Source organism: Candidatus Nitrosotalea bavarica, from assembly GCF_900167955.1.
Lineage (GTDB): Archaea > Thermoproteota > Nitrososphaeria > Nitrososphaerales > Nitrosopumilaceae > Nitrosotalea > Nitrosotalea bavarica.
The window spans coordinates 113,421-171,091 of sequence record NZ_FUYK01000003.1 but is presented as its reverse complement, the minus strand read 5'-3'; the positions used below and the strand labels follow the sequence as shown (position 1 = coordinate 171,091).

The 57,671-nt window shown below is 36.9% G+C and carries 61 protein-coding genes and 1 pseudogene (2 of these 62 cut by a window edge); 30 read left to right on the top strand and 32 right to left on the bottom strand.

Features of this window, described 5'->3' with window-relative positions; all coding sequences use genetic code 11:
* On the top strand, positions 1-678 hold the 3' portion of the coding sequence (locus C0Q33_RS01950; protein WP_101476918.1) for a GNAT family N-acetyltransferase. The gene continues 21 nt to the left of window position 1, outside the view; 678 of the gene's 699 nt are visible here — the last part of the coding sequence; the start codon falls outside the window, past its left edge; its stop codon occupies positions 676-678.
* Here the strand turns inward: C0Q33_RS01950 and C0Q33_RS01945 are convergent.
* On the bottom strand, positions 671-1,609 hold the full coding sequence (locus tag C0Q33_RS01945) for a deoxyhypusine synthase (protein WP_101476917.1): 939 nt from the start codon (positions 1,607-1,609) through the stop codon (positions 671-673). The genes C0Q33_RS01950 and C0Q33_RS01945 overlap by 8 nt on opposite strands.
* 87 nt (positions 1,610-1,696) lie before the next feature.
* Between C0Q33_RS01945 and C0Q33_RS01940 the strand changes: the two genes are divergently transcribed.
* Both C0Q33_RS01940 and C0Q33_RS01935 read left to right on the top strand, forming a co-directional pair.
* Positions 1,697-2,764, top strand: a complete 1,068-nt coding sequence (locus C0Q33_RS01940; protein ID WP_101476916.1) for an inositol-3-phosphate synthase — start codon at positions 1,697-1,699, stop codon at positions 2,762-2,764.
* An 82-nt stretch (positions 2,765-2,846) separates the two neighbouring features.
* A complete protein-coding gene (locus C0Q33_RS01935; protein ID WP_101476915.1) occupies positions 2,847-6,371 on the top strand; it encodes a chromosome segregation SMC family protein in 3,525 nt (1,174 codons plus the stop codon).
* On the opposite strand, the pseudogene C0Q33_RS01930 reads toward C0Q33_RS01935, so the two are convergent.
* Positions 6,368-7,371 (bottom strand): annotated as a pseudogene (locus C0Q33_RS01930) (oligopeptide/dipeptide ABC transporter ATP-binding protein). The gene C0Q33_RS01935 and the pseudogene C0Q33_RS01930 overlap by 4 nt on opposite strands.
* Before the next feature lie 94 nt (positions 7,372-7,465).
* On the opposite strand from C0Q33_RS01930, the gene C0Q33_RS01925 reads away from it, so the two are divergent.
* A complete protein-coding gene (locus C0Q33_RS01925) occupies positions 7,466-8,401 on the top strand; it encodes a hypothetical protein (protein ID WP_133120979.1) in 936 nt (311 codons plus the stop codon).
* 38 nt (positions 8,402-8,439) lie between these two features.
* On the opposite strand, the gene C0Q33_RS01920 is transcribed toward C0Q33_RS01925, so the two are convergent.
* Complete coding sequence (locus C0Q33_RS01920) at positions 8,440-9,375, bottom strand: ABC transporter ATP-binding protein (RefSeq protein ID WP_101476913.1); 936 nt, start codon at positions 9,373-9,375, stop codon at positions 8,440-8,442.
* A gap of 168 nt (positions 9,376-9,543) precedes the next feature.
* Between C0Q33_RS01920 and C0Q33_RS01915 the strand changes: the two genes are divergently transcribed.
* From C0Q33_RS01915 to C0Q33_RS01890, 6 genes are all read left to right on the top strand, one after another.
* Positions 9,544-9,873 (top strand): hypothetical protein, encoded by a 330-nt coding sequence (locus C0Q33_RS01915; RefSeq protein ID WP_101476912.1) that lies wholly within the window; start codon positions 9,544-9,546, stop codon positions 9,871-9,873.
* Between the two features lie 57 nt (positions 9,874-9,930).
* A complete protein-coding gene (locus tag C0Q33_RS01910) occupies positions 9,931-10,440 on the top strand; it encodes a transcription elongation factor NusA (protein WP_101476911.1) in 510 nt (169 codons plus the stop codon).
* A gap of 10 nt (positions 10,441-10,450) precedes the next feature.
* Positions 10,451-11,740 carry an aspartate--tRNA(Asn) ligase gene (gene aspS, locus C0Q33_RS01905; RefSeq protein WP_101476910.1) on the top strand — a complete coding sequence of 430 codons (1,290 nt, stop codon included), beginning with the start codon at positions 10,451-10,453 and terminating at the stop codon, positions 11,738-11,740.
* Between the two features lie 181 nt (positions 11,741-11,921).
* Complete coding sequence (locus tag C0Q33_RS01900) at positions 11,922-12,278, top strand: ArsR/SmtB family transcription factor (protein WP_101476909.1); 357 nt, start codon at positions 11,922-11,924, stop codon at positions 12,276-12,278.
* Positions 12,265-12,768 (top strand): SRPBCC family protein, encoded by a 504-nt coding sequence (locus C0Q33_RS01895; protein ID WP_101476908.1) that lies wholly within the window; start codon positions 12,265-12,267, stop codon positions 12,766-12,768. The genes C0Q33_RS01900 and C0Q33_RS01895 overlap by 14 nt, the downstream gene beginning before the upstream one ends.
* Positions 12,769-12,836: 68 nt before the next feature.
* Complete coding sequence (locus C0Q33_RS01890; RefSeq protein WP_245867285.1) at positions 12,837-13,178, top strand: hypothetical protein; 342 nt, start codon at positions 12,837-12,839, stop codon at positions 13,176-13,178.
* Here the strand turns inward: C0Q33_RS01890 and C0Q33_RS01885 are convergent.
* Genes C0Q33_RS01885 through ilvB form a run of 4 tightly spaced genes read right to left on the bottom strand, consistent with a single transcriptional unit; the run spans position 13,171 to position 17,890 of the window.
* Positions 13,171-14,187 (bottom strand): isocitrate/isopropylmalate dehydrogenase family protein, encoded by a 1,017-nt coding sequence (locus C0Q33_RS01885; protein WP_101476906.1) that lies wholly within the window; start codon positions 14,185-14,187, stop codon positions 13,171-13,173. The two genes, C0Q33_RS01890 and C0Q33_RS01885, sit on opposite strands and share 8 nt — an antisense overlap.
* Positions 14,188-15,711: a 2-isopropylmalate synthase gene (locus C0Q33_RS01880; protein WP_101476905.1), complete on the bottom strand. Its 1,524-nt coding sequence runs from the start codon at positions 15,709-15,711 to the stop codon at positions 14,188-14,190.
* Positions 15,701-16,192 carry an acetolactate synthase small subunit gene (gene ilvN / locus C0Q33_RS01875; RefSeq protein WP_101476904.1) on the bottom strand — a complete coding sequence of 164 codons (492 nt, stop codon included), beginning with the start codon at positions 16,190-16,192 and terminating at the stop codon, positions 15,701-15,703. Before ilvN ends, C0Q33_RS01880 begins: the two co-directional genes overlap by 11 nt.
* A gap of 9 nt (positions 16,193-16,201) precedes the next feature.
* Positions 16,202-17,890 carry a biosynthetic-type acetolactate synthase large subunit gene (gene ilvB, locus C0Q33_RS01870; protein WP_101476903.1) on the bottom strand — a complete coding sequence of 563 codons (1,689 nt, stop codon included), beginning with the start codon at positions 17,888-17,890 and terminating at the stop codon, positions 16,202-16,204.
* A 237-nt stretch (positions 17,891-18,127) separates the two neighbouring features.
* Between ilvB and C0Q33_RS01865 the strand changes: the two genes are divergently transcribed.
* Positions 18,128-18,532 (top strand): Cif family virulence factor, encoded by a 405-nt coding sequence (locus C0Q33_RS01865; protein ID WP_245867284.1) that lies wholly within the window; start codon positions 18,128-18,130, stop codon positions 18,530-18,532.
* A 4-nt stretch (positions 18,533-18,536) separates the two neighbouring features.
* Here C0Q33_RS01865 and lsrF read toward each other — a convergent pair whose 3' ends face one another.
* Positions 18,537-19,373: a 3-hydroxy-5-phosphonooxypentane-2,4-dione thiolase gene (gene lsrF, locus C0Q33_RS01860; protein ID WP_101476901.1), complete on the bottom strand. Its 837-nt coding sequence runs from the start codon at positions 19,371-19,373 to the stop codon at positions 18,537-18,539.
* A 22-nt stretch (positions 19,374-19,395) separates the two neighbouring features.
* Complete coding sequence (locus C0Q33_RS01855) at positions 19,396-20,439, bottom strand: zinc-dependent dehydrogenase (protein WP_101476900.1); 1,044 nt, start codon at positions 20,437-20,439, stop codon at positions 19,396-19,398.
* Positions 20,440-20,579: 140 nt separating this feature from the next.
* On the opposite strand from C0Q33_RS01855, the gene C0Q33_RS01850 reads away from it, so the two are divergent.
* The 3 genes from C0Q33_RS01850 (at position 20,580) to C0Q33_RS01840 (ending at position 22,246) form a co-directional block, all read left to right on the top strand.
* On the top strand, positions 20,580-21,110 hold the full coding sequence (locus C0Q33_RS01850; protein ID WP_101476899.1) for an inorganic diphosphatase: 531 nt from the start codon (positions 20,580-20,582) through the stop codon (positions 21,108-21,110).
* A 74-nt stretch (positions 21,111-21,184) separates the two neighbouring features.
* Positions 21,185-21,640, top strand: coding sequence for a peroxiredoxin family protein (locus tag C0Q33_RS01845; RefSeq protein ID WP_245867283.1), 456 nt, complete (start codon positions 21,185-21,187; stop codon positions 21,638-21,640).
* 54 nt (positions 21,641-21,694) lie between these two features.
* Positions 21,695-22,246, top strand: coding sequence for a pyruvoyl-dependent arginine decarboxylase (locus C0Q33_RS01840; protein WP_101476898.1), 552 nt, complete (start codon positions 21,695-21,697; stop codon positions 22,244-22,246).
* A 3-nt stretch (positions 22,247-22,249) separates the two neighbouring features.
* On the opposite strand, the gene C0Q33_RS01835 is transcribed toward C0Q33_RS01840, so the two are convergent.
* The 3 genes from C0Q33_RS01835 to C0Q33_RS01830 all read right to left on the bottom strand — a co-directional run bounded on the left by C0Q33_RS01835 (position 22,250) and on the right by C0Q33_RS01830 (position 25,549).
* Positions 22,250-23,443: a hypothetical protein gene (locus tag C0Q33_RS01835; protein ID WP_133120978.1), complete on the bottom strand. Its 1,194-nt coding sequence runs from the start codon at positions 23,441-23,443 to the stop codon at positions 22,250-22,252.
* A gap of 32 nt (positions 23,444-23,475) precedes the next feature.
* Positions 23,476-23,631: a hypothetical protein gene (locus C0Q33_RS09175; protein ID WP_165776409.1), complete on the bottom strand. Its 156-nt coding sequence runs from the start codon at positions 23,629-23,631 to the stop codon at positions 23,476-23,478.
* Between the two features lie 145 nt (positions 23,632-23,776).
* Positions 23,777-25,549, bottom strand: coding sequence for a M3 family oligoendopeptidase (locus tag C0Q33_RS01830; RefSeq protein ID WP_101476977.1), 1,773 nt, complete (start codon positions 25,547-25,549; stop codon positions 23,777-23,779).
* A 401-nt stretch (positions 25,550-25,950) separates the two neighbouring features.
* Between C0Q33_RS01830 and C0Q33_RS01825 the strand changes: the two genes are divergently transcribed.
* Entirely contained in the window at positions 25,951-27,015 is a 1,065-nt protein-coding gene (locus tag C0Q33_RS01825; RefSeq protein WP_101476896.1) for a homospermidine biosynthesis protein, read from the top strand.
* A 92-nt stretch (positions 27,016-27,107) separates the two neighbouring features.
* Here the strand turns inward: C0Q33_RS01825 and C0Q33_RS01820 are convergent, their stop codons facing one another.
* Positions 27,108-27,320, bottom strand: a complete 213-nt coding sequence (locus tag C0Q33_RS01820; RefSeq protein ID WP_101476976.1) for a hypothetical protein — start codon at positions 27,318-27,320, stop codon at positions 27,108-27,110.
* A gap of 123 nt (positions 27,321-27,443) precedes the next feature.
* On the opposite strand from C0Q33_RS01820, the gene C0Q33_RS01815 reads away from it, so the two are divergent.
* Entirely contained in the window at positions 27,444-28,016 is a 573-nt protein-coding gene (locus C0Q33_RS01815) for a CDP-alcohol phosphatidyltransferase family protein (protein WP_101476895.1), read from the top strand.
* 2 nt (positions 28,017-28,018) lie between these two features.
* On the opposite strand, the gene C0Q33_RS01810 is transcribed toward C0Q33_RS01815, so the two are convergent.
* Entirely contained in the window at positions 28,019-28,306 is a 288-nt protein-coding gene (locus C0Q33_RS01810) for a 30S ribosomal protein S26e (protein WP_101476894.1), read from the bottom strand.
* A gap of 339 nt (positions 28,307-28,645) precedes the next feature.
* On the opposite strand from C0Q33_RS01810, the gene C0Q33_RS01805 reads away from it, so the two are divergent.
* Together C0Q33_RS01805 and C0Q33_RS01800 are read left to right on the top strand one after the other, a co-directional pair.
* Positions 28,646-29,521, top strand: a complete 876-nt coding sequence (locus C0Q33_RS01805; RefSeq protein WP_101476893.1) for a PfkB family carbohydrate kinase — start codon at positions 28,646-28,648, stop codon at positions 29,519-29,521.
* Positions 29,522-29,552: 31 nt separating this feature from the next.
* Positions 29,553-30,545: a winged helix-turn-helix transcriptional regulator gene (locus C0Q33_RS01800; protein WP_101476892.1), complete on the top strand. Its 993-nt coding sequence runs from the start codon at positions 29,553-29,555 to the stop codon at positions 30,543-30,545.
* A 3-nt stretch (positions 30,546-30,548) separates the two neighbouring features.
* On the opposite strand, the gene pyrG is transcribed toward C0Q33_RS01800, so the two are convergent.
* From pyrG to C0Q33_RS01765, 7 genes are read right to left on the bottom strand one after another with little or no spacing between them, the layout of a single operon-like run.
* Complete coding sequence (pyrG, locus tag C0Q33_RS01795; protein ID WP_101476891.1) at positions 30,549-32,159, bottom strand: glutamine hydrolyzing CTP synthase; 1,611 nt, start codon at positions 32,157-32,159, stop codon at positions 30,549-30,551.
* A gap of 31 nt (positions 32,160-32,190) precedes the next feature.
* Positions 32,191-32,997 carry a tryptophan synthase subunit alpha gene (trpA, locus tag C0Q33_RS01790; protein ID WP_101476890.1) on the bottom strand — a complete coding sequence of 269 codons (807 nt, stop codon included), beginning with the start codon at positions 32,995-32,997 and terminating at the stop codon, positions 32,191-32,193.
* Positions 32,978-34,180: a tryptophan synthase subunit beta gene (gene trpB / locus C0Q33_RS01785; protein WP_101476889.1), complete on the bottom strand. Its 1,203-nt coding sequence runs from the start codon at positions 34,178-34,180 to the stop codon at positions 32,978-32,980. The genes trpA and trpB overlap by 20 nt, the downstream gene beginning before the upstream one ends.
* Entirely contained in the window at positions 34,177-34,950 is a 774-nt protein-coding gene (locus tag C0Q33_RS01780) for an indole-3-glycerol phosphate synthase TrpC (protein WP_245867282.1), read from the bottom strand. The genes trpB and C0Q33_RS01780 overlap by 4 nt, the downstream gene beginning before the upstream one ends.
* Positions 34,947-35,993, bottom strand: a complete 1,047-nt coding sequence (gene trpD, locus C0Q33_RS01775) for an anthranilate phosphoribosyltransferase (RefSeq protein WP_101476888.1) — start codon at positions 35,991-35,993, stop codon at positions 34,947-34,949. The genes C0Q33_RS01780 and trpD overlap by 4 nt, the downstream gene beginning before the upstream one ends.
* Entirely contained in the window at positions 35,990-36,577 is a 588-nt protein-coding gene (locus tag C0Q33_RS01770) for an anthranilate synthase component II (protein WP_101476887.1), read from the bottom strand. The genes trpD and C0Q33_RS01770 overlap by 4 nt, the downstream gene beginning before the upstream one ends.
* Entirely contained in the window at positions 36,574-37,929 is a 1,356-nt protein-coding gene (locus C0Q33_RS01765; RefSeq protein ID WP_101476886.1) for an anthranilate synthase component I family protein, read from the bottom strand. Before C0Q33_RS01765 ends, C0Q33_RS01770 begins: the two co-directional genes overlap by 4 nt.
* A gap of 108 nt (positions 37,930-38,037) precedes the next feature.
* On the opposite strand from C0Q33_RS01765, the gene C0Q33_RS01760 reads away from it, so the two are divergent.
* Entirely contained in the window at positions 38,038-38,250 is a 213-nt protein-coding gene (locus C0Q33_RS01760) for a hypothetical protein (RefSeq protein WP_101476885.1), read from the top strand.
* 23 nt (positions 38,251-38,273) lie between these two features.
* Here C0Q33_RS01760 and ilvD read toward each other — a convergent pair whose 3' ends face one another.
* Entirely contained in the window at positions 38,274-39,950 is a 1,677-nt protein-coding gene (gene ilvD / locus C0Q33_RS01755) for a dihydroxy-acid dehydratase (protein ID WP_101476884.1), read from the bottom strand.
* 223 nt (positions 39,951-40,173) lie between these two features.
* Here ilvD and C0Q33_RS01750 point away from each other — a divergent pair, with 223 nt between their 5' ends.
* Together C0Q33_RS01750 and C0Q33_RS01745 are read left to right on the top strand one after the other, a co-directional pair.
* The gene (locus C0Q33_RS01750; protein ID WP_101476883.1) at positions 40,174-40,524 is read left to right on the top strand and encodes a hypothetical protein; all 351 of its coding nucleotides are present in this window, start codon (positions 40,174-40,176) and stop codon (positions 40,522-40,524) included.
* Positions 40,525-40,680: 156 nt separating this feature from the next.
* Complete coding sequence (locus C0Q33_RS01745; RefSeq protein WP_101476882.1) at positions 40,681-41,931, top strand: fibronectin type III domain-containing protein; 1,251 nt, start codon at positions 40,681-40,683, stop codon at positions 41,929-41,931.
* On the opposite strand, the gene C0Q33_RS01740 is transcribed toward C0Q33_RS01745, so the two are convergent.
* Complete coding sequence (locus C0Q33_RS01740) at positions 41,928-42,530, bottom strand: protein-disulfide isomerase (RefSeq protein WP_133120977.1); 603 nt, start codon at positions 42,528-42,530, stop codon at positions 41,928-41,930. The two genes, C0Q33_RS01745 and C0Q33_RS01740, sit on opposite strands and share 4 nt — an antisense overlap.
* A gap of 111 nt (positions 42,531-42,641) precedes the next feature.
* Here C0Q33_RS01740 and C0Q33_RS01735 point away from each other — a divergent pair, with 111 nt between their 5' ends.
* A complete protein-coding gene (locus C0Q33_RS01735; RefSeq protein ID WP_101476880.1) occupies positions 42,642-43,055 on the top strand; it encodes an HIT family protein in 414 nt (137 codons plus the stop codon).
* Here C0Q33_RS01735 and C0Q33_RS01730 read toward each other — a convergent pair.
* From C0Q33_RS01730 to C0Q33_RS01710, 5 genes are all read right to left on the bottom strand, one after another.
* Positions 43,047-43,367, bottom strand: coding sequence for a thioredoxin family protein (locus C0Q33_RS01730; RefSeq protein WP_101476879.1), 321 nt, complete (start codon positions 43,365-43,367; stop codon positions 43,047-43,049). The genes C0Q33_RS01735 and C0Q33_RS01730 overlap by 9 nt on opposite strands.
* Positions 43,368-43,392: 25 nt before the next feature.
* Entirely contained in the window at positions 43,393-44,100 is a 708-nt protein-coding gene (locus C0Q33_RS01725) for a hypothetical protein (protein WP_101476878.1), read from the bottom strand.
* A 114-nt stretch (positions 44,101-44,214) separates the two neighbouring features.
* Positions 44,215-45,489, bottom strand: coding sequence for a peptide chain release factor aRF-1 (gene prf1 / locus C0Q33_RS01720; protein ID WP_101476877.1), 1,275 nt, complete (start codon positions 45,487-45,489; stop codon positions 44,215-44,217).
* A gap of 10 nt (positions 45,490-45,499) precedes the next feature.
* Positions 45,500-46,147 carry a DsbA family protein gene (locus tag C0Q33_RS01715; RefSeq protein ID WP_245867281.1) on the bottom strand — a complete coding sequence of 216 codons (648 nt, stop codon included), beginning with the start codon at positions 46,145-46,147 and terminating at the stop codon, positions 45,500-45,502.
* Between the two features lie 47 nt (positions 46,148-46,194).
* Positions 46,195-46,524: a helix-turn-helix domain-containing protein gene (locus C0Q33_RS01710; RefSeq protein WP_101476876.1), complete on the bottom strand. Its 330-nt coding sequence runs from the start codon at positions 46,522-46,524 to the stop codon at positions 46,195-46,197.
* 109 nt (positions 46,525-46,633) lie between these two features.
* Between C0Q33_RS01710 and C0Q33_RS01705 the strand changes: the two genes are divergently transcribed.
* On the top strand, positions 46,634-47,482 hold the full coding sequence (locus tag C0Q33_RS01705; RefSeq protein WP_101476875.1) for a ZIP family metal transporter: 849 nt from the start codon (positions 46,634-46,636) through the stop codon (positions 47,480-47,482).
* A 68-nt stretch (positions 47,483-47,550) separates the two neighbouring features.
* On the opposite strand, the gene C0Q33_RS01700 is transcribed toward C0Q33_RS01705, so the two are convergent.
* From C0Q33_RS01700 to rlmN, 3 genes are all read right to left on the bottom strand, one after another.
* Entirely contained in the window at positions 47,551-48,576 is a 1,026-nt protein-coding gene (locus C0Q33_RS01700; protein ID WP_101476874.1) for a formate--phosphoribosylaminoimidazolecarboxamide ligase, read from the bottom strand.
* Positions 48,577-48,604: 28 nt separating this feature from the next.
* On the bottom strand, positions 48,605-48,820 hold the full coding sequence (locus C0Q33_RS01695) for a hypothetical protein (RefSeq protein ID WP_101476873.1): 216 nt from the start codon (positions 48,818-48,820) through the stop codon (positions 48,605-48,607).
* A gap of 91 nt (positions 48,821-48,911) precedes the next feature.
* A complete protein-coding gene (gene rlmN / locus C0Q33_RS01690; RefSeq protein WP_101476872.1) occupies positions 48,912-49,979 on the bottom strand; it encodes a 23S rRNA (adenine(2503)-C(2))-methyltransferase RlmN in 1,068 nt (355 codons plus the stop codon).
* A gap of 170 nt (positions 49,980-50,149) precedes the next feature.
* Between rlmN and C0Q33_RS01685 the strand changes: the two genes are divergently transcribed.
* Together C0Q33_RS01685 and C0Q33_RS01680 are read left to right on the top strand one after the other, a co-directional pair.
* Positions 50,150-50,986 carry a hypothetical protein gene (locus C0Q33_RS01685; protein WP_101476871.1) on the top strand — a complete coding sequence of 279 codons (837 nt, stop codon included), beginning with the start codon at positions 50,150-50,152 and terminating at the stop codon, positions 50,984-50,986.
* Between the two features lie 177 nt (positions 50,987-51,163).
* Positions 51,164-52,069, top strand: coding sequence for a hypothetical protein (locus C0Q33_RS01680; protein ID WP_101476870.1), 906 nt, complete (start codon positions 51,164-51,166; stop codon positions 52,067-52,069).
* A 66-nt stretch (positions 52,070-52,135) separates the two neighbouring features.
* Here C0Q33_RS01680 and C0Q33_RS01675 read toward each other — a convergent pair whose 3' ends face one another.
* On the bottom strand, positions 52,136-52,366 hold the full coding sequence (locus C0Q33_RS01675; protein WP_101476869.1) for a hypothetical protein: 231 nt from the start codon (positions 52,364-52,366) through the stop codon (positions 52,136-52,138).
* Positions 52,367-52,499: 133 nt separating this feature from the next.
* Here C0Q33_RS01675 and C0Q33_RS01670 point away from each other — a divergent pair, with 133 nt between their 5' ends.
* The 5 genes from C0Q33_RS01670 to gatB all read left to right on the top strand — a co-directional run.
* Positions 52,500-53,282 (top strand): mechanosensitive ion channel domain-containing protein, encoded by a 783-nt coding sequence (locus tag C0Q33_RS01670; RefSeq protein WP_133120976.1) that lies wholly within the window; start codon positions 52,500-52,502, stop codon positions 53,280-53,282.
* 75 nt (positions 53,283-53,357) lie between these two features.
* The gene (gene aspS, locus C0Q33_RS01665) at positions 53,358-54,668 is read left to right on the top strand and encodes an aspartate--tRNA(Asn) ligase (RefSeq protein WP_101476867.1); all 1,311 of its coding nucleotides are present in this window, start codon (positions 53,358-53,360) and stop codon (positions 54,666-54,668) included.
* Between the two features lie 10 nt (positions 54,669-54,678).
* Positions 54,679-54,945 (top strand): hypothetical protein, encoded by a 267-nt coding sequence (locus tag C0Q33_RS01660; protein WP_101476866.1) that lies wholly within the window; start codon positions 54,679-54,681, stop codon positions 54,943-54,945.
* Entirely contained in the window at positions 54,946-56,397 is a 1,452-nt protein-coding gene (gene gatA, locus C0Q33_RS01655) for an Asp-tRNA(Asn)/Glu-tRNA(Gln) amidotransferase subunit GatA (protein ID WP_101476865.1), read from the top strand.
* On the top strand, positions 56,394-57,671 hold the 5' portion of the coding sequence (gene gatB, locus C0Q33_RS01650; protein ID WP_101476864.1) for an Asp-tRNA(Asn)/Glu-tRNA(Gln) amidotransferase subunit GatB. It continues 120 nt past the right edge of the window; the window shows 1,278 of its 1,398 coding nt (coding positions 1-1,278); its start codon is at positions 56,394-56,396; its stop codon lies beyond the right edge, outside the window. The genes gatA and gatB overlap by 4 nt, the downstream gene beginning before the upstream one ends.

Here is a 57,671-nt window from a genome sequence, read left to right as displayed (position 1 = left end):
GATAATGGTTTTTCAGAAATATGGAGCGTCCCAAGTCAATTGGAATGTGGTACTCTATTTTTAAATCCAAAACTTGCAGGTGATCTTTTTTTTAACAAGTTGACAAATGTGACATGTATAAGCGAAAAAATGATTATGGAATCAATGAAACAATTTCAAAAAAACCATTCTGTGCCATATGTCTACTCTCAAAACTATCCAGAACTTGAGATCTTTCTCAAAAGTAAGGGATTTGTATATCATGATACTCAACACGTGTTAAAAAAAAGAACACTGCCATCAAAGAAACCTAATGCAATCAAGATCACACATGATACTATTTCTTTATGGACTGGGATTTTCTGTGAATCTTATGATTGTAGAGAGTGGGCAGAACCCGTAAGTTCTATATTGAAAAATTCTATTTCCTTGGCAGAGTATTATGTGGATGAATCCAGCAGTTCATGCATGGTTTTATATGAAAAAAACTCTATCTTGGGACTTTATTGTCTGGGAACTGTACCGTCTAGGCGAAAACAAGGCTCTGCTACATCTTTGATTGACTTTGCATTACATGAGGTACACTCTAGAAACTTGGAATTTCTAATGCTTGAAACCTTTGAGAGGGATAATCTGTCGAAATTTTATTCTAATTTAGGGTTTGAGAGTATTTACCAAAAAAACATCTATACTATTTGATTCTAGCAAGTAGTGCCGAATATAGAAAAGGTAGAATCGTTGTTGCCTCTGCATGTATTGTAGTCTGTTTTGCATTCTTTGTAACTTTTCCCCACGATATTGCCTCTCTGACAAGTGCTCCACTCAAGCTACCGTCAAACTCTTGAGCAGTTGTGATATACACTGCATAGTCGAGACCTTCTCTATATTGATTCCACCACAAAGTGTGGTGTTTTGATATTCCACCGCCTATCATCAGCGCCCCAGATTTTTTTGCCTTGAAGATTAATCCTGATAATAAATCTCCATCAGCTAAAATATTTAATTTAAAATCTGCATGAATTTGTGAAAACATCCAGATTTGACTTCCTACTGCCCCATCCATTATTCCTGGAACTATGACGGGAATGTTATTTTTGTTGGCCCAATAAAGAAATGAATCTTCTCCCAGTTGTTCTCCAATCATTTTTGTTATATCTCTAGTTGACATCTCTCTCTTACCATCTTTGTATGCTTGTTGAAGAAAGTTTTGCATTTTTTCTTCAATCAATGGACCATAACTTTTCATCGGGACTAGAATATTTCCTAATCTGTGAATCTCTTTTTCCATGAGCTCGCTGTCATCCATTGTAAATGAACCTTCTAGATAATTGGAATAATGTCTAGCTATATCGTGGTCCAAAGCTCCACAGGTTGTAATTATGACATCACACATTCTGTTTTTTACCATGTCTGTAATTACTCCTCTCAGACCTGTTGATACTATTGCACCAACAAATGACATGAACTTTAGACAGTTTTTATCTTCTATCATTGAAGTTAAAATGTTGAGACCATCAACAAGATTTTTTGATTCAAACCCACCTGATTTTGCCATCTGATCAAATATTGTATCAATGGTATCTCCTTTTTTGATACGAATATCTTTGACAGGCTTGCCGGGCTTTATCATGATTCAATAAATCAATTCTGGGCTATAAAATCCTCTGTTCAGAATCACAAGTAATTAATATAATGGATTATTTGCTATCTATCGAAGTTGGGTAAGAAAATCAAAATTGCAATAGCAGGTATGGGAAACTGTGCTTCTGCAATTATTCAAGGCACAAAATATTATTCAGAAAACACTCATGATACAATAGGTTTGACTGCCTATAACCTGGGCGGATATGAACCAGGGGATATTGAAGTCGTGGCAGCATTCGATGTTGCAGATACCAAAGTAGGAAAAGATGTATCTGAAGCAATCTATGCAAAACCAAATAATACTATCACTATAGCCGAAGTGCCCCACATGGGCGTAACTGTTCAAAAAGGTCCTACCTTTGATGGTCTAGGTAGACACTTGAGCCAAATTGTTACCAATTCTTCAGAGCCAGATGTTAACGTCAAAAAGGTTCTTCAAGACACAGGTGCCGAGATGCTTGTAAATTATCTTCCTGTTGGAAGCACTAATGCAGTAAGACATTATGCAAGTCAAGCACTAGAGGCAGGAATAGGATTTCTTAATGCAATTCCAGTGTTTATTGCATCTGAGCCAAAATGGCAACAGGCTTATGCTGACAAAAAGATCCCACTTGCAGGTGACGATGTAATGAGCCAGCTTGGAGCCACGGTTGTTCATAAGACACTTGTTAAACTCTTTGTAGATAGAGGTGTACAGATTGATGGAACTTATCAGCTAAACATTGGAGGCGACATGGATTTCTATAACATGCTAGACGAAGAGAGACTAGAAGATAAAAGAATCAGTAAGACAAGCGCAGTAAAGGCAATGGCAGATTATGATATCCCGATGAGAATAGGTCCTAGTGATTATGTTGATTTCATAGACAATGAGAAAATATGCTACATAAACTTGGAAGGAAAATATTTTGGCAAGATCCCAGTCAAATTGGATTTAAAACTCAAAGTAATTGATGCCTATAACAGTGCGGGAATAATGATCGATGCAATCCGAGGACTAAAGATTGCACTAGACAGAAAACTATCCGGTCCAATGACAAGTATATCCTCTTATTGCTTCAAACATCCTCCTATTCAGATGCCATATGCCGAAGCAAAGAAAGCTTTTGCAGAATTTGTAGAAGGCAAACGAGACAGTTAGATCTCACATTATAATTTTTATTCAGCAGCTCAATGAAACTTGGCAATAATCTGTTATTTCAGCTCAAACGCTATCGGATGCATTGGTCCATATACGCAAGCTAGAGATATTTGGCTTCAAGTCCTTTGGATATAAGAATACCATAGTTAATTTTGAACAAGGATTAGTTGCAATATCTGGAGCAAACGGTTCTGGCAAGAGTAACATACTTGATGCCATCTCGTTTTCTCTTGGTGAAAACTCTCCTAAGATAATGAGAGTGGACAAGCTTCGTTCATTACTACATGATGTTGATAATGCAAAGCACGGTGCCAAGATAGCACGTGTGAGCTGCCATTTTGATAATACCGACAGAAAGATTCCTGTAGACTCGAATGCTGTAATCATAACTAGGGAAATGGACGAAAATGGAGAGAATGTTTACTATTTAAACCAAAAAAAGGTGCTACGAAACCATGTCTTGGATATTCTCGAGGTGGCAAATTGTGGCATTCATAAACTCAACATTGTACAGCAGGGAACTATCACTAGAATCTCTGAATTTAATGCTGAAGAAAGAAGGAAAATAATAGAGGATATTATAGGACTGGCATATTTTGACGAAAAAAAGACAGAATCACTAAAACAACTCGATGAGGCAGATAGAAGACTTGAGATTGCCCTTGCTAGAATGGATGAGATCAAAAAACGCATCGATGAGCTAGAAGAAGAAAGAAATGACCAACTCAGATTTGATGTTATCGATAAAGAGCTAAAAAGACTATACGCGATTCAATCTTCAAATAAACTACGAGACATTGAAACGGCAAAAATTTCAAAGGAGAGAAATCTTCACGCCATCCAATCTGAATCCAAGAAACTTGATGAACAACGTACACAACTGCGTGATGAAATAAAAAAACTTGAAGAAGAAAAACAAAAGTTCATGGACGAAGTAAATGTGTACAATCAAGCAAAGGCCACAATTGACTCTGAACTTGCATCTGCAATGCATCAATTTGAATCTGCAAACAGCAAGCTTGCCACTAATGCAAGAAGGCTTTCACAGATTGATTCTAGATTGCCTGAAATTCAATCTGATCTTACAGCATTAAATGAACGACGCACTATATTGGAAAATCAAATAATTGAACTAAAAAATTCGATCGCTACAATTAACGAAACAAGAAAGACTACAAATGTTGAACTTACTTCGGTAGACTCTGAAATCAACCAAGTGTTAAAGCAACAATCACAGATTGCAACAAACAAAATGCGCGTTGATGAAAAAATAAGAAGTCTTTCAGACCAATTAAACGAAACAAAGCTTTCTTTATCAAAACTAGAACAAGAAAGCGATGATATTAAAAATAAAATAGAACAAAACTCATCTAGAATAAAATCCATACTTGATGAGAAGGATAATCTCTTGGGTCTTGAGAGAAGACTTCATCAAGTAAGGACCGGTCATGAGGCAGCAATCAATGATCTAAAATCAAGACTTGGGAATCTACGCGAGAGACGTGTCAAGATAGAGAAAGATATCGAGGAGACAACACTGATCTTTGAAAAAGCAAGCAAGGCTGCTGCACAATATGAAGCAAAGATCAAAGTTGTAAAAGAAGTAATGCACGAAGATTATTCTATAGCAAAACTCAAAGAAGATTCAAAACGACTTGGAATACAAGGCCTAGTCTTTGAGATTCTAACGTGGGATAAACAATATGAACGTCCACTATTAGCAGTTGGTTCTGATTGGCTCAAGGGATTGGTTGTAAATGATTTTGCTACTTTACTTGGACTAGCTGAATTTGCACAAGAGAAAAAATTACCAAAGATTAGGATAATACCACTTGACGCAATATCAAACTCTAAAATTTCAATCACTAAAGAACCCGGTGTACTTGGAGTGTTATCTGAATTTGTACAGTGTGAGGAAAAGTTTGACTCACTTAAGAACTTCATTTTTGGAAACATTATACTGGTGGATTCAAAGGAGAAAGCATACGAGTTGTCAAAGAAGGGTTATAGATCAGTAACTACTGACGGACAATTCTTTGAAGCTGACGCAAATGCTGTTGTAATTGATGTAAACTCTAAAGTATCACACCTGACAAAAATAATTCTGTTAAGTACCTCTGTAGACGGACTGGTTGAATCTATTGAATTATTGAGAAGATTTATTCAAAATAAAAAGGCACAGCTAAAAAAACTTGAAGGAATTATGGACCGCCTTGATAACCGATACAACTCATCTGAGACTGGGTTTACAAATGTCAGCCTTGGTCTTTCTGACATAAAGATAAAATTGAAAACGCTAAACATGTCTGAAGAGCAACACACCTCAAGGATCTCTCAATTACGAAGAAGGGAAGAGAGCATCTTGGTTAATTTATCCAAATTACAGTCATACGAGTCATCTCTTGAAGAACGCATCTCTCTTACTAATGAAAATTATGCCGATGAGGGCCAGACTAGGGTAGCAAGTCTACTCTCAACGCTAAATGAAAAGCGCTCTAATCTTCTGAGTTCTCATAGTGCCATCTCGACTCAGTTTAGAGAGTTGACTGGTAATTTGACCAACCTGGGAAATGAAGAAAATTCATTCAAAGCAAATGTGAGGCTTTTGACTCAAGAACAGTCCTCAATAAATCATGAAAAATATGATATCGAAGTCCAGTCAAGGGCACTTGCAAAAGAGAAAGAAAGTGTTGATTCCTTACTTGTTACTTTGAGAGAAAAAGAACAACAATTGATATCCACTTCTGGAACGTCCGTATCCACGCTAAAAGAATATGATTCTAAACTAAAAGGACTGTATGAATCTGAAAGGACTTTGAGTAAAGAAGTAAACGGCATGGAGCGACAATCTGATTCTATATCGCGTGATATTCAGGATCTGGCAGAAAATGAAAGCCGAATCAGAAAGACATTGGAATCCTATGGATATGACACACTTTTGGAGTCCTTTGACGTTGATCAAATTCTTATTGAATTAGAGTCAGAGAAGAGAAAACTGTCGGGCTCTCTGAATACTAGGGCTCCTGAAACATATGTGGAAATCTCAAACGGGTATCGTTCCATGTCTTCAAGAAAGAATGAACTTGAAGAAGAAAGAAACTCTATAGTGAAATTCATTGAAGAGATTGACAAGGGCAAACGTCAGACATTCTTGGAATCATATGATAAAGTAGACAAGGATATCCGTGAAATATTTAGCAAAATGACAGGAGGTAATGCATGGCTTGAGATTCAAAATGAAGATGACATATTTTCATCAGGCATATCATATCTTGTACAATTTCCAAATAAACCAAAAAGAGAATCTACATCAATTAGTGGTGGAGAAAAAACACTTGCTGCAATTACCTTTTTGTTAGCCCTTCAAAAACTAAAACCGTCTCCCTTCTATCTTTTAGACGAAGTTGATGCACACCTTGATGCATTAAACACTGAACGACTTTCTACAATACTTGAAGATAGATCAAAAGGAAGTCAGATGATCATGGTTTCACTTAAAGACTCTGTAGTAAAGAAGGCAACTCTCATTTATGGTGTATTTCCAAGAAATGGAGTATCACATGTGGTCTCACATAGAATTTCTAATGTATCTGAAGTAGCAAACTAGTTTATCTTAACAAAGCATGCAACTTGTCGGCCCTCTGAAATTTCTTCAAGTAATGGTTCTTGCTTGCATTTTTCAATGGCATAAGGACACCGAGCTCTGAATCTGCAGCCTTGATACACATCTACATCTATAGGATCATTGATGTGAATCTTTTTGTCCCTCTTTAGATTCTCTGGATCTGGATATGATATTGAATCTATGAGTGCCTGAGTATATGGATGACGTGGGCTTGATAAAATTTCATTGATAGGTCCAATCTCTACAATCTTTCCAAGATATAAAATTGCAATTCTATTGCCAATATAATTTGCAGTAGCCAAGTCATGTGTAATGTACAGAAAAGAAATCTTTAGCTTTTCCTGTAAATTTTTCATAAGTTCTAAAACTCCAATTCTTACTGATACATCAAGCATCGAAACAGGTTCATCAGCAATGACTACTTTTGGTTTTGTTACAATTGCACGAGCTAATGCAACTCTTTGTCTTTGTCCCCCTGATAGCATGTGGGGATATTTTGCCGTAATCTCTTCTACTGGTTCTAGATTTACCTGACTTAGTGCTTGCAAAACTAACTTGTTTCTTTCTTTTTTATTCCCAATGGAGTGTATGTCAAGTGGTTCTTTTACTATGTCTAGAACAGTCATTCTGGGATTGATGGAAGCATATGGATCCTGGTGAACCATCTGACAACCCAATCTAATTTTTCTTAGATGATCCTGTTGATTTGTAATCTCTTGGCCCTCAAAATTTACGGTTCCTGAATCTGGTTCTATTGCTCGTAATATCATACGGGCGATCGTAGTCTTGCCCGAACCTGATTCGCCTGCCAATACCAACGTCTCACCATTTTTTATCGAAAATGTGCCAATACCAACGTCTCACCATTTTTTATCGAAAATGAGATTCCATCGGCTACTCTTGTGATATCTTTACTTACTCCCGATGATCCTTTTTTTGTAAAGTATTTTTTTAAATTATTGACTGAAAGGATCTCTTCCATTGGTATTTGTTGTGATTGGAAATATATCAAGCGATCACTGGCTGAAAATCTATCCATCGCAAAGTTTTAAAAGGCTCAATATATGAGAGATTTCGTGAACTACAAATTATTGACAGTCATAATGATTACCGGATTCTTATTTAGCTCAGGTTCCTCATACTTGAACCAATTTGTCTTTGCAGATGATCCCCAGTCTGATATTACTGCAAGGATGCAAACATCAGAACAAAAGGCTATTGAAAAGTACAACACATACTATCAATTTGCTAATATGGATGCAGCAAAGAGAAACTGGACTGGACTTAACAGCACTACAACTGATGAAACAAGCAGAGGTAGAAATATTGATGCCGCAGCACAAGTTTCACTACAAAATGCAGTAGCACAATTTAATGACATACATGTTAGACAGTTACAATATGATACTTCTACTGGTTATGCTAATCTGACAAGTACACTAACTGATTCTCAAGGTAGGGATAGAAATGCTATGATTGATAGTGCTACCGCATCATCTCTTGTGCAAGCAAATGATGTTTTGAGTCAATTAGTAAAGATTCAACAAAATTATGCCAACTTTGCCCCAAGCACTCCAACCGATACAGCTGCCACTTATGATAGACAAACCATGATTGGACAGAATTCCCAAACTGCTGAAGCACAAGCAGCATCACTAGTTAGCCAACTTGCAAAGATTGATCAAGTGTATCTTGATCTTACTCCGTATGTTGGTACCAATATTCCATTTACATACAAGCCTGGCTCAATAACCTCTGAGATGAATCATGGTGGCAGAAATCTACCTCCACAAGCGGCTTATTCACTTGAAAAGGCTATAATGATATTCAACCAGATTCATCAGGCGACTATCAACTCCTTGAAATCAAACTACTATGGTTTGACAAGTACCCCAACTAATTCTCAAGGTAGAGATAGAAATACTATGATTGCTCAAGCCCAAAGCGATTCTTTGACCAACGCATTACGAGTGTACAACTCCTACTATAATGGCGTAGGTCTTAACAAGTAAAACTAAAATTCTGTTTTAAAAAATATTTTAGAAATTATTTATTCATATAACCAGCACATCACAAAACCTGATGAAGTCATAACTTTGGGAGGTTCTTTCTTGCATTTTTCCATTGCCTGTGGACATCTATCATAAAATCTACAACCGCTTGGGAGGTTTGTCATACTGGGTGGACTGCCCTTTAGTGATGTGATTTTTGTTGTATTGTTTAGACTGGGAATTGAATTCAATAGGGCAAAAGTATAGGGGTGCTTTGGATTTTTATAAATGTCTGATAGCAGGCCAAACTCTACAATCTGACCTGCGTACATGATGCCTATTTTTTCTGCAATTTCGGAAATTATTCCCAAGTCATGAGAAATTAACATGATTCCTAGTCCGCTTTTTTTGAGATTTTTTAATAATGTCATAATCTGTGCTTGAACCAACACATCTAATGCTGTGGTAGGTTCATCCGCAATCACCATTTTTGGTTTTAAAATTAGAGCCATTGCAATTACAACTCGCTGCTTCATACCGCCGCTTATCTCATGTGGATATTTGTCTAAAACTGAACGTGGTAATCCAACTGAAGATATTGCAGACTCTATTACTTGTTTGTAATCTTCATGAAAATCATGCTTTTTTAGAATTTCCTCAAATTGTTTTTTAATGGTAAAGACCGGATCTAGAGAATTCATTGCTCCTTGAAAGACCATGGATATCTGCTTCCATCGGATATTTTTTGTAAACTCTGGATCTGGAATGGCCAAAATTGATTTACCATCAAAAAGAATCTCACCTGACACACTTGCATTTTCCTGAAGTGTTTTCATAATGGCAAGACCAAGTGTACTCTTGCCACAACCACTTTCTCCCGCTATGCCAATTGACTCTTTTTCTTGCAAGGAAAATGATATGTGGTCTATAGCATGTACCTTTTTTCCTTGACTCTGGTATTGAACATCCAGATCATTTACAGACAAAAATACCATATGATTACACTATGGATGAGCGGTACATTTGAGTTTTGTATGTTTCTTAAATATTCCGTGATGGACTTGACAGGAATGAATGTTCTGTCTATAATTTGACAAAACTATCAATCATAATCTAAAAATAGATCTAAAATCAATCACAAAAAACAGAATATTGACTAATAGATGAAATACAAAACACTTGAGAGCCTACCTTTTTCTGATATTGATCTGGATCTGTGCTGGTCATACGATAAAGAAACCAGTAATGAAGAAAATTTTATTTTTAGTGTATTGGCACCATATGACCAAATACCTGCAGTATTAATAGAAAATACTGATGGGCGATTCAGTTTACAGTTCAAGAAAGAAAATTCCATCATAAAATTAAACAATAATCGATTATGGTATAGTAGGCACGACTTAACTTCCATATTGAAGTTATCCTCTACAAAAGAAGCCCATCACCCGAAATGTAACACGATAAAGAAAAATACCGATCACCCTTCAACTTGACAGAACCTAATTTCGAATAGTTTATCTTTCAGTTTTACAGGCAAAAAATCGATTTCCATGAGAACGCCAATTTGTAATTTTGATGCAATGAATGGCATACTGTGTCCTCAATGTGAATCTAAATTAGATCAAGGCGTACTGACCAAGGCGGATGTAGATGCTTCTATGAAACTAGTAAAACTTTCTCAAAAGATACCACAAATAGAAAAATTCACCTTAAATTCATGTCGTGAATCAAACGGTGATTTTGTAATATATCTTGGTAGCCAGGATATTATGACGATTAGGCAAAGTAGGGAGCTTTATCGTATACTTCAAGGTGAATTTTCAGGAAAAATCTGGCTTGTTCACCAAGACTCTGATGACAAGAAATTCATTGAAGACGTATTCTTTCCAATCAAAATACTTGCAATAAACCAAGTTTGGGCCCTTGGCGGTCTTAGAAAAACCAAAGTCATAGTGTCTGGAAAAAAGACATCAAAATTTCCAATAGATGTAAACCAGGTGATTGCAATTGTGCACGATCTTCGAAAGATAGAACTAGTAGTGGAATTTGAAAGAAAGTAGGCTAGATTTAATGGATATCACAAAAACTCACAACATAGGAGCACTTGGACCTTCAATGAAGGGTCAAAAAGTCATAGTTGCAGGTTGGGTGGAAGATTTACGAGAATTAGGAAAACTCACATTTCTTACTTTGAGGGATATCACGGGCGTATCACAGATTGTAGTTGCGGGTCCGGAAAATCTACAACAAGTCAAAGATCTTAGCCGACAAAGCGTGGTAAGAATTGCTGGTGCGGTACAGGAATCAAAAGCGCGAGATTTTGCATATGAAATAAAGGCTGAAAAAATTGAGATTCTATCAAGGGCTATACATCCTCTACCAATAGATCCACTTGGTAGGCTAGAAAGTGGGATTGATAATAGATTAAACGCACGAGCGCTTGATCTTCGTAACCAAAAAACTGCATCCATCTTTAAGATACGACATCATGTTCTTCTTTCTATTCGCAAGATGCTTACTGAACTTGGTTTTCTTGAAGTAAACACTCCGAAAATTATTGGAAGCGCAAGTGAAGGTGGAGCTAATTTATTTTCTTTAAAATATTTTGACAAGCAGGCATATCTTGCACAGAGCCCACAACTTTACAAAGAGCAACTAACACTTGGCCTTGAGAGAATATTTGAAATATCTTCTTTTTATCGAGCTGAAAAATCTCATACTGTAAGACACTTGACTGAATTTACCAGTGTTGACATTGAATCTGCATTTATGGATTATACTGATGTCATGGATATTTTGGAAAAACTAGTTGTATCTGTTTTTGAATATGTAGAAAAAAACTGTATTGAAGAGCAAAAGAATTTAGGAATTGAAATTAGAAAACCAAATGCCCCTTTTGATAGGGTAACATACCGGCAAGCAATCGAAGAGCTTGGAAAACAAGGACTTGCTCTTGTATTTGGAGACGATTTACTTGATTCTCATCTAAGAAAACTTGGTGAGATTCATCCTGGATTTTACTTTTTGACTGATTGGCCACTTAAACTAAAGCCGTTTTACATCCATGAAAAAGAAGACGACCCTACAACTTCAAAATCATTTGACCTGCAATTTGGATATCTTGAATTGTCATCTGGAGGTAGAAGACTACATGACCCTGCCAAGATAAAATCTAGACTGATAGAACAAGGACTAGATCCGGTACAATTTGAAGACCATTTGAGAGCATTTGATTGGGGAATGCCGCCTCATTCTGGTTGGGGATTGGGTTTGGATAGGCTGATGGCTGTTTTAACCCAGATTGATAATGTTAGAGAGGTTGTACTATACCCCCGTGATCCTGAAAGACTATTTCCATAAAAAACGAAATCTAAGACAGTCTGGGCATTCTTGTAAAATCATCTTATGATAATTATCCTGATCTTTTATTTCTAACCAAAATACTTTGAATTTAACGAAGATCATGAAATATTTTTCCAAATCTAAAGCATAAAATTTATATTCCTATACAGGAATATTCCTGTAGAGGAATATTAAGATCTTGAAATCTACTCTACGTACATTAAGTGTGCTAGCAGAACCTAATCGTTTACATATTGTTGAACTTTTGCGTGATGGACCACGACCCGTTGGAGAGATTGTCAATATACTCCGACTACGCCAACCACAAGTCTCCAAACATCTACACGTGCTAAGTAAAGCTGGATTAGTCGAGATGCATCCAGTTGCACAGCAACGGATTTACAAACTTCGTCCTGAACCGCTCAAAGAGTTAAACATTTGGCTGGAGTCATATCGTAGTACTTGGAACAAGAGATTGGATAGGTTGGATGATTATCTTATCAAACTACAAGAGGATGAAATGAAACAGAGAGGAAAGAAATATGAAAGAAAATAGTGCCAACACAGGAACATCGGATCGAGAACTTGTCATCACAAGAATATTTGATGCACCACGTGAGCTTGTGTTCAAGGCTTGGACTGATCCAAAACTCATAGAGAAATGGTGGGGTCCAAGAGGTGTTACAAATCCTATTTGTAAACTAGATGCTAGACCTGGTGGCGCTATTCATATTGTCATGTTGGCAGGTAAAGACCTAGGCGATCTAGAAGGACAAGAGTGGCCCATGAAAGGAACCTTCGACGAAGTCATTCCGCCCCAGCGCATTGTCTTCACTTCTTCGGCAATAAAGGATGAAAATGGTAATCCACAACTTGAGCAAAAAGTTACAATAATGCTTGAGGATTTAGAAGGAAAGACGAAAATGACACTGCATATAGTAGTGACCAAGGCAGGTCCAGGAACGGAAGGACCACTTTCTGGAATGAAGATGGGCTGGAATCAGAGCATCGATAAGCTTGGTGAAGAGCTAGGAAAACATCGTTAGAACAAAAATATGCTCAACATTCGCTGACCTCCATAAAAAGATAAATTTTGATCAAATCCAGAAGAATTGTGCGACAATGTGATTTTTGTGGTTCTGACTTTGGTGATAGAACATGCTACTTTTGTGATAAACACTGTTGCACTTCATGCATGACTGACGACAGGACTAGGTGCAAACGTTGTTACATTGCAAAAAGAAAACTTGGATGGCGCATTTTTAAAAAAAATAAAGTGTTGTTAGGATTTATTGCATTTGTCTGGGCGTATACTGTATTTCCAGTCCCTTTTATCAAAGGAATCGATCCTACGTTTTACTGGATTTCATTAAGTGTTGCAATAATGATTATGATTCCAATTGGTCTTGCAATGTTCTTTTGGTCAAGAGAGCCGCCTGTATCTGACCTCAAATAATACGTAATACTATGCTCTGTGTGAATTCTTTAGTACTCTTGTTGCCGCCAATGTCTTTTGTCTTTATTCCTTCTTTGACAACTCCATATACTGCATCTTCTATCTTTTTTGCTATATCATAACACGACTTGTCATTGTTTTTCATTCCGAGCCACTCAAACATCATTTTTGCAGACAAGATAAATGAGGATGGATTTGCAACTTGTTTTCCTGCTATGTCAAATGCTGCACCATGAACTGGTTCAAATAACGCAAATTTGTCTCCGATGTTTGCTGCTGGTGCCATTCCTAGTCCGCCTGCAACCTGTGATGCCTCATCTGATAAAATATCTCCAAACAAATTGGTAGTTACTATGACATCAAAAGACTCTGGCTGTCTTATTAGATTCATGGCACATGCATCAACATACATCTGTTCAAATGAAATTTCTGGATAATTCTTTGCTACTTCTTGGCATGACCTTGAGAATAACCCATCTGTCTTTTTCATCACGTTTGATTTGTGGACACAAGTTACCTTTCTCTTCCCATTTCGTTGCTCTGCTGTCATAAATGCATATTTTGCAATTCTTTCTGATGCTCTCTTTGAGATTGTACGTAATGCAATAGATGTCTCTCCAATGTCAAATTCCATTCCTGTGTATAGATCTTCTGTGTTTTCTCTTACTATTACCATGTCTATGTTTTCCTTCAATGCTGGCATGTTTGGATAAGATTTAGCAGGTCTGATGTTTGCATAAAGGTCCAATAATCTTCGCAATACTACAATTACATCTGCAGCACTTTCGCCAACAGGTGCCTTGAGGCATGCATCGGACTTTTTTATTATATCTAATGTCTCATCTGGAAGCGCCTTTCCTGTTTTCTTGAGTGCTGCATCACCTGCTTCTAATTTTGTAATGTCTAACTTTACTCCAAATTTGTCATTTACTGCATTCAAGACCTCGATTACTGATTCTGATAATTCCGGACCTATTCCATCTCCGGTGATAAGTGATATTTTATACATTTACTGTCCCAAGTTTTTTTGTTTGAGAATTTTTTTGAGCATAATTCTGTTTATTCCATCTATAACTGCTTGTACACTTGTAATTACGATATCTTCTCCTACTGATTTTGCAGAGGCTTGGTTTCCATATGCGTCTTCCACTTTAATGGTAACTTCACATAATGCCTCAGAACCTCCAGAGATTGAATCTAACTTGTAATCTTTTACTCTGACTTTGGATATTTCTCCAGTAATTTTCTGGATTGCATTAATTGACGCATCTACTGGACCCACGCCATAGTCTGTACTGATAAAGTCTTTTCCTTCAATGTTTAATTTTACAAATGCATATGGCATATTTCCAATTCCTGTTGATACTGAAAAACCTACGAGGTGGACTAGTCTCTTTAATCCTTGTTGCTGCATTACCTCTCCTGCAATTCCTAAAAGCTCAACATCTGTTACATGTTTTCCTAGGTCTCCAAGCTTTTTGATCTTCTCTAAAATTTCATGCGCCTGTTCTTTTGAAGGTTGGATACCATATTCTTCAAGCATGGCAGAAACTCCATGTGCTCCTGCATGTTTTCCTACTTGGAACCATCTTGTTCTACCCACAAGCTCAGGACTGATTGGTTCATAGGTTAATGGATTGCTCAACACACCATGTGTATGAATTCCTGATTCATGACCAAATGCATTTTCTCCCACGATTGCTTTGTTTGGCTGAACCTGAACTCCTACTATCTTTGAGATAAACCGTGAAGTCTCATAAAGAAGTTTAGTGTTAATATTTGTCTCAAACTTTCTATCCTTGTCCCATTGTAGACATTGTAATCCCATTACTAGTTCTTCTAAAGATGCATTACCTGCCCTCTCTCCTATTCCGTTGATTGTAACATGTGCACATTTTGCACCTGCTTGTATTGCAGATAATGCATTTGCTACAGCTAAACCAAAATCGTTATGGCAGTGAACACTTACTGGTAGGTGCGTTGCCTCAATTGTATCCCTTGTAATTTCAGCAATATATTGTGGAGTGGAATAGCCTACTGTATCTGGTATGTCTAATCTGTCTGCTCCTGCTTCTGTTACCGCTTTGAATACTTTTTTTAGAAATTCTCTATCCGTCCTTGTAGCATCTTCTGCTGAAAATTCAACTTGTAAACCAAGTGACTTGGCGTATTGAACTGCTTCCACTGCTTTTTCTAATGCCTGCTCTCGGGTTAATTTTAGCTTGTACTTGAGATGTATGTCTGAAGTTGCAATGAATGTGTGGATGTACTTTAACCCAACTGCTACAGCTGCATCAATGTCTTTCTTTTCTGTTCGTGCTAGTCCACAAATCTCTGCTTTCAAACCTGCTCCTGTTATGGACTTGATTGCTATCATCTCTCCTTCTGAAATGATTGGAAAACCTGCTTCTATTGCATCAACACCAAGCTCGTCTAATTTTTGTGCTATCACAAGTTTCTGGTCTGGAGTCAAGGCTACACCTGGTGTCTGCTCTCCGTCTCTTAATGTGGTATCAAAAATTCTAACTTTCACTTCTTTCTCCTCTTGCTAATGCACATATTCCAGTTCTTGCCATTTCAAGGATTCCATATCCTCTGACAAGGTCTTCTAGGGCATTAATTCTATCTGGTGTTGCAGTTATCTCTAATATGATAGAAGATTTTCTGACATCATGAACGTCACACTTGAAGGCGTTTGCAAGGTCTGTTATCTCCTTGATGTCAGTTGGTTTTGATACTTTAATCTTCATCATGACAAGTTCTCTGTATATGCTCTTCTTCTCGTCTAATAGTTTTACTTCTATCGTATCAATCAACTTGTCTAGTTGTTTTATTATTTGATTTAGCTGTTTTTCATCTGCCTCTGTAGTAATTGTCATTCTAGAGATTTCGGGATTTTCAGTTATTCCTACAGATATGCTGTCAATGTTATAGTTTCTTGATCGGAACAAGTTTGTAATCTTGAACAAGACACCTGGTTTGTTTTCTACTAGAACGGAAATTATCGACCACATGTTATTTCACTATGATGGTAAGATCATGTCCTTAAGAGATGTTCCGGGTGCCACAAATGGAAAGACGTCTTCTTGTGGATCAATTGGTATGTCTATTACGGTTGTAACGTTACTCTTCAAGGCTGTCTGGACTGCTTTTCCAATTTCATCAATAGTAGTAGCCCTTATTCCCTGTGCGCCATATGCTTCTGCTACTTTGACATAATCTGGACAATTCTTAAGGTCTACTCCTATCATCCTTCTGTCATAAAATGTTCTCTGCCATTGGGCTACCATGCCAAGTGTGAAATTGTTTAACAAGAATACAATAACAGGCAAGTCTTCTAATACTGAAACTGCAAGTGAGTTTTCTGTCATGTTAAAACTTCCTTCTCCTGCAATATCTAAAACTGGAACATCGGGTCTTGCAGCCTTGGCACCTATCGCTGCTGGGAATCCCCACCCCATTGTTCCAAGACCTGTAGAGCTAAAGAATGTGCCTGGATGTATGACATCAAAAAATAATGATGCCCACATCTGATGTTGGCCTACTTCGGTAGTGACAATTGATTGTGCAGGAAGAACCTCTCTTAACTTTTTGAGAACTTTGGAAGCTGCTAATGGATGTGGATGAATCTTGATATTTTCTCTATAGTATTCTTTAGTTTCTCTAACTTTTTTTGCCCATGCGTTTTCACCATTTCGTTTAATGGCCTTTTGGATTAGCATCTTTACCATGATTCTAAGCGATGTCTTTACATCTCCAATTACTGCTACATGTGTAGTCTGATTCTTTCCAATCTCTGCAGGATCTACATCCATGTGTATTATTTTCAAATTTCTCTCAAATTCTTCAAATGTACCAACTGACCTGTCTGAAAATCTGGAACCGCATGCTAGTACACAGTCAGCTTCAGTCATCATCTTATTTGCTTCTGCGTGTCCATGCATTCCAATTGGTCCAAGTGAAAGTGGATGATTTTCTGGAAATGAACCCTTTCCTTTGAAAGTTGTTACAACAGGTATCATGAGTAATTCTGCAATTGATTGAAGTTCTGCAAATGCACTTGAAATTATAACTCCTCCGCCTGCAAGAATAATTGGTCTTTCTGCAGCTAGTAACATATCAGTTGCTCTTTCAATTTCTTTTATGTCAGGATCTACCCATGGATGGTATCCTCTAATTTTAACCTCTGAAGGAAATTGTATCTCTGCTTCATTTTGTTGTACATCTTTTGGAATGTCTATCAAAACAGGACCAGGTCTTCCAGTTGATGCGATATAGAATGCCTTCTTTACTACTTCTGGAATTTCTCCTGGACTCATTGGCTGAAATGCATATTTTACGATAGGGTTTGTAATTCCGATTATATCACTTTCTTGAAATGCATCACGGCCAATCATTTTTGAAGGAACTTGGCCTGTGATTGCAACCATTGGAGCAGAATCTGCCTGAGCTGTTGCAATTCCAGTTACAATATTTGTTGCACCTGGACCTGATGTTGCAAAACATACTCCTGGTCTTCTACTTACTCTACCATAACCGTCTGCCATGTGCGACGCAGATTGTTCATGTCTTACTAGAACATGTCGTATGTTGCTTTTGTAAAGTTCGTCGTATATTGGCAAGTTTGCACCTCCCGGTAGTCCGAAGGCAATATCCACACCCTCTTTTTCCAAAGCGATCATCAAAGCCCTTGCACCTGAAATTTTTTCCATAATTTTCTATCTCCGAAAATTGCTGTGTTTTACAGCATAACCTCGACTAGCAACAAAATACTTGAAATGCTTGTCGAGTCTACTTTTTTCATACTTATCTAATGATTTTCTCTCTAAAATTATTAATAAAGATATTGTCCTAAATCAACCATGTATTGGATATTGCTAGGCACAAATTTAACTTGCATTTATCATGTCATAAGACTTAAAGTAGATTTGTCTTAAGCAATACCGATTTTGAGCGATAAAGACGATATTCTTGATATAATTACGACATTTTTTACTGCTGGAAAGACCAAGAATGTTGCACCGCTAAGCGTCATCCAACTTGATGATTCGAGATTTTCCTCATACAGTGATGTTCCACCATTTGATCTAAAAGACTTTGCAACTACAACCGCATTAGAACAATTGCGATTTGTAAGTATCTCTGATTATGATTTTGAATTAAAAAATACTCGAGTAGACTTGTTTGAGACTTTTGCAGTGGCAACCTTTACTGTAAAACAATCTGGAATGATTGTGGATAATTATAGCTTTAGAGGACAACATCTTACAATGGATAGCAGAGCAACTTTTGTTTTTATGAAAAATCTAAAGTGGAAAATAGTCCACATACATTTGACAAAAATTTCAGATTAAGAATTTATTTTTTTGATTTGTTTTTTTGAGTAGGTTTATTTATTTCAGGTGCTTCATTTTTTATTTTTTTGAAAATTTCATGGGCTTCTTTGACTGTGGCTTTTTGGTGCACTATTGCTCTTACTGCCTTTATCATGGCTACTGGATGATCGTTTTGCCAAATGTTTCGTCCCATGTCAACTCCGGATGCCCCGGCTTGTAATGCATCATGTGTTAGATTAAACACGTCAAGTTCTGTTGCAAGTTTTGGACCTCCTGCAATTATGACTGGCACTGGACATGCTGTTACTACTTTTTCAAAGTTCTCACAATAGTATGTCTTGACTAGATGTGCCCCAAATTCTGCGGCCATTCTACATGCTAATCCCAAATATCTTGCATCACGTTTTTCTAATTCTTTTCCTACTGCTGTGACGGCAAGTACGGGTATTCCATATTCTTCACCTTCATTTACAAGATTGCCTAAACTGACAAGCGATTCATGTTCATGAGGTGCACCGATAAATATTGACATTGCAATGGCAGACACATTTAATCTGATTGCCTCTTTTACTGATGTGGTTATTGTTTCATTTGAAAGATCTTTTCCGATAATACTTGCTCCTCCAGATACTCTGAGCACAACGGGCACTGGAAAATTTGCATCAACGGATGTTCTTAAAACACCTCTTGTAAGCATAAGAGAATCTGCAAAAGGTAATAATGGGGCTATGGTTTTTTTGGGTACTTCTAATCTCTCTGTAGGTCCAAGAAAATATCCGTGGTCTACTGCAAGCATTACACCACGTCTGTTTTGTGGTTTGATTATTTTTGCAAGTCTATTTTTGAGTCCCCAATCCATATCTTCATCGAAAAAATTTGCCTTAGTTAAGCGTTTCTGAATTTGTAATTATTATTTTCATGGAATCGTTTCCCTGATGAGCATAATCCAAAGCTTTTGCAGATTCAGTAAGATCAAACTTATGAGTGATTAATTTTTTTACATCCACTATTCCTTGTTCTATTAGATTAAATGCTTCATTTGTATCCTTTTCAGAAGCTGCATAACTTGGAGTGATTGTAATTTCCTTAGAGTATACCTTACTCATGTCAAGTGACATCTTTGCATCTTTTGAAGGAACTCCAAATAGCATGACAACGCCACCTTTTCTTACAAAATCAATTGCCTGAGATATGGCATTAAGACTTCCAGTCGCAACCATCACTATATCTACTCCACGATTACTAGTCTTTGAAAGAATTTTTTGATATGCATCTTGATCATCTGATCTTATTGCTTCTGTTATGCCAAACTTTTTTGCAAAACCTAATCTGAAATCATTGAGGTCAAAACAAAATATATCTTCAATTCCATGTACCTTACTTAACATGAGGTGCATAAGGCCTGTTGGCCCTGCTCCAAGAATTGCAATCGAATCTCCTTTTTTGAATTTTATTTTATTCCATGCTCGTACACAACATGCTAATGGTTCTATCATGGATGCTTCTTCAAAACTTATATTTTTTGGTAATTTTATAACTCCTCCATGTGATACGTTCCACTCGGGAACAATAAACTCCTCAGCAAGGCCACATGGTGAAAGGTTTGTCTCTGAATATTTCTGACACATTGTCTCATTTCCATGTGTACAAAAGTGACAAGAATAACATGGCACATGGTGATGAGTAAATACTCTGTCTCCCTTTTTGAAATCTACTATTCCTTCGCCTACTGCAGAAACTATTCCTGAAGGCTCATGGCCTAGTCTCATGGAAGGCTGGCTGTATTTACCATAAATCTTTTCCAAGTCAGAACCACATACGCCACATGCTTTCATGGTGACTAGTATCTCTCCCTTGCCAACTTGTGGTCTCTCTACATTTTTTATCTGGACGTCTGATGGTCCTGAAACATATACTGCTTTCATTATTAAAATGAGTCTTGAATGGCGTTTTATCTTTTTCCGAAGTTATAGTGTTTTGTTGTCTTACAAAACAAGAAATTCCATATAAAGAAATATTTCTCATATGATGTCAATTAAATAGGACATATTTCTGACAATTTGTCATGGACTTGTGGCATGACATTGAAACTGGCCCAAAAATACCTTCTGTGATAAATGTTATAGTTGAAATTCCAAAAGGTTCTCAAAACAAATACGAATATGATAAAAAAAGAGGCATCATTAAACTTGACAGAGTGTTATTTTCGCCGTTTTTCTATCCTGGAGAATATGGCATAATTCCACAAACATATGCAGAAGATGGCGATCCAATGGATGCACTTGTACTTGTTAGTAATCACACTTATCCTGGTGTTCTAATAGAATCACGCCCAATTGGAATGCTTCGTATGAAAGATGGGGGTGAAATGGATAACAAGATTTTATGTGTCGCAAAAGACGACGTTAGATATGATAATCTGAAGGATATTGCTGATCTTGACAAACACTATCTCAAGGAGATCGGTCACTTTTTTGAAGTATACAAGCAACTTGAAGGAAAGAAAGTTGAGATACTAGGTTGGAAAAATGCTGCTAGCGCAAAGAAAGAAGTCCTTGCTGGAATAAAGTTATACCAAAAGAAATTCAAAAAATAATCCGATAGATTTAGTTCTCTAATAAAAAAAATTACAACGGAAATGGTATTAACCTGTATTTGTAGATGAGTGGTATGAACGAAGGCGACCTGGCTCCTGATGTTGAGCTTGTAGCAAATGATGGAAGTACTGTAAAACTAAGTTCATTCCGGGGAAAAAAGAACGTAGTGCTATGTTTCTATCCCAAAAATCATCTCTTTGCATGTCCATCAAAGAAGGTGTTTCAAATGGCAGAGGCCATAATTGCTGCATATCCTAAGATAAAAGAGCAAGCTGAACTCTTTGCAATATCTGTAGACACTGTTGAAGATCAAAAGAAATTTGTTGAGGAATATAGCGTTCCATATCTTCATCTGAGTGATATGCAAAAGATCGCTTGCAAGACTTACGCTGGACTAAATATTGCAGGACTTGCAAAACGCTCTACATTCATTATAGGCAAAGATGGTAAGATTTCAAAAATTTTCAGAGATATCAGTCCTGAAAAACATGGTCAAGAAATAATTTCATCATTACAGAATTTGAAATAATTGGATTTTTATAAATTCAATATATTTTTAAAGATGTGAGTTAAGACTTGACTTGTGCTAGATTTAGTAGCAAAAAAAATATTCCTTACTAAAGGTAAGGGTGTGCATCCTGATAGGCTAACAAGTTTTGAATATGCGTTAAGAGATGCAGGAATCGCTGGAACCAATTTGGTTTTGATATCTAGTATATTTCCACCAGGCTGCAAACTGATTTCAAAGGCCGAAGGCTTGAAACTAATAAGACCTGGAAGTGTTACATTTGCAATTTATTCAAGGCAAGAGAGTAATGAACCACATCGATTGATGGCAGCATCAGTCGGAATAGCGGAACCTAAGGACAAGACAAAGTATGGTTATCTATCTGAATACATCTCATTTGGAGAGACTGAAAAAGAAGCAGGAGATTATGCGGAAGACATAGCTGCGCAGATGCTTGCATCATCACTTGGAATATCATTTGATGTAAACAAGAGCTGGGATGAGAAAAGACAACAGTGGAAGATATCAGGACAGATATACAAGACTAGAAACATCACCCAGAGTGCAGTAGGGGATGCAAAAGGTCACTGGACTACAGTATTTACTGCCGCGGTATTGATTCTCTAAATTTTATCTTCTTTTCATGAATATGTATACTGCAGCTCCACCTGCTGCAATTATGCCAATTAAAGCATAAGTGGAATAATCATTGGAAGATTTTGCACTTGGTGTTGCAGATATAGTTGTGGTGTTGGTTTGTGTGGATTGACTCTGTACTGGCGCACTACCTAATGTCAATGAAGATTGATTGCCTGTAAACGACGTTGTTGTTCCAAATAGGTATATTGCAGAAATTCTATTTCCGTACTCTGGGTCGATTATCCAGCCTGCTTTAGTTAGGTCTGTTGGAAACTTTTGACCGTCTTTGATTGTAGTAGGGGCTAAATCTCCACCATGACTTGTTACTGCAATAGTATCATTAGATATTGCTGTGACTTGTAGAATGGAATTCAAAGGAAAGAAACCAATACTATAATAACTTGATCTTTCAAGTTTGTCAACTCCTAGCAACTCTAGTGGATTAACTGTAGTTACTTTGCCCTTGATTGGAATGTGTTTTGAGACCTGTAACTGATAAAGTGATGATCCTTGTCCTGGAGTGATTACAAATGTAACTGAAGAATTGGAATCTTGCGCCATCTTTTGGGCTGCATCAAAAAATCCACCATCATCACGAATTTGTTTTGGAATTAAAATGGATGTTAATCCGTCAAAAAGATATGACGAATCTGGTCTTGACATTGTATATACAACCGATATGGTTCTGTTTCCTGATATGATTCCGGATGTACCAAGAGCCTTGTTGAGTTCTCCTTTTGGATTAACATAAGTAAGCCAAAATGTTGCATCAGTAGCAAATGCCTTGTTAATGCTATTAATCAAAGTGTCACCTACTTGTTTAGCCTGTGTTTGAATCGTTGTAATGTTGTAAGTCTCAATAAGCGCTGGGGAAACTATGTTTATTATGACACATCCTTGGTCCTTCGTAACTCCTATTACACATGTATCTGCATTTGTTATTACTACCGAAGTAACATTGGCAGTATTTGTAATCTTTTCACTAAGATCTGGAGGGACTCTCATTTCTACTGGGCTTGTAGATGCCAATGTGATAAACGCACTAGTCTGATTCTGTATTTTTTCATCGATTAGTATGTTGGCTGTTTCACGGTATGATGCAAGTTGTGGTTGTTGTGCATAGACTGAAACAAACGAAGTCAGCAATAATGAGAAAATTATAGATAATGTAAGCAGGTTTTTCATTTAAAGCAACTTTTAAAATCGAACTATTAAGTTTATTCTCGTAATTTTTCTATCTTTATTGCGAATCTCTGAAAAGGCTCTTCCTTGTAATGATACTTGCAAACCAACATGGTCTGTTGTGGATCAGGTCCGCAGTCATAAGTTACCAAATATTCTGGTTCTCTATTGCAGCATCTTGGATATTTCACTCGTGCATTGATGGTTCTCATAAAATAAAAGTTCTCGATCTAAACTCTAGGTTTAAATTATAATGCGTGCGTAGGATCCTTGACATCGGTTCAAACCGTAGGGGAACATTGCCTGGCAGTTGGGGGCGCTTGACTGCCAGGCGCTTTAATTAATTACTCTTCCAAGTCGTTCTGTTTGATTTCTGATATACTCAAAACCTTCTTGCCAGAAACTTTCAGATGTTATGTCTATTCCATGTTCCTTGAGCAGGTCTTCTGGCTTTTTTGAACCTCCAGCAGCTAAAATATCTACATATGTAGAGGCAAATGATCTTCCCTCCTTTCTGTATCTCTGGTATAATGACAAAGAGAGTAGGTTTCCAAAAGAGTAGGAATAACAGTAAAACGGTGAATGGTAAAAGTGTGGGATGCATGTCCATTCAGTTCCAAAGTCTGGAGTAATATCTACAGAATTACCAAACTGATCTTTTAATGTCTTCATGTATTCTGATGTTATGTCTTGGACCATTGCCCCATTGCCAATCTTTTCATGTGCCGCTATCTCAAATAGTGTAAAGTATGCCTGTCGTCCTACTGTTGCATACAAGTCATCCAAGTGTTCCATGAGTCTAGATTGTTGTTCGTCTTCGGATATTTGATCGAGAATCTTGTTGAACAATAGCATTTCTGAAAACGTCGAAGCTGTCTCGGCTAGTGGTAATGGGGCTTCTGCTATGAATATTGATTTGTCAGAGGCTGCGATACTATGTATTGCATGACCAATCTCATGAGCCAAAGTAAAGACATCATTGGTCCTACCCTTGAAATTTACCATGACATATGGTGTTATCTTTGGAGATATTGTACTGCAAAATGCACCGCTTCTCTTTCCTGGTCTGATAGTAGAATCCACGTGCCTTTGAACAAATACTCTCTTGGCATACTCGCTTAGTTTCGGACTGAAATCATTTAGAGTCTCAAGAACTAGTTTTACCGCCTTGTCATAGCTATATCTTTTTTCTTCTTTTTTCTGAATTGGTGCATAAATGTCATATCTCCGTAACTTTTTCATTTTCAAAATGTGTGCTTTTTGCAAAAAGAACTTTCGAAATACATCCGAGTTTTTCTTACAAACAGAAAGAAGCGCATTTACTGTCTTGTCATCCACGTCATTTCCGATGTTTCGAACTGATATTGGCGATGCATATCCTCGTATCTGAATGCATTCATCTTTCCAGTTTGAAACTATATTTTGATAAATTTCTCCTAGGACTCCCTTGTTTTTGTCAAATTCAGATAATAGTGCCTTGTATGCGATCTCTCTTGTTCTTGGTTTTGGATTTCGAATTAGAACTGATAATTCCTCTCTATTGTATTTCTTGGTCTTGCCGTCTATTTTCACTTCAAACACAAACGCATTTGTTATCTTGTCATAGATTTTGACAAGGGCAGAGTGGCCCGTAACATCTAATGTGTTAATTATTCTCTCTTCTGGTTCAGTAAGGGAATATTTTGCAAGTAATCTTTTGTATCGTAAAAATTCATGCAACTCTCCTGCTGATTTCATTAATCTTTGAGCATTTTTCTCATCAAGTTGTTTCTTCCACCATTGGTCGAAAAATAAAGTCTGATTCTCTAGTTGTGCCCCCAACTTTCGCATCTTTGAAAGCAACGCCGTTGCCTTGTCAGACTGGGTATCTACTGAGTACTCTAAAGAAGCGTATCCTGAAACACTGCTAAAATCTTCTGTTATATTTTCTAAAGTATGAAGCATAGAAAGAAATTTTTTTTCAGTTAATGTAGGTTTGAGAATTTTCTTATTCTTTTCAAAATTTTTGACATCTAATTGTATGGCATTAAGGCGCTTAGTAAATTGGGGCGAATCTGAATCTTTTACAAGTTCACTTAGAACCCATTTTTCCTCTTTGAAAACTTGCATCTGACTCAAGATGGGGTTTCTTCTTAAAATACTATGTGAAAAACAACACATGTTTTCTTGATTTGATAATCTTTGGGTGTATCCTCCTGTAACCCACTTGGATTTTTCCAAAATAATTTAGGTTGTTATCAAATGAACAAATTGTACACATGTCTTAAATATTAAAAATACGTTATAGATGACATGAGCATGACAGCATGGCATTGTTACAGATGTAATCTGACTTTCAAAGAAAAGTCTCATGTTGTTATGCATAAAGAAATCTCCCATCACGACACGAGAGAAGTAGAACTTCCTGAATAGGTTCTACTTTTTATTTTTTGTACTGTATCTGTCTTGAATTATTATTTTAGGAAAATCCTTGCAAGTATTTATTTAGCCCAAAAATAAGTTAGTCGTTCGTGGACCATCACAATTTTAAAGGAAAAGACATCCCCCACCTTAAAATCACACCCAATATGGGGATAGATGACCTTGTTGACATATTTGCTAGTACGGGTTACAATGCACGACAGCTTGGAGATGCAGCAAAATTATATTGTAAAATGATTGAAGATGATGCCACTATCTGTCTTACCATAGCAGGTGCAATGACTCCTGTTGGTTTTGGAGGATTATTCAAATCTCTTATTGAACGAGGTTTTGTTGACTGGATAGTTTCTACTGGTGCAAACGTGTATCACGAGGATCATTTTGCATGGAATCTTCCGGTAAAACAAGGACACTTTGAGGTAGATGATATGATACTATATGCAAAGGACATAGTCCGAATTCGAGACGTATACATCAAGGGTGAGGAGACACTCAAAGCAGAAGACAAGATTGTTCAAAAGATGTTTACAAAAGATCTGCTTGACAAACCGTTTACCACTGCTGAATTTTGTAATGCAATGGGCAAGTATTCCAAAGAACATTCTAAAAACCCAGATCGTAGTTTTGTTGTAGCTGCATATGATTATGATGTTCCGGTCTACGTGTCAACTCTAAAAGACTCTTCTCTTGCATTGGACCTGGCTCCTCTAAGACTTGAGAATAAAATTCATAGTCTTGACTTTGTAAGGGAAATAATAGAGCAAGCTGCAATTTTATATCATTCTAAGAAATCGGGAATAGTTGAATTGGGTGGAGGGGTACCAAAAAATACTGCACAGCAAACAGGCCCATTACTTGATCAAATACTTGGCCTTGGCCACGGCGGTCAAAATTATATCATACAAATCACAGATGCAAGACCTGATACTGGTGGACTCTCTGGTGCAACCTTGCAAGAAGGAAAGAGCTGGGGCAAAGTAAAAGATGCTCATGAAGATGTGATAATGGTTTACACTGATGCAACTATTGCATTTCCAATACTTTGTCTTTATGCTCTAAGTAATGAAAAACCTAGAAAACCAAAGCGATTGTATAAAAAATTGAACAAGTATTATGATGACTTGTCAAAAGCGTATTTTGCCAAAAAGCACTAGTTCCTACTATTGTAAGCACTGTTTTTCTTTAAATTAATTTGACATAGAAACTGGCAATACAAAAAAGTACACTCAAAATGGTTGTTAATTGTCTAGAATCTACTAAATCTAGCTTTTTCTGTGTCTCTGTCGTCCTTTGTTTCTTTCTTCCATTCCTTGTAGTGTTCTTTACAAAGGATGGCCTTTTTCAAACCCCGTGGAATGTCTACCCCAGTTCCTTCTACCTTTGAGGCAGTAAGTGAACGCATGCCATCTTTATCACAGCCTGTAACACTGCATTTTGCACCTTTTGCTATTAGGCCCATGAGAGTTCTAAAACGCACTATTATATCAGATTTTTTAATATTTTATTCAAATCTGAACATATTTTGATAGACATGCTCTAAGAAGATATATGGTATAAATTATTGTCAGATGGCTAGTATCAAATGCTTAACAACTTTAGAGAGAGTCTAAAGCCGACCCTTCAGAATATTGGTAAAGTTTTTGCGTCTACTGGACTGTCTGCAAATTTCTGGACTGCAGTTGGACTCAGTTTTGCATTTGCGTCTGCAATTATTTACGCCGTTCATCTTGAATATTCTTTTATCCTTGGAGGAATCTTGTTGCTTGTTTCAGGATTTTTTGATATTGTTGATGGACAAGTTGCACGTATCACTGGAAAGACTTCTAAAAAGGGAGCATTTCTTGATTCTGTCTTTGATAAAATTGCAGAAGTTGCAATATTTCTTGGAATCTTAGTTGGCGGATGTTCTCAAGGGTATCTTGTATTGTTGGCAATAGGACTTTCTCTACTTGTTAGTTATACTAGGGCAAGAGCAGAATCTCTCGGAGTTCAACTTCAAGGCATAGGTATAGGGGAACGTGCAGAAAGATTACTTGTAATTGCAATAATTGGAATGATTGGTTTTCTAAATTATGCAGTAATAATTGTCATAATAATAGCAGGAATCACATTTGTTCAGAGAATTGTAACAACAGCTCACGGAATAAAAGATTAGGCTTATCTCAGTCTGCCGGTCTGACGTCTTGACTCTGCTGATCTAATTTTTAGAATTCCAAAGTGTATTGCACATGAAATACAATACCATTTGAGTACTGTAGGCGATGCAATGTATGCCCCTTGAGCTCTTAGCTCTTTTGCTAAAGTATGTTCAACTAGGTTTAGTCTTGATGTTACTTTCTTTGCCTTGTCTCGCGGAACTGTAGCACCACAGTTGGTACACTGGATACGTCCAGTGGATCCTTTTCCTCCTTTCTGTCGTCCACGACTAGCACGCTTTAGTGGCATGTTTTACCTGTAAGGTTCCTCTTTATAACGATATTTGAACCACTTTCTTACCGTGTTTGTGATCTGATGGACAAATTCTTAGTTGTCTAACGTACTTGTTTGGAGATTTCAATTCTATTCCTTTGAGGTGTATGGTGAGAAATTGAGAGATTTATTGATCTATGATATCTTGGAAAATTTAAATTTCATATTGATTCTAAAAATGACGTGCGCGGCCTTTGCCATGTCTGTCTGGCCTCTAATGTGGATATAGTTATAGTAAAAGGCAAGATACTCTGCCAATTCTGTCTAAAGGGTCAGAAAAAGGACTAAATGGAAAGGCTGTGGGCATTAAATTAAATGAAGATTGCAATTTTTTCTCATTGTACCATAGATGAGATATCTCGAAATGATATAGTGGTAGAAACTGCGGGTGGCCCTGCATGTTATTGCGGGCTAACTGCAAAAAATATGAAGTTTGAAATTGATCTTCATACCAAAGTGGGAAAAGATTTTTCATTTCGTACTGAACTTGAAAAAAAAGGAATTTTCCTTTCTCAGAGTTCTATATCTGATGTCTCTACTACTAGATTCTTATTAAAAATATTTGGAACAGAACGTGATCTTTACCTTAAAACAAAATGTGAACCAATAGAATCGATAAAATCAGACGCCGATGGTGCAATTGTAAGTCCTGTATTTGATGAAGTTTCTGAAGACACACTAGATGCAATAAAAGAAAACTTTGATTTTACATTACTTGATCCTCAAGGATATCTCCGTCGAGTAGATGATGCTGGTAAAGTCTTTTTAGAAAAAACGTTACTTGACCTATCGGGAATAACTGCAATTAAAACAGATCCTGATGAGGCGTTTTATCTTACAGGTTTGAAAGAAAAAGAAGCAATGATTGCTTTGCAAAAGAAAGGTGTCAAACATGTACTTTATACTGACAAACAAAACATTACCATGCTTGCAAAAGATAGAATGTATCACCTAAAAATTCCAAATGTGGAAATAGGTGATACGACTGGAGTTGGAGACATATTTTGCGCAGCTTTTACCTGTTCTTATTTGAAAGAAAAAGATGCTATCTGGGCAATCTGTTTTGCAGTAGGGGCAGCACAAGCAGCACTTGAGACAAAGGCTACTGGACTTGGAAAAGTACCACTTGGTGGCGACACCGAGAGAAACGCGGCGTATCTTTACAATTTAATGCAATTCTCAAGTGTCTAGGCTTTTATTGTGTGAGGCATAAATCAAACCTGTGAAGGTTGCCATATTTAGTCAGGATCATGAACAGACAGTAAAATCTCTCAAACTTTCACTTGAAAGTCATGGGATAGAATCTATCACTCTTGGAAAAAAACCTCTAGGAAAAGACATTGACTATGTTATTGTAACAGGCGGAGACCGAGGAGTTCGAACATATTTCCATAATATCACAAGCTCTACAATTCCAGTACTTGGTATAAACGAGTATGAATCAAGCGGATTTTTAGCCCAGACTGATCTTAAACAATTTACACTCTATCTTAACAGGTTGAAAAAAGGTGATTTTTCAATTGAAGCTCTTCCAAGAGTTGGTGTAAAAATTGATGACAAGCCAATCTATCCTGCATTAAATGATGTTGCAATATTTTCTTCAAAGAGTGCAACACTAGTAGAACATGTCTTACGTGTAAATGGAGAAGAACTTTGGCACGACAGTAGTGATGGCTTGATTATCTCAACTCCTATTGGTTCATCTGCATATTCCATGTCTGCAGGTGGTCCTGCAATATATCAAAATTCCAAAGTTTTCTGTATTGTGTCGGTAAACTCACTCGATATCACAAGACGTCCTCTAATAGTTCCTGAGGATACTTTGATCGAAATAGATGACATATCTTCTAGTCTGAGATGTGAAGTTATAGTTGATGGAAAAGACAGATTCAAAGTTGACAAGACTGTGACCTGTACAAAGTTTCCACAACCTGCAAATGTCATTAGAATGAAAAAGGATTCTACTACTGTTTCAGCTCTTGCCAAAAAAGTAAAACTTGCAGATGAACTATTGAATATGCCACCAAGCTCCAAGTTGCTACTAAAGACACTTGAATACGAAGGCTCTCTTACCCAAAAGGAACTTGCTGAAAAAACACTCCTTCCTGACAGGACTGTCAGGCTTGCATTGAGTCATCTCCTTGAGAAAGGATATGTCAAACGTAGAGTCTCACTACGCGATACACGTCAGAGAATATATGAAATTCCGAAATAATTCTTAGGCGTTGGCAGATGCTCTGATGAATGCCTCAAATGATTCTTCGGGATGGCCCGGTCTACTGCTAAATTCTGGGTGATATTGAACTCCCAGATAGAACCTATGAGTGGGAATCTCTAATACTTCCATGCGTTTTTTGTTGTCACTGTACCCTGAAAACTTCATGCCCTTTGAGGAAAACATCTCCAAGTATTTTTGATTAAATTCAAATCTATGTCTGTGTCTTTTTTGTATTTTATTAGATTTGTAAAGATTGAATGCCAGTGTATTCTCTTCAACTGTTATATCATGCGCTCCAAGACGTAATGAGCCGCCCTTGTTTTCAATTGATTTTTGTTCTGGTAAGAGATCAATTATTGGATTTTCTGTATTAGGTAATATTTCTGTAGAATTTGCATTTGTCAATCCACACACATATCTTCCAAATGCTACTGCTGCCAGCTGAAAACCAAAACAGATTCCAAGGTATGGAATATTTTTCTCTCGTGCATAGTTTGCTGTACTGATGATTCCCTCTGATCCTCTATCTCCAAAACCTCCTGGAACAATTATGCCATTGTATGATGCCAGTTTGTTTACATCCCCGTTTAATTCTTCAGAGTCTATCCAGTCAATTACTACATTTTTGCCAATCTTCGCACCAGCGTGTTTTAGGGCATGATTTACACTTACATAACTATCTGCAAGTTTGACATATTTTCCAACCATTGCAATTCTGACTGATTCTTTTGTATTTTGAAATGAATTTATGATTGCATTCCACTTGTCCCAGTTTGCAGAAGTGTTAACCAGTCCAACTTTTCCAAATTTCTTGAATATTACATCAATTATTCCTTGATCATATAGCATCTGTGGAACCAAAAGAATTGATTCTGCATCATGGCATGAGAATACATCACGCTCCGTAACGTTTGAAAATAACGAAATCTTTTTCCTTGCTGCAGTCTCAAGCGGTCTTGTACACCTGACTGCAAGTAAATCTGGCTGGATACCAATTCTCCGTAATTCTTGAACACTATGTTGAGTAGGTTTTGTTTTTTGTTCTCCCACAACATCAAGAGAAGGTGCTAGAGTTACATGAACAAAGATTACATTTTCAGGTCCTTCCTCCAATCTCATCTGTCTTAATGCTTCGAGAAATGGTAAACTTTCAATATCTCCTACCGTTCCACCACATTCTATTACCAACATATCCAGTCCCTCAATTTTGACTATCTTTCTTATTCTGTCTTTGATTGCGTCTGTTACATGTGGGATTATCTGTACACAAGCTCCTAGGTACTCCCCGCGTCTCTCTGCCTCTATTACACTAGAATAAATCTGGGCTGTTGTTATATTGTGAGTTCTTGGTATGTTCTGATTGAGAAATCTCTCATAGTTTCCTATGTCCATGTCACACTCTCCACCATCTTCTGTGACAAAGACTTCGCCATGAGCAATGGGATTCATTGTTCCTGCATCATAGTTCAGATATGGATCAAATTTCACACAAGAGACTTTTTGATTAGAAAGCTGAAGTAACTTTGCAATAGATGATGAAACTACTCCTTTTCCAAGGCCAGACATGACTCCTCCCGTTACAAAAATGTATTTTGTAGATTCAGTCTGCATATTCATGATGGATTGAAGGTCTTTTTAATTCTTATTCTGAAATTGTAGCTTTCTTTAGGCTCTTTGTAAAAGATTCAATTTTACCTTCGATCTTTTCTGATGGCGCATTTTCTATTAACCGTAAAAATGCACTTCCTACAATTATTGCATCTGCGCCCGATTTTATTATGAATCTTACCTGATCTGGATTGCTTACCCCAAATCCAACCCCTAGTGGAATTTTACTATCTAGAATTTTTTTTGCATTCTTGATTGCATGTGTGGTATAATCTTGGAATTGTTGTTGACCTCCCGTGGTTCCAAATACTGACACCAGATATAGAAAACCTGATGAAACACCTGCTATCTTCTTGATTCTCTCAGATGATGTATTTGGTGAGATGAGAAATATTGTATCCATCTTATGTTTCTTTGCGGCTTGGAGAAAATCTTTTGATTCATCAACTGACATATCCGGTAGTATCAAACCATCAATTCCTACCTTTTTTACAGTGGATATGAATTTCTCATAACCCTGTCTGTAAAGGAGATTTGTATATGTCATTAAAACAAGTGGTATGTCAGTCTCTTTGCGAATTTTTTTTACTAGAACGAGAAACTTTTCAAAATTCATTCCCTTTTGCAATGCATGAAAGCCGGCATTTTGAATTACAGGTCCATCTGCTAAAGGATCTGAAAATGGCATTCCGAGTTCTATTATGTCTGCGCCTCCCTTTACTAATCCGCGAACTGCAGACAGAGTGCCTTTCTCATTTGGAAATCCTGCCATGATATATGCAATCAAGGCCTTTTGGTTTTTGGACTTGAGATCTTGAAATTTACTTTTTATTCTTGACATTTTTACTCAAATATCTCCCAACTTCTTCTACGTCTTTATCCCCTCTGCCTGATAATGTTACAACGATACTCTCACTCTTTGGCATATTTTTTGCAATTTTTATTGCATATGCAATTGCATGTGCAGACTCGAGAGCAGGTATGATTCCTTCATGTTTTGAAAGTAAAAGAAATGCCTCTACTGCTTCCTTGTCATTTACTGCGTCATACTTTACTCTCTTTGCATCTTTTAGATACGAATGCTCTGGTCCAACTCCTGGATAGTCTAATCCTGCTGATATACTATGTGTTTCACTAATTTGTCCCTCTTTGTCTTGTAGGAGATATGTGAGCATACCATGGAGAATTCCTTTTGAACCGCCTACCAGTGTTGCAGAATGATGACCACTCTTGATTCCTTCTCCTCCAGCTTCAATTCCAAACATCTTGGTATCTTCATCAATTAATGGATAGAAAGTTCCTATTGCATTTGAACCTCCCCCGACACATGCCACAACAGAGTCTGGTGATTTTTTTTCCAATTCCTTCATCTGTACAAGAATTTCATTTCCTATGACTGATTGAAAATCTCTTACCATTACTGGGTATGGATGTGGACCAACAGCTGATCCTAAAAGATAGTAAGTTGTTTTTACATTTGTAATCCAATCACGTATGGCTTCATTGATTGCATCCTTGAGAGTCTGTGTTCCTTCTTTAACTGGATGTACTTTGGAACCAAGTAAATTCATTCTAAAGACATTTAGCTTTTGTCTCTGAGTGTCTTTGTAGCCCATGTATACTTCGCCATGGAGTCCTAAAGCCGAACATGCCATAGCAGTTGCAACACCGTGTTGTCCTGCACCAGTTTCTGCAATGATTCTCTTTTTTTTCATCCTCTTTGCAAGCAGACCCTGACCTAATGTGTTGTTAATCTTGTGGGCACCACCATGCAGCAAATCCTCTCTCTTGAGATATATTTTTGCACCGCCTGCAAATTCTGTTAGGTTTTTTGCAAGGTAAAGCGGAGTAGGCCTTCCGGCATACTGTGTTAGGTAATAGCGTAATTCTTTCTTAAATTCTGTATCATCTTTATACTTTAGATATGCCTCTTCTAGTTCCTCTACTGCTGGAACTAGGGTTTCAGGAATGTACCTTCCTCCAAATTCTCCAAATTTGCCATTCTTTGGGTATTTTAGTTTCATATTGCTAATACCAACTCTGATACTAATCCCTTGATATCTTTACTCTTCATTATGCTGCTGCCAACAAGAAATGCATCTGCACCACATTTACGAAGAAATTGAATATCTTTTGATGATTCTATTCCGCTTTCTGAGATTATGATTCTTTTCTCATCTCTATCTTTTAAGATGGTCTCCGTTGTACCTAGATCAATTTCCAAAGTGTCTAGATTACGATTATTTATGCCAAGTATGTCTGCCAGAGTTTTTGCGGAATCTGTAAACTCTTTTTTCGTATGGGATTCTAATAATACTAGCAGATTTTTTTTGTGTGCATATGCAATAAACTCGTCAATATCACTTGCAAAATTTTTATCAAATATTGCTTGTATTAGTAGGATCATATCGGCTCCTAATTTTTCAGCGGCGTCAATTTGAACTTTATCAACTACTATGTCCTTCATTAAAAGCGGAACTTGAACTTGCTTGCGAATTTTTGTGAAATATTCTGGTGATCCGTTGAACAAGTAGGGCTGTGTCAAAACTGATAATCCAGTTGCACCTCCTTCTACCATTTGTTTTGCAATTAAAACTGGGTTGGAGATTTCTCTTATGTCTCCAAGAGATGGGGATGAGAATTTTACCTCAGTTATTAGAGACGCATGTTTGTTGTTTTTAATTTGTTCAATTATGTTTACTTTTGACTTTGAATTTTTGTAACTAATTTCATAGACTTTTTCATTTATTGCCTTTTGTGAATTCTTGGCAAGTTTTTCTAGCATATCTTTCATTTTTTCTCAAAAGCCTCCAACTTTGTTACATCTCCGCAATATTTGATAAAATCCCTGAAGAGATCATATGCCTTACCTTTTTTAATTGTCTGAAGTGAAATGCTTAATGCTTCATCAAATTTTTCTGAAAATCCGCCAACTATCAACCCTGCTGCAGCATTAAGAGCTGTTATCTCTAACATGGACTTCTTGGCAGTTCCATTGAGAACTGATACAAAGGCATTGATTGCCTCATCACTTGTTGAGACTTGAAGATCTTGCAGTTTAGCTTTACTCAAACCAAGTTCTGCGGGATCTAATACTGAGCTTGTTACTTCGCCTTTGTTTAACTGATAAATGTAATTTTTGGATGTTGTGGATAACTCATCAAGACCATCCTCAGAAATTACAGTCATTACGCTTTCTGATCCTCTTGATTCTAATAGTGATATCACACGACTGAGGTATTCCTTTGAGTATACTCCGACAAGCTGGTGTTTTACAGATGCGGGATTAGTTAGAGGTCCTAGTAGATTGAATGCAGTCCTTTTGCCTATGATTTTTCTTGCCTCTACAACGTTTTTCATAGCTGGATGAAACTTTGGCGCAAACATAAAACCAATTCCAAATTTTTCAATTATTTCCTGAACTTTATTTGGTTCCATGTTTAGGTCATATCCAAAATATTCAAAAATATCTGCACTTCCACTTATTCCAGAAGATGATTTGTTTCCATGTTTTGCCACCACCACCCCTGATGCGGCAATTACAAATGATGCCGAAGTTGAAATGTTAAATGTGCTCAGCCTGTCCCCACCTGTTCCACAAACATCAATTATGTTTTGATCTATTTTGGGACGTATGTGTATTGCATTTTCTTGCATTTCATCCAGCATTGCAAGAAGCTCCTGGTCTGTTTCTCCTTTTTCTGTCAAAGTTCTAAGAAAATTCGTTGTCTCATCTACCGAAATTTTTCCAGACAAAATTTCCTTCATGATCTGAGACATCTCATCATAGCTGAGGTTCTTGTTGGATGAAATCTTGGTGATATACTCTGAGATCATTTTTGCACCAACTTGATAAAATTACTTAGAATTTTCTTACCCTCTGTAGTCATGATTGACTCTGGATGAAACTGGACACCTTCAATTAGGTATTTTTTGTGACTTACTGCCATTATCTCTTTGTCATCCTGAGCCACAGCGGTCACTTTAAGATCCTCTGGAATTATTGTCTTGTCACCGACTAGAGAATGATACCGTGTAGCTCTGAACGGATTTTGTACCCCTTCAAAGAGTGGAGACTGGATGTATTCTACAGGGCTTGTTTTACCATGTCTTACATTTCCTGCATTGACAACTTTACCTCCAAATGCATGTATGATTCCTTGATGGCCCAGACAAACTCCTAGTATTGGTTTTGTTGGCCCTAATTCTTTGATAACTTTGGTACATATGCCAAAATATTTTTCATCTTCAGGAGTCCCAGGGCCTGGAGAAATTATTATTGCGTCATAGTTTCCTTTTTTGATATCTTCTATTGTTATCTTGTCATTTCTGATTACATCTGATTCTACATTTAGTTCTCCGAGTAGCTGGGCAATATTGTATACAAACGAATCATAATTGTCTATGATTAAAAATTTCATTTTGATGCCTCCTTCAAAGCTGATATCATTGCGTTTGCCTTGTGTTCTGTTTCCATCCACTCGTTGTGGGCAATCGAGTCTGTGACTATGCCTGCCCCTGCCTGAACGAATCCCTTTGAACCATTAATGAAGATGCTTCTTATTGCAATTGCAAAGTCACAACAGCCATTAAATGAAAAATATCCAACAGCGCCTGCATAAGGTCCTCTAGTATCTGGCTCTAATTCATCAATTATTTCCATAGCTCTAATCTTTGGAGCGCCTGAAACAGTACCTGCTGGAAAGACTGCTTTCACGGCATCATACATGTCGTATTTTTTATCTAAAATTCCTACTACATGAGTTACTATATGTTGAACATGGCTAAATTTTTTGACTACCATTAGTTCTTTGACATGCACTGAGCCGTATTTGCATACCCGTCCAATATCATTTCTGCCAAGATCTACCAACATTGTATGCTCTGCTAATTCTTTTTCATCGTGCAACATCTCTTCTTTTAGCTCCTCGTTTTTTTTCTCATCCTTTGTAATTGGTCTTGTTCCTGCAATTGGAAATGTCTCTACTTGATTTCCTGTGATTCGTAATAGCATCTCTGGGCTAGAACCGATTATAGTCCGCGGTCCAAGTTTCATGTGGTAGAGATATGGTGAAGGGTTGATCTGTCTTAGAATTTTGTATACTTTAAGATAATCTCCATCTGCATTAAAATTAAATTTTCTTGAAAGTACAACTTGGAAAATGTCTCCATCATGAATGTATTTTTTTGCCTTTTTTACCATTTCCACAAATCTGTCCTGATCTAAATTCTCTGAAATTTCTGAGGCTGAAAACTTGCCACAATCTACATTTGAGAATGATATTTCATCTATTCTATTTTTATCATAATAAAAGTAAAATGATTTTTTTTCTTTGTTGTCATAAAGAATTCCATCTGTGTAAATACCAAACTCCATCAAGGGCTCTTCAGAACCTCGGTGTGAATTTGGAATATCTTCCCACAATCTGATTGCGTCATAATTGATAATTCCAACTGCCCCTCCAACATATCGATACTTTTGATCATGTATCTTGTAGACTAGTTTCTTGATTTCAGACAAGGGATCCTTTGTTTGAATTGTCATGGCACCTCCACTTTTGTAATGGAGCACAACTTTGTCAGAATACCCCTTGATAATTATTGCAGGATCAAAACCAATTAGAGATGTCTCTGATAGTTCTTCGGGTCCTGTAAGGGATTCAAAGAAGAACGAATACTCAAAGTCACGTGATATTTTATTATACAGATCAAATTGGGAGCCAGTATAGTCTAGAGGTATTATCTTAAGGCTTGAATGCCCAAATGTGGCCACCCATGAGGGAACTTATTGTACCTCTCTATTTAAAATTAAGCCAAGTCTATATTTGATAATTACTGTATAGTACGGTACCTTTATATGCGATCTGGATGTATGTGAGACATGTCTCAAATCCTGATTCCAGAGTTTGGCAAGGCAACATCATTGCTATTCCAAGACCTGTATTTTGTAGTAAAAAAAACTCCTGTAAAAACAACTACACAAGAGGCAACCTGTATCATATGCCAAAAGGGTCTTGAAGATGGTGTATCTGTCACTGCAAAAAGAATTGGTATGAAATTGAGGCTTTTCTGCCAATACCATATTCCAGAATAATCGGCATTAGAAAATTCTAGTATTTACCAGATTGGTTTTGTAATTGCACCTTCAGCGGCAGAAGTTACAAGTGATGCATATTTTGCAAGAGCACCACTTTCATAATTTGGTTTTCTTGGCTTCCAATCTTTTCTTCTTTGTGCAAGTTCGTTTTCTGGTACCATTATATCGATAGTGTTTTTTTCAAGATTGATTACAATCTCATCTCCTTCATTGACTAGTGCAATATTTCCTCCCACCGCCGCTTCTGGGGCAACATGTCCTATCATGAAACCTCGTGTTGCGCCTGAAAATCTTCCATCTGTTATCAATGCAACTTTTTCACCTAGGTTTTGTCCGACAAGAGCAGCTGTTACTCCTAGCATCTCTCGCATACCTGGTCCTCCCTTTGGACCTTCATATCGTATGATTACTACATCGTGTTCCTTTATTTGTCGTTTTGATATTGCATCAAATGCATCTTCTTCTCTGTCGTATACTTTGGCCCTTCCTCTAAACTCTTTTGTGTGAACTCCTGCAACTTTTACAACTGCTCCTTCTGGTGCAAGTGTTCCTCTAAGTATTGTTAGAGTTCCAACTTCATGAATTGGGGACTCGATTGATTTTAGGACCTGCTGATTTACATCAAATGAAATCTGTAATGAATCTAGATTCTGTTTTACTGTCTTACCTGTAACTGTAATTATATTTTCATTTATGAGATTTTTCTTTTGTAAACTTTTCATCAATAGTGGGATTCCGCCTATTTTGTCAAGATCCAACATGACATATGTCCCACCTGGTCTCATGTCTGCAAGATGTGGTGTCTTTCTTCTAATTCTCTCAAAGTCATCCAGTTCTAGTTTTACTCCCATCTCACGTGATAGGGCAAGCAAATGCAATACTGCATTTGTTGAACCTCCTATTGCATTGGCAACTGTAATTGCATTCTCAAATGCTTCATATGTCAAAATATCCTTTGGTCTTATTCCCTTTTCAAGTAAATTCATTACAGCTTTTCCGCTTTCGTAAAGCATTTTTTCTCTTCTTGGATCTTCTGCTGGTGGCGATGCATTTCCTGGAAGTGCTATTCCGATTGCCTCACTAATTGATGCCATGGTATTTGCAGTATACATTCCTCCACATGAACCAGAATTTGGACATGCTACGTTTTCTAAATTTTTCAGTGCCTCTAATGTTAAATTACCTGCATCATATGCGCCAACTGCTTCATAAACATCTTGAACTGTTACTTGTTTTCCCTCGTAAACTCCTGGCATTATTGTACCTCCATAAACAAAGACTGATGGTAAGTTGAGACGCGCCATTGCCATCATAGTACCTGGAAGACTCTTGTCACAACCTGCAATTCCAACCAGTCCGTCATACTGGTGGGCTCTTACCATTAATTCAATTGAATCTGCAATGATTTCTCTGCTGACCAGAGATGACTTCATACCTTCATGCCCCATTGCAATTCCATCGCTTACGGCAATTGTTGAAAATTCTCTTGGTGTACCTCCTGCGCTTTCTACTCCTGCTTTTGCATGAGTTGCCAATCTCCCAAGATGGATGTTACACGGTGTAGCTTCATTTCCGCTATGTGATACTCCAATGAATGGTTTTCCTAAATCATTATCATCTAGACCCATTGCTTTGTACATGGCTCGATGTGGAGCCCTCGCTGTACCTTCTACTACGTTTCTACTTGATATCTCCATTATTGTCACTATCTTTTACATCCCCTATTTTATACATACTAGAAATTTTCACGCATGAGATCGTATGTCTCGTACTGTTCTACTTGGGGTTTAGTATATTTTCAATCTAAATTGATTGTTATCATTTCTTTGAATCTACGCATTAACATCAAGTTAAACGTCCAAAAGTGATATTCCTGATAATCATCAATAGTCTTATCAAGTAATAAGACAATTCTATTACATGTCAAAACAAAATCCACCTAAAGATTGGGATAAATTCTGGTTTGACTATAATAAATCGCTCAAGGCATGGATGGGCGCCTTTGAATCTCTTCAGAGGGCAACTAATGATGTTCAATCAAACTATAAAGACGCCATGGCAAATGCATTGAAAGACACTAATGATAAAACCGTGAGAGAGTTTACTGAGAATTGGAAAAAATCTATGAGCGACGCAGGAATTAACGCATTCAAACAATTTGGTGATGATTGGCAAAGGATACTCAATCAATCTAGCATGTATCAAGTAAAAACATATGGCGAAGCAATGAACAAATTTGCTGAAACTTGGCAAAAAATGTGGAAAAAGTAATTAACTTGTACGAATTAGCAGATGCAGTTTACGCATTACGTTCTATACCTTCTAGGATGAAAACCATGACTTTTCCTGTCAAGATTTTTTAGTTTAATTAACACTTCTTTACAATTCTACTGAGTTTTTAATAGTTAAATTCAATGGATTCTTGACATGAATAAAAATCAGATATATCTCGTTGTAATTTTATCCGTTATTTCCACATCTGTCATAATTCCTGTTCATGCCGAAGTGACCTCGCTTCAAACCAGCTCATCATTTTACAAAGCCGGAGACATGATACAATTTTCTGGTACTACGTTAAGTACTGATCCTCATAATGTCACCATTCTAATTTTTGATCCAACTAACAAATTTGTATTACTAGTATCGGGAACCGCTGATAACAATAATGCATTTCAGGTAAGCGTTGATACTAGTCTTCCAAGCAATCAGCAAATATTTTCACTAAAAGGATTATACAATGCAACTGCCTTTGTTGCAAATAAAATAGATGGTAAAACGGTCAGTTTTGCGTTTTCGCCTGATGGTTCATCTCTTGCACCATCACCGCCTACTAACATGACAGCTACGTCTTCCTCTCCCACTGAAATTGATCTTAGTTGGTTACCTCCTCAAAACAACGGGAGTCTACCTATTACGGGATATGAAATCGAAAGAAATGACGGAAGCGGTTTTAACCTTATTGCAAACTTGCAAACAACAACTTATCAAGACATGAGTCTGATTCCAAACTCGGAACACTCCTATAGAGTATCGACAATAAACGCTGCTGGCACGAGTCTTCCTTCCACTGCATCTACTTTGTTTACACTACCACCTCCAACTGCCCCTGCTGAACAAAATACCAGTTCCACTAATCAAAATCCAGGTTCAACTAATCAAAACTCAAACCAATCGTTAAGCGATATTCTTCAACAACGATATGCCGCTGCAAGGCAATTACAAGAACTACTTAACGGACAAAATTCTAACCCTTCTTCTAATCCATCCTCTAACCAATCGCCTAATCTGCCACAAAATACTCAGCAAACTATTCAACTCGATGAAAGCATTGGGGTGAATGATATGGCAGCTAATCTGGGTGCACAAAAATCTATGGTAGTACAGAAAAATAATTTGGCGTCAAGTGGCTCTACAAACTTTGCTACTAGTACCATGCTATATCCAATGATCTCCCTTGTGGGAGTTGGAATAGTTGTAACCATTCTTTATCTTAGAAAGAAACGAAAAACTCCAAGTAGGGCTACTGAAACAAGAAAAGATGCACCAATGCCAATAGAGTCTACACTCGAGAAACATGATTGGGATTATGCAATGACAATCCTCAAAAATAGATTGGCAAAAGGGGAAATTACTTTGGATGAATTCAGGACACTAAAAGACGAACTCTCTGAATCCTAAGTTATTAGTTTGAATCCGTCTAATTTGGCCAACTGGGCATTTATCTGAGTGTCATTCTCATTGCCATATGATATCAACATTCTATCTTGGTCTTTGAAGACATAGTTTTTCAGATCTGGTACCTCATGATGATTAACATAGAACTTTAGTGTGTACTTGTCATTTGTACAAAATGCACGTTGGTCTGGGAATGTAAAGCACTTGTCATCCAATCCAATTTTTAGTGAGCTAAAGAGAAATCCCATTGTAACATTGGTTGCCATCATGTGCACTGTTTCACCATTTCCTTTTTGGAAACTAATGTATGGATTTTTTATCTGGTAAGCTGTAGATGAGTAATCAAATTGTTGACCGTAAATCATAGTCAATAGTCCTGCATGAATGTGAATTCCTCCAAGAGTACCTGAGCCGGGTGGCATTCCACTTGGTGTTACTTGTGAAGATAATATGTAGAAATTATAACTTGATATTCCAAGTACTACGACAATTCCTGCTAAAATGCCTATTGCTATTGCCTTGTTCCTAAATTGGGTCTTTTGTCGCTTTTGGTAAAAACTCTCTCTTTCCTGCACTCGCTCTTCTCTATCTTTTTTGCCCATTTGACGATACAAGTCAAAATTTTACCCTAAATAACAGTATCTGACATGGACGAGTATAATTTTAAGATCTCATGAAGGTGAGTATAAATAAAATACTTTGTGCAAAAAGGCATGGACTGTATTTTCTGCAATATTATTAATAAAAAACAAGATGCTCATATTATATTTGAAGATGAATCCCACATTGCAATTATGGACAAGTATCCAATACAGAAGGGACACTCACTAGTCATGCCCAAGTTACATCATGAAAAAATTATTGACATGCCAAATGATGAAGTTGGAGCACTATTTTCTAGAGTTCCTCTCATAGCACGTAGTATTCTTGCAGCGACAGGAGCAGATGGATTTAACATTGGACAAAATAATGGAAAGTCCGCCAACCAGATTATTCCACATGTGCATGTTCATATTATTCCAAGATATCACAAGATAGGAAATTCCTGGGCAAGAAGAATGATTAGCGCAAATGATGATCTTGACGAATTGGCAAAAGCAATTAGAAACAATATGTTGTCAAGATAATTCTGTAACGATTGAATCCATGTCTGATTTTGTAAGACCGACATGTTTCTTGGCATCTCTTCTTGAAATTATTTTTCCATTTTGAAATACCAGCATTGTGGGAACTGCCTGGATATTGAATCTGTCCCAGAGTGGATTTTCATCCTCATCAATAATTGATCCAATCTTGTCTGCCTTTTCAATTTTTGCAGATTCAAAAGTTGGTTTGAAATTGGTACAATATGGACACCATGTTGCATAAAATAGAACGACTGTCTTTTTGTCTGGTTTTAATACTTTTGAATCAAATTCTTCTGGTGTTACATGCTCCATGAATTTGCGTGAAATCTTAAAATATTTAGAGGTATGGTTTTAGAAATCTGTTTATGATTCCTGAATTATATTTACCATCCACAATTTCATATGTAATAAATCCATTCTTGATTTCAAAATTATCAAGCGATACTGGATACTGCCTTGCAAGTCCTTCATCATCTGGTAATAATTGGTTATACGGAAAATATGTTAAAGATTGCAAATCTGAATGATTATCATTTATTCCATATGCAAGATGTGATATTTTTACTTCATATCTGATTGGATATGGAGTATTTCCTACTTTGTTATGCCATTCAAGTCCTGTGAAATTCTTTGTTATAGTAAAATCAAACAAATTTTTATTTTGCTGTAACGTAAATGAATCTGTCTCACCTGTTGTCTCATCTTTGAGATGGTATGAAATCCTCTGTTCTACTGATTCCATGATGATTTGGCGTAGATATGAATGTCCAATTATTGGTTTGATCTTAAACTCGTATTGATTTACTCCTCCGAATATAGCATGAAATTTACCATCATCATTAAATGAACAAATCAGATTTAGTTCAACAGGAATTTGTTGCGCATTAAATAATTCCAAAAGATAGAGCATCCATGATTTATCGGGAATGTTATTTCCTAGATCTGATACAAGTGTAATTATATCTGAAATTGCAGTGACTTGAGTTGGATATGATAATGTGTCAACATTTTGAACATTACAATATGATCCTAACCAAAAATGCACGACTGATCTTAATTCTAAATGATATTTACTGTTTATTGAATGCTATCTGTATACTACGATTGAATTTAATTTTCTATCAAAAGTTTATTTCATTATAACTAATATTTTAAAAAATTACTGATTGGGATTGTATCTTAAAAATGCACCAACTTTGCCTATGCTTGAAAGCATTGCACCATATTCAGTTGATCCGGTAATGACCTCAACTTTTGCACCTGTTTGACCTGCAAGAAGATCTAGATAATCTACAATGTCACGTTCAGTTGATTCCAAGTCCATGCTTTTACAGCCAGGACAAGGCTGACTTAGTAGTTGTTGTAATCTTGGAATAACCTTTGGACGCTCTAGAATCTCCGTCTGGAGATTCTGGCATCTTCTACATGTGATGTCAATCTTTCGCAGGTTGGTGTCATCTGTAACTAGTACAGTCTCTACAACGTTTCTTTTCATAAGATCAATAATTTCATTGAGGCCATAAGTGGCAAGACCTCTTGAGAAGTGTATGTCACCGAATAGTTTTTCTACCATCTTCTTTTCTTCAACCATTCTATAATCTGTAAGAACATCTTGGGCTTTGGCAAATGCCTCGCGTACTCCTTCTGAACCTGCATAAGAACAGTCCAGAGTTGCAAGAATGTTATTTTGTAGTCTGTATTCTAGATAGTTTTCTCTCAAGAAAGTCTCTTTTGTAGGTCCGGGTCCTGAAACTATGAGACCCTTTACTGGATAAATATCAATAAAATATTCTCGGGTTGTATGAGCTACTCTGTTATAGTAATCATTAAGCTCCATCTCTCTGAGTCTTTCAAATCTTCTAGCAGACTGGCCTCCCTGTCTATGTTTTCCTGCAACACCTGATGATGTCTCTGATAACACATCTAATTTGTTACCGCGCAATAATCCCCAGCCTGCGTCTTTGGCATCAATTGCTAAAAATCCAATCATGTTGTCATCTCTTAACATTTCCTTGAGAAGATCTACGTGAAAATGATCATCACATCTGTATAGAAATGTCTGCAGTTCTTTTGGAGGTTCAATCTCGTATAATTTTATGACCTCACTTCCAATTGGTCCTCCGCCTTCTGGTGGTAAGGCACCGCAAAACATGACTAGTCCCTTATCGGGAGATGTTTTGTACAGTTTTAGTCTCTGGATTACTCTGGATAATGCATCTACTACATGCGTTCTTGTAAGGTCTGACTTGATGTTGTCTGCAGTTCCTTGCTCTTCGCGAAGATTGTTTATGACTTCATGCAATGCCTTTTTTGGAGGGACATAAAGTGAGATTAATTCCGTACCACGTCCTTCTTTATCTGATAATTCTTCTAACATATTTCGTAGCTTGTATAATTTTACAGAATCTTGTTTTTCTATCTTGGGTTTGACCATGAACTATTACCTAACTATTTTGGAATTTGTCCAGAACTTGCTGGAATACTGATATTGGTTGTGCGCCTACTAATTTGGTCGCATTCTTACTGCTAAATATGATAAATGACGGCGTTGCATCTATTCCTATTTTCTCACCGAATTTTTGATTGTCTAGCACTTTTTGTTCGTATTTCTTATCTGACATGCATTTATCAAACTTATCTAAATCAAGGCCCACTGTTGTGGCAAATTTGTCTAATGAATTTTGATTTACCCACCCGGTTTTCTCGCCTCCCCAGTTTTTGTACAATTCATCATGATACTGCCAATACTTGCCTTGGTCATCTGCACAATATGATCCCTCTGCAGCCAATACTGAATCTGGGCCATTTAGTGGGAAGTCTCGAAATACAAAGTTGACCTTTCCGGTATCGACGTATTGTTGGAGTAATGCGTCTTTGGTGTTTTCATGAAATAAATGACAATATGTACACTGATAATCCCCAAACTCTACGATGGTTATCTTTGCATTAGGATCTCCAAGTATTGGTGATCCATTTTGTACTAGCATTTGAGGTGTTAATTCATCCTGTTTGTTTTCATGTGGAGTTGTCATGTAATAGACTGCTGCTATTGTTATGATTACGGGTATTGCAAAGTAATAGTATTTCTTCACTTTTTTGAGTGGGTTTTCTTTGAATATTAACTATTTGAACATCGGCTTTAATTTGGACTCAAAATTATAATTGGTTCTGGTTTTTTAATACTAATTTCTGCCCGACTTATTCTGCTCTTGTACACCTTGAATTTTTTTCCATTATCTGATAAGACCCATTTGTCTACTCTTATTAGAGCAAGTTGCTCTAAATCAGAAATCTTTTTGTAAACAGAACTAAGGGGAATTCTGTATTTTTCTGATAATTCTAGTGCTGTCTTTCCTTCCTTGATGATTGAAAATAATATTGACCTTGATTGAAGATCTGCTAACGCTTCTAGAATTTTTTGATTTATGTCATATTTTTTAAGTTGCGATAATGGAACTTTCTTTTTCAATATTTTTTGAATTAGGCATGCCTAACTATTTAAACGACGCGGGAGTAATTCTACAATCATAGAACTAGTCAGTGATTTAAATAAGTTAGCTTATCCTAATTAAATTATCATGATTAATTATTGGCAACTTTTGTTACTTGGTGCAATAGCAGGTTTTACAATTTTTCTTGGTCTTCCTATAGCTGTATTACAACACCTTAGTTCAAAAAAGAAAGGTTTCTTGAATGCATTTGCACTTGGAATTTTAGTATTTTTAATTATTGATGTTTTTAGTCATGGATATGAGACTGCATCAAGCGCAGCGACAGATGCATTTTCTGGAAAAGGTCCAATTGGTGATGCAGTAATTGATCTTGCCGCAATGTTTGGTGGTATAGCAATAGGTCTGTTAGGTCTGGTATTGTATGAAACAAAATTTATGACAAAACAATTTCCTCAGATACTCTCTGTTGATAACCTCAAAGAAGGTGATGATCATCTTCACCGACTTTTCCATGATGCAAGTGCATACAAACTTGCAATGATGATAGCAATAGGAATTGGCGCACATAACTTTAGTGAAGGGTTGGCGATTGGCCAGTCTTATGTGGCAGGACAGATAGGACTTGCAATCATATTGATAATAGGATTTGGAGCGCATAATACTACGGAAGGCTTTGGTATAGCCGGTCCGCTTACTGGAATATTGAAAAAACCAAGTGCGAAATTTCTTGCCAAAGTGGGATTAATCGGAGGTGGTCCAACATTTGTGGGTACAATGCTTGGAAGTCTATGGGTATCAAATGTTGCATATATTTTGTTTCTATCAATGGCTGGAGGTGCGCTAATCTATGTCTCAATGTTGATGTATAATTCCGGGCGAAAACAGACATCCAATAATGTTTTGATGATTGGGCTTTTCTTTGGCCTCTGTGCTGGTTTTGTCACAGATCTTATTGTTACACTTGGCGGCGCATAAAACTTAACTTTTAGGATTTTTTAATCTATTACAAGTGCGGTTTTATCATATGGTATAATTGGATGCCATCACGTGACTATTTTTGATAGGCTATTCTTACTATTTGCATTCTTTACCTCTCGGGCAATTCTTCGTCCCATGCTCATGGGTTCATCATAGATAAGTGACGAATATGGGGAACCACTTACATAGAGATTTGTTCCTGCTACAATTCTTGCCGAAAACTCAAACGTAGTAAATTTGGCATTTTCATCATAGACTCCCTCTAGACAGAAAGGTCCGGTCATACCTGGAGGAACTAGTCTTTTTGCAGCTTCGACAAATCTCTCACCCATTGCATAGACTTCTTCAAGTAGAGATTCTCGTAATACTAGAGGGCTGTTGCCTATTACATTAAACGATGGAATTAATTCAATATCGATTTGCTCTTGAGCTGGAATTCTGCCAAGACCATCAATGTCTGACTCGTATCTTCGGTCTACTCCAAAAAATTCTAGTTCTCCGCTTAGCTCGGAATAAAAATATTGTAAATATGCTGAGACTCCCAATGCATATTCTTGCAGATACAAGTCAGAGTCTCCTTTGATTATTCCATCTTCGATTAGCTTGTCACGTTTTTTCATGTACTCTTCTTCGTTTGTTGCAAGAAAGTATCCTTTTCCTCCTGCAGCGCCATGTCTTTTTGCAATTACTAGACCATTTATTTCACTTGGGCTAGATAGTGATCTTGGAATTTTTAATTTCGACTCTACCATGAGTTTTTCTTTCATGTTTCTGTCAGACTCCCATCTGAGAATCCACTTGTTTCCAAATATTGGTGTCTTGATTGATTCTATCTCTGCTGAACTCATCTGAGCTATTAGAGTTCCATGTGGTACAATTATTGCATTATTTTCTTTTAGAATGTTTGAGCATCTTTGATCCATTACTTCGGCAAATGAATCAACAACTATGAATTCGTCTATGAAATGAAATCTTCTGTACAGTTTTTCACGTTTTTTCTCACACACTAGAATGGTTTTGAATCCTTCATCTTTTGCGCCCTTGAGGACTTGAAGAGCGCAGTGAGAACCTAGAGTTGCTATTGAAGACATGGTACAATCATTTCCTAATCTTGGGGGTTTATGAAAGTTCCATGGGTCTACTTGCAATGAAGTTAAACACGTCATCAATTAGGTCCATGGATATCTCAGATTTGTATTCTTGAGGAATATTTTTCATAATAAAATCAATAACTGATTGACCATCTGATATTTTTCCCTCTTCCATTTTTTCTGAATATAGTGAAACTAGGTGTGATACAATTATGGCTGTCTTTTCCCTGCCTGTAAGAACCATGTGTATAGTTAGTTTTCTTTTTAATTTAGAGGTTTGTCCGGTTATCTATATTTGACAAGTTCACCACGAGTCATTGATTTTTTAAAATATCTCAACGAGTGATATTTTTTATAACATCTGTTCTAAGCTGGCCGCAAGCTGCTGATATCTCAGAGCCTTTTTCTACTCTGATAGTACAATTCACGCCACCGTCACGAAGTATCTGTTGGAATGCAAGTACTCTTTTCCTGGCAGGGCGGGAAAATCCGCCTGCTGTTGGATTCATGGGAATCAGGTTTACATGTGCACCATTACCTTTCAAAAGTTGCGCCAATTCTGTAGCGACTTTATTTGAATCATTCATCCCGTCAATTAATGCATATTCAAAAGTGACACGTCGTCCAGTCTTTTTGAAATAACGTTTTGCTGCCAATATTAAATCTTCAACAGAATTGGGACCTGCAGTTGGAACTAGCTTTTTTCGTAACACGTCATTTGGTGCATGCAGTGAGATTGCAAGCTTGACTTGAATATCTTCATCTGCAAGTTTGTCAATTCCTGAAATGACACCAACTGTTGAAATTGTAATACTTCGCTGCCCTAAACCAAATGCACGAGGATGTGTTAGCAGTCTGACAGCTCTGACTGTTTCATCATAATTTGCAAGCGGTTCTCCCATTCCCATGAAAACAAGATTAGTTACATGTTCTCCTCTTTGACGTAAAATCTGAGTAAAATAGAGTACTTGGGCAACAATCTCCTCAGCCTTTAGATTTTTTTCAAAACCCATTTGACCTGTAGCACAGAACACACAACCCATTGGACACCCAACTTGGGTAGAGACACAAACTGTTGACCGTGGATGACCGTCTTCTTTTGATGAGCGGTATTGCATAAGGACCATCTCGATAAGAGTTTCCTCATCAAACTTGAGTAGTAATTTTGTCGTATGTCCGTCCTCGCTTGTAACTCGATGAACTTCACTTTTGGGACCTATTGTATATCCTGCCGCAACTAGGGCATCTTGCATCGCAGATGGGATCTGGTGCAAGTCTGAGATTTTTTTAGGTGATTCCTGATATAATGCATGAAGTAACTGGTCTGCCCTATATCGCGGCTGGCCAAGTTTTATGACAAGAGCGTCCATCTCCTCCGGTAATACTCGATAAAGGTCAGTCATCTGTGAGCATATATTCAATGGTACTCTATTTTAATCTAAAATAAACAAAATTTATGATATCAAAATTAATTTATTACAAATTATGATCAAATTCATAAAATTGTTACAAGACGTGTATTTTTTTGAACAAAAGTCTTATTAGTTTTGTACTGGACATGTTGTGATAACAAATGCACTCTTCACATGTCTTACTAACGTTAGGTTATTCTCCCATTGCATCAAAATCAGACAAGGTTCTTCTTGAATCCACTCAAAAAGTTCTCAAAACATTTGGTCAATCATCATACAGGGATTTGATAGATAAACTTCATGCAAAAACTGGCATGTCCGAAAATGAATTAATAAAAAACTTTCATCTGTTTGAAGATGCATTGAAACAATCAACCGGAACCGTTTCTGCAAAGATTATGATAGACATGATAAAAGAAGAGGTAATAAAACACACTCATCTAAAAACAATTAATCATAAAATTGAAGAAATTATAAAGAAAGTGGAGGAGTATGGCGTATACGATTTCATAATTAACACGTCTTCATTTGAGCACATACTTGTACTTTACAAAGACCGGGAAACTATCAACCTCATCTTGTCTGATTTTTTTAGTAAAAAAACCCAGGCACCATTTGGCCTTATCTCAGAACATCCTACAAAAATCAAAGATATCAGGAACATAACTTATGATAAACTAGCTGAAAAGGACAAAAACGGGGCTGTCAAAAAACTGCTTGCATGGGTTACAGACATGCACTCGTGTAACACATCTGCCTTCCCTACCAAAGTCGCAAGTGAAGATTGTACTTGGTATATCCGCAACAATCTTGGCGCTGAACATTTGAAGCTGGAATCTTCCGTGGGTGCAAAACCATATCAAAAAATGATCATCTTGTGTGCCTATAATATTTCAAAAATTTCACCTGATGATCTTGAATCCTTGATAAAAAGTCACAGTTATGTAATTTTGCAAAATGACTCTATTGTATTATACCGCGCTCCTGTGAAAAACTGACCAGGATACAAAACTGCTGTAAATATGCATGATTTGTCATTGTAATACGGTATGATCATATTTTCATTATGATCGATTTTTCATAACATGAATTGATCAAATGTTTTTGATAGTGTTAACACATTTTTAGTTAGAAGATGTTTATAGCAAAAAGTCTCAAAATCAGTGTTGTAGGAAATGAAAATACAACATATTGTGATTATTGCTGTAATTATAGCTGCAATTAGCCTGGGATTACAGGTTGCAAGCAATACCAAATTACAATCTGATATAAAAAATGTGAACTTCAAGACCACAGAACAGGATGTTGCAATACAACATCTCACCATTGGACTGAATGAAACTTTACAAATGAACGATCTAAAAAACAAAACAGCCGAACAAGAAATATTGATACAATCTCTTTCAAATGAACTAAGTGCTAGTAAACAGATTGAGGAAGAAAATAATGTCACAATGACTCAACTTCAACAGAGCACAATGCATCTAAATGGCGAAATTAAATCACTTAGCGAAAGACTTGCATCACTTGAAGATAAAATGTCTCAGCCATCTTCCATGTATGTCAATACAACGTCAATTCAAAAATCTGTTAATACAGCTTCAATTCCAATGGTAATACAAAATAAAACTAATGTTACAAATCAACTTCCGTTTCTAGTGAATCAGACAACTTCTATAACCAAACCTGAAATAAAAATACTGTCTATAGCAATGTCTCCCAATCCATTAAAAGTTGGAGATGCCCCACAATTTACCGTGACATATCAGAATATCTCAGATAAAGAGATTTTTCAAAACCTAGTTGGATGTGGAACTGTTCCGTCTTTACATTGGGAAGTTTATCCATCATCTAGTGTACAAAGACAACTTGTTCAAGATAATGGGCTGACATGTGCGCCACTGATAAAAGATGTCAAATCAAATGAAATCTCTCTTGCAAGTGGAACTGGAACAGATAATGCGTCATATCAGATTACAACTGCTGGCAAACTAGATGTAATTCTTAGAATGAATCTTGAGGATGGAACTATTAGCGGCCTTCAAGCAACGATACAATTTAACGTAAATGCAACTCAGTAAGATATTGCCTATGGCCAAAAATTAATCAAGTAATTTTGAATAAAGCCTGATTTGGAATTCTATCAACTAAGAAATTAAACACAACTCGCAATCACAAAGTATCTCTGGATTGTCTTTAGCGTGACATTTGCTATGTTGACCTGCTTGACATTGAACACATATGGTATTTTTGCCTTCTAGCTTGGTATATTTTGGAGCGCCATCAAAACCGAATCCTCCATCTTTTGGTCCAACCATGTGTTGTATGATTCTAACCTGTATTTCTACATAGCCGTAATTGTTTGTACTATTTTTCACTAATTTTTAAAAAAGTCCTTCATGTGTGATAACAATACTAAATATCTTGGCAAACCATTATTTTGAAGTAAATCACATCAGGATTGAATAGATATTGCAAGACCCTAAAATAAAATCAATTAAAAAATCAACCATGGGGGAATTCAAAACCTTAGTAATAAAGTTGGCAATTTTGATAGTGACAATAAGAATAAGCATCGCATTATTTGAGACCTTCTTTGCACAAAACTTGGGATTAGGGCATAGTCACATTCTGATTGGAGATACAATGATCACAGTTGTTGTATCGTTTGTAGTAATTACTTCGATTAGACGTGCTTTGAAAAGAATTCCAACTAAGATACCAGCTCACCTTGTTGCAAGCATTTCATTTTTTTCAATCATAATAATATCACTAATTGCATCATTGATACTGCTGTACCTGTGGGGGGTACAACTCCAGACGATTCTCGTGGGAGGTGGAGTTGCTGCTATAGTTGTAGGTTTAGGAGTTTCAACTATAGTGGGAAACATACTTTCCGGAGCCATCATGCTCACTACGTTTCCTGCAAAGATTGGTGATTCAATTTTCATAGTAAATGATAACGTGCATGGAACGATTGCAGAGATAAGCGCATTGTATACGAAGATAAATACGAATGATGGAAATGAATACCTTGTTCCAAATTCTGCCATAATCCAGGGAAATATTCGCATCTTAAAAGAAGAGCCTTTGACAACCCACTTGCCATATGCAGAAGGTGACAAGATAGAATTATCAAACGGTTCAGAAAAATTTTCAGGTACTGTTACCAAGATAACTTCAAGATTTACAACCATTCTGGATGGTGACACGGAGATTATGGTTGCAAATAGATCCATTTTGGAAGGCAATTCGATTATCATAAAAAAATCAAAGACTGGAACGACCCCCTAAGATATCATATCATCTGCATTCTAGTCGATTTTAGTAACACAAATTAACACTAACAAAAAGACATTTGATGAAAACATGATAGGTACAGAACTTGGAGACTGGCGCAGGACTATCTATTCTAGTCAACTTGAACCAACTATGGATGGAAAAGAAGTCATCGTAATGGGCTGGATCTCAAGTGTAAGAGATCATGGAAATCTAGTATTTGTCATGCTAAATGACAAAGAGGGACAGATGCAGATTACTGCAAAAGCAGGTGTCTGTCCAGACGAGATTAAAGATAGCCTGGTAAATCTCAAAGAGCAATCAACTATAGCAATAAAGGGAATCATAAAACCATCCCCCAAGGCTCCTAGAGGAGTTGAGATAACTCCAACTGAACTACGTGTATTTTCAGTCGTCGAAAAAATTGCCCCCTTTACATGGCAGACCAAAGTGGTTCCAAACATAGACACAAGACTTGAACTTAGGGCAATAGATCTTAGGCGAAATATCTTACAACATATCTTTAAGATGCGAAGTCTAGTTTTAAAATCAATTCGCAATTATCTATATGAAAAAGAATTCATCGAAGTAAATACTCCAAAGATGATTGCAACTGCAACAGAAGGTGGTGCTGCATTGTTTCCTATTTTTTACTATAACAAGGAGGCGTTTTTAGCACAGAGTCCTCAGCTTTACAAAGAGCAACTAACATTATCCTTTGAAAAAATATTTGAGATTGCACCAATATTCAGAGCTGAAGCATCTAGAACTAACCGACACCTTTCAGAGGCCATCTCAATAGACCTTGAGGAGGCGTTTGCAGATTATAATGATATAATGCTACACACTGAAAATATAATTAAAAGATCAATTGGTGTAGTAAGAGACTATTGTAATCTGATAAAAACAACAGATTACAAAGTTCCAGAAATTCCTGAAAAAATTCCCCAGTATGCCTATACTGAATTGGTAGAAAAGATGCAAAATGCAGGAGCCACTACAAAATGGGGAGATGACTTGTATCCTTCGCAATTAAAGAAGATTGATCTTGACGGATTTTATTTTATCAAAGACTGGCCACTTGCTCCAAAACCATTCTATGTTAAAGCCAAAAATGATAATCAAAAGACATCTGAATCATTTGATTTAATGTTCGGAGATCTTGAATTATCTTCAGGCAGTACAAGAATTGAAAAAAGACTGGAACTAGAAGAGAGGATGAAGAACAAGGGCTTCAAACTGGAAGCATTTGATTATCACTTGCGTGTATTTGATTACGGAGTTCCTCCCCACGCAGGATGTGGTATAGGTCTTGAGAGGCTCATGATGGCTCTTACTGGCACTGAAAATATCCGAGATGCTACCTTTTATCCACGTGATGTCGATAGACTTACACCGTAAGTGAAACTATATGGTAGAAAGAAAAGAGATTGAGCATCTGGGGGATTTGGTCAAAGTTGATCTCAAAGAGCCCGAAAAATACATCAAGCAGGTAGAGCAGATAATAAAATATTTTGATAGACTTGATACTGTTGAATTCAATTCCGATGATACTCTAAGAAACGAAGTTGATTCTGAAAATCTCAGAGATGACAAACATGAACCATATGATATATCGTTAATTGATCACCTAAAAAAAGACCAAGACAACTTTATCCGTGCACCAAAAATGGTTTAAATGAATCTTGGAATCTCGGCCACTGAATTTGTATCCCAGGCAAAAGTCGGTACCATATCTGTAGAAGAGTTTGTTGCAAAAACATTAGACAGAATAAAACTAGTCGAAGAAAAAGTTCATGCTTTTATTACTGTAGATAACCAAAACGCACTTGCAAAAGCCAAAGAGATTGATAAAAAAATAAAGTCAAAAGATAAAGTTGGCATCTGTTTTGGAATGCCTGTCTCTATCAAAGACAACCTCTGTACTGCTGGAATGAAAACAACATGCGCATCTAAAATGCTAGAGAATTTTATTGCGCCATATGATGCAACCGTTGTTTCACGACTAAAATCTGAAGATGCCATAATTATTGGTAAAGTAAATCTTGATGAATTTGCAATGGGTTCTACAACTGAATTTAGTTATTTTGGTCCCAGTAGAAATCCATGGAATGTTGATTATGTGCCAGGTGGCTCATCTGGAGGCAGCGGCGTCTCAGTCAGTGCACTAGAATGTCTTGCCTCGCTAGGTTCTGATACTGGTGGTTCTGTTCGAAGTCCTGCAAGTTTTTGTTCAGTTGTTGGCCTAAAACCAACTTATGGCCTAGTCAGCAGATATGGTCTTGTCTCGTATGCTAACAGTATAGAGCAGGTGGGCCCTATGGCAAGAACCGTTGAAGATGTGGCGTTTCTACTAAATATTATCTCAGGATATGACTCGCATGATGATACAACAATAAAAAATGACAGCGTTGATTATACCAAAGATATCTCTTTAGGAATCTCTGGAAAGAAGATTGGAATCATAACCCAAATGATTGGCCAAGGTGTAGACCAGGAAGTTGTATCTGCAACAAACAGGGCAATATCAAAACTACAAGAACTCGGAGCTGAATGCATTCCTATCTCCCTTGATGCAGTAGAACACTCTGTTGCAGCGTATTATACAATAGCATCAGCAGAAGCAAGTAGCAATCTTTCACGATATGATAATCTAAGATATGGATTTGACTTTGGAACGGAAGGATACGAGTTCAAGGCATTTATCTCAAAAGCACGAAGTAATTTTGGACCTGAAGTGACAAGAAGGATGTTGCTTGGTGCATTTGTGTTATCAGCAGGATATTATGGAAAATATTATCTCAAGGCTCAAAAAGTCAGGGCAATGATAAAGGCTCAGCTTGACGAGGCATTTAAGAAAGTAGACTTTTTGATATCTCCAACAATGCCTATCTTGCCCTTTAAGGTGGGCGAAAAAATTGACGATCCATTAAAGCTATATCTTACTGATATTAACACAATCACAGCAAATCTTTCTGGGATTCCTGCAATATCTATCCCATTTGAGATATCAAGTTCTGGATTACCAATCGGCATACAACTATTTGCAAATTCATTTGAAGAGAAAAAATTGCTTCAAGCTGCATATGCGTTACACAAGACTACACATCTTCCAGAGGTACCGCTTTGACAAGAATAGGACTAGAGATTCACTGTCAGCTTACAAAGCTTGAAAGTAAACTATTTTGTTCATGCAAGGCAGAATATAGAAACCTTGCACCAAACTCTAACATATGTCCAGTATGCGCAGGTCTTCCCGGCTCACTTCCTATATTGAACAAAAAAGCAGTTGAAAAAGCTGCCATGATATCACTTGCACTTGGATGTACCATTCCGCAAAAAATTGGCTTTTTTAGGAAAAATTACTTTTATCCTGATCTGCCAAAAAATTTCCAAATTACTCAATACAATGCATATGGTCCGACAAGTATAGGCTCAGATGGTAAGATAACAATTCAAGGAAAAGAGATCAACATTCGAAGAATACAGCTAGAGGAAGACCCTGGAAGGCTGGTCTATGAGGGAAAATCCATGTTGACTCTGGTCGACTATAACAGGGCAGGAACTCCACTTGTTGAAATTGTAACAGAGCCAGACTTTGAAACTCCAAAACAGGTCCGTGTATTTCTAAACGTATTGGCAGACTTGGTTGAAAATATTGGCGTATCTGACCCATACCTTGAAGGTGCAATGAGAGTTGATGGAAATATCTCTGAAGGAGATGGAAACAGAGTTGAGATAAAAAATGTAGGCTCGTTTAGGGATATAGAAAAAGCACTCCATTTTGAAATGACAAGACAGCAAAGCCTTCTTGAAAGGGGGATTCCAGTTGTTGCAGAGACAAGACATTGGGATGACGCAAGACGAATTACAGTATCATCAAGGTCAAAAGAAGAAGAACAGGATTATAGGTATATTCCTGAAGCGGACATTCCTATAGTTTTGATTAGAAATGAATCAATTGAAACGATAAAAAAACAAATGCCTGAAAGCATTGTTGCAAAAAGAGAACGATATGTCAAAAAATATGGGATTCCAGCCCAAGTGGCAGATGTTTTATCTTCAGACCGATTTTACTCTGACTTGTTTGAAAAATCACACAACGAGAAAAATGCCAAAGAAGTTGCAAATATTATAACAACAGATTTGCTAAGCTATGCAGATACCCGAGAAAAGAAACTTGAATTAAAAATTACAGCACAGCACATCTCTTCTCTTGCTGATTCCATAATGGATAACAAACTGACAAGAAATTCAGGTAAACAGGCATTGCAAGAAATGGTCAAGACTGGAAAATCTCTTTTGGATGTAATGGCAAGCCTTGACTTGGGACACGTAAGTGATGTAAATTCAATTGAAAAAATAATTGATGAAGTATTCAAAGAAGAAGAAAAGGCAGTAACA

What these genes read in the sequence shown, in the direction of transcription:
- C0Q33_RS01910 (WP_101476911.1), top strand. Translation starts at nt 9,931, where the DNA reads ATGAGAACGCCAATTTGTAATTTTGATGCAATGAATGGCATACTGTGT.
- pyrG (WP_101476891.1), bottom strand. Translation starts at nt 32,159, where the DNA reads ATGCAGACTGAATCTACAAAATACATTTTTGTAACGGGAGGAGTCATG.
- C0Q33_RS01730 (WP_101476879.1), bottom strand. Translation starts at nt 43,367, where the DNA reads ATGGAGCATGTAACACCAGAAGAATTTGATTCAAAAGTATTAAAACCA.
- C0Q33_RS01885 (WP_101476906.1), bottom strand. Translation starts at nt 14,187, where the DNA reads ATGTATAAAATATCACTTATCACCGGAGATGGAATAGGTCCGGAATTA.
- ilvD (WP_101476884.1), bottom strand. Translation starts at nt 39,950, where the DNA reads ATGGAGATATCAAGTAGAAACGTAGTAGAAGGTACAGCGAGGGCTCCA.
- C0Q33_RS01815 (WP_101476895.1), top strand. Translation starts at nt 27,444, where the DNA reads ATGCTTAACAACTTTAGAGAGAGTCTAAAGCCGACCCTTCAGAATATT.
- ilvB (WP_101476903.1), bottom strand. Translation starts at nt 17,890, where the DNA reads ATGGAAAAAATTTCAGGTGCAAGGGCTTTGATGATCGCTTTGGAAAAA.
- C0Q33_RS01700 (WP_101476874.1), bottom strand. Translation starts at nt 48,576, where the DNA reads ATGTCTTCAATAGCAACTCTAGGTTCTCACTGCGCTCTTCAAGTCCTC.
- C0Q33_RS01660 (WP_101476866.1), top strand. Translation starts at nt 54,679, where the DNA reads ATGGTAGAAAGAAAAGAGATTGAGCATCTGGGGGATTTGGTCAAAGTT.
- rlmN (WP_101476872.1), bottom strand. Translation starts at nt 49,979, where the DNA reads ATGACTGACCTTTATCGAGTATTACCGGAGGAGATGGACGCTCTTGTC.
- trpD (WP_101476888.1), bottom strand. Translation starts at nt 35,993, where the DNA reads ATGATCTCAGAGTATATCACCAAGATTTCATCCAACAAGAACCTCAGC.
- lsrF (WP_101476901.1), bottom strand. Translation starts at nt 19,373, where the DNA reads ATGGATTGGGGACTCAAAAATAGACTTGCAAAAATAATCAAACCACAA.
- C0Q33_RS01770 (WP_101476887.1), bottom strand. Translation starts at nt 36,577, where the DNA reads ATGAAATTTTTAATCATAGACAATTATGATTCGTTTGTATACAATATT.
- C0Q33_RS01945 (WP_101476917.1), bottom strand. Translation starts at nt 1,609, where the DNA reads ATGATAAAGCCCGGCAAGCCTGTCAAAGATATTCGTATCAAAAAAGGA.
- C0Q33_RS01760 (WP_101476885.1), top strand. Translation starts at nt 38,038, where the DNA reads ATGTCTCAAATCCTGATTCCAGAGTTTGGCAAGGCAACATCATTGCTA.
- C0Q33_RS01830 (WP_101476977.1), bottom strand. Translation starts at nt 25,549, where the DNA reads ATGCAAGTTTTCAAAGAGGAAAAATGGGTTCTAAGTGAACTTGTAAAA.
- C0Q33_RS01740 (WP_133120977.1), bottom strand. Translation starts at nt 42,530, where the DNA reads ATGGGCAAAAAAGATAGAGAAGAGCGAGTGCAGGAAAGAGAGAGTTTT.
- gatA (WP_101476865.1), top strand. Translation starts at nt 54,946, where the DNA reads ATGAATCTTGGAATCTCGGCCACTGAATTTGTATCCCAGGCAAAAGTC.
- trpA (WP_101476890.1), bottom strand. Translation starts at nt 32,997, where the DNA reads ATGTCAAGAATAAAAAGTAAATTTCAAGATCTCAAGTCCAAAAACCAA.
- C0Q33_RS01855 (WP_101476900.1), bottom strand. Translation starts at nt 20,439, where the DNA reads ATGAAAGCAGTATATGTTTCAGGACCATCAGACGTCCAGATAAAAAAT.
- C0Q33_RS01705 (WP_101476875.1), top strand. Translation starts at nt 46,634, where the DNA reads ATGATTAATTATTGGCAACTTTTGTTACTTGGTGCAATAGCAGGTTTT.
- C0Q33_RS01680 (WP_101476870.1), top strand. Translation starts at nt 51,164, where the DNA reads ATGAAAATACAACATATTGTGATTATTGCTGTAATTATAGCTGCAATT.
- aspS (WP_101476910.1), top strand. Translation starts at nt 10,451, where the DNA reads ATGGATATCACAAAAACTCACAACATAGGAGCACTTGGACCTTCAATG.
- C0Q33_RS01920 (WP_101476913.1), bottom strand. Translation starts at nt 9,375, where the DNA reads ATGGTATTTTTGTCTGTAAATGATCTGGATGTTCAATACCAGAGTCAA.
- C0Q33_RS01845 (WP_245867283.1), top strand. Translation starts at nt 21,185, where the DNA reads ATGAACGAAGGCGACCTGGCTCCTGATGTTGAGCTTGTAGCAAATGAT.
- C0Q33_RS01850 (WP_101476899.1), top strand. Translation starts at nt 20,580, where the DNA reads ATGGACTTGTGGCATGACATTGAAACTGGCCCAAAAATACCTTCTGTG.
- C0Q33_RS01685 (WP_101476871.1), top strand. Translation starts at nt 50,150, where the DNA reads ATGCACTCTTCACATGTCTTACTAACGTTAGGTTATTCTCCCATTGCA.
- C0Q33_RS01805 (WP_101476893.1), top strand. Translation starts at nt 28,646, where the DNA reads ATGAAGATTGCAATTTTTTCTCATTGTACCATAGATGAGATATCTCGA.
- aspS (WP_101476867.1), top strand. Translation starts at nt 53,358, where the DNA reads ATGATAGGTACAGAACTTGGAGACTGGCGCAGGACTATCTATTCTAGT.
- C0Q33_RS01695 (WP_101476873.1), bottom strand. Translation starts at nt 48,820, where the DNA reads ATGGTTCTTACAGGCAGGGAAAAGACAGCCATAATTGTATCACACCTA.
- C0Q33_RS01735 (WP_101476880.1), top strand. Translation starts at nt 42,642, where the DNA reads ATGGACTGTATTTTCTGCAATATTATTAATAAAAAACAAGATGCTCAT.
- C0Q33_RS01820 (WP_101476976.1), bottom strand. Translation starts at nt 27,320, where the DNA reads ATGGGCCTAATAGCAAAAGGTGCAAAATGCAGTGTTACAGGCTGTGAT.
- ilvN (WP_101476904.1), bottom strand. Translation starts at nt 16,192, where the DNA reads ATGTGGTCGATAATTTCCGTTCTAGTAGAAAACAAACCAGGTGTCTTG.
- C0Q33_RS01810 (WP_101476894.1), bottom strand. Translation starts at nt 28,306, where the DNA reads ATGCCACTAAAGCGTGCTAGTCGTGGACGACAGAAAGGAGGAAAAGGA.
- C0Q33_RS01745 (WP_101476882.1), top strand. Translation starts at nt 40,681, where the DNA reads ATGAATAAAAATCAGATATATCTCGTTGTAATTTTATCCGTTATTTCC.
- prf1 (WP_101476877.1), bottom strand. Translation starts at nt 45,489, where the DNA reads ATGGTCAAACCCAAGATAGAAAAACAAGATTCTGTAAAATTATACAAG.
- C0Q33_RS01915 (WP_101476912.1), top strand. Translation starts at nt 9,544, where the DNA reads ATGAAATACAAAACACTTGAGAGCCTACCTTTTTCTGATATTGATCTG.
- trpB (WP_101476889.1), bottom strand. Translation starts at nt 34,180, where the DNA reads ATGAAACTAAAATACCCAAAGAATGGCAAATTTGGAGAATTTGGAGGA.
- C0Q33_RS01670 (WP_133120976.1), top strand. Translation starts at nt 52,500, where the DNA reads ATGGGGGAATTCAAAACCTTAGTAATAAAGTTGGCAATTTTGATAGTG.
- C0Q33_RS01895 (WP_101476908.1), top strand. Translation starts at nt 12,265, where the DNA reads ATGAAAGAAAATAGTGCCAACACAGGAACATCGGATCGAGAACTTGTC.
- C0Q33_RS01780 (WP_245867282.1), bottom strand. Translation starts at nt 34,950, where the DNA reads ATGAAAGATATGCTAGAAAAACTTGCCAAGAATTCACAAAAGGCAATA.
- C0Q33_RS01750 (WP_101476883.1), top strand. Translation starts at nt 40,174, where the DNA reads ATGTCAAAACAAAATCCACCTAAAGATTGGGATAAATTCTGGTTTGAC.
- C0Q33_RS01835 (WP_133120978.1), bottom strand. Translation starts at nt 23,443, where the DNA reads ATGAAAAACCTGCTTACATTATCTATAATTTTCTCATTATTGCTGACT.